Annotated in this window: 36 protein-coding genes and 8 pseudogenes (1 of these 44 running past the window's edge); 14 read left to right on the top strand and 30 right to left on the bottom strand. The window is 58.9% G+C overall.

Features of this window, described 5'->3' with window-relative positions; genetic code table 11:
- The 3 genes from ACIU1A_RS00860 to ACIU1A_RS00850 form a co-directional block, all read left to right on the top strand.
- Positions 1-661, top strand: partial view of an SIR2 family NAD-dependent protein deacylase gene (locus ACIU1A_RS00860; RefSeq protein ID WP_404926304.1) — the 3' portion only. 224 nt of this gene lie to the left of the window's left edge; only the last 661 of its 885 coding nucleotides appear in the window; the start codon falls outside the window, past its left edge; it ends in the stop codon at positions 659-661.
- A 92-nt stretch (positions 662-753) separates the two neighbouring features.
- The gene (locus ACIU1A_RS00855) at positions 754-2,583 is read left to right on the top strand and encodes an ABC transporter ATP-binding protein (RefSeq protein ID WP_404926303.1); all 1,830 of its coding nucleotides are present in this window, start codon (positions 754-756) and stop codon (positions 2,581-2,583) included.
- 12 nt (positions 2,584-2,595) lie between these two features.
- Positions 2,596-4,500, top strand: coding sequence for an ABC transporter ATP-binding protein (locus tag ACIU1A_RS00850; RefSeq protein ID WP_404926302.1), 1,905 nt, complete (start codon positions 2,596-2,598; stop codon positions 4,498-4,500).
- 318 nt (positions 4,501-4,818) lie between these two features.
- On the opposite strand, the pseudogene ACIU1A_RS00845 reads toward ACIU1A_RS00850, so the two are convergent.
- A pseudogene (locus ACIU1A_RS00845) lies at positions 4,819-5,146 on the bottom strand (sugar O-acetyltransferase); the annotation flags it as partial.
- A gap of 84 nt (positions 5,147-5,230) precedes the next feature.
- Between ACIU1A_RS00845 and ACIU1A_RS00840 the strand changes: the two are divergent.
- The gene (locus ACIU1A_RS00840) at positions 5,231-5,806 is read left to right on the top strand and encodes a site-specific integrase (protein ID WP_404926301.1); all 576 of its coding nucleotides are present in this window, start codon (positions 5,231-5,233) and stop codon (positions 5,804-5,806) included.
- A gap of 370 nt (positions 5,807-6,176) precedes the next feature.
- On the opposite strand, the gene ACIU1A_RS00835 is transcribed toward ACIU1A_RS00840, so the two are convergent.
- The 5 genes from ACIU1A_RS00835 to ACIU1A_RS00815 all read right to left on the bottom strand — a co-directional run bounded on the left by ACIU1A_RS00835 (position 6,177) and on the right by ACIU1A_RS00815 (position 12,779).
- On the bottom strand, positions 6,177-6,323 hold the full coding sequence (locus ACIU1A_RS00835; protein WP_404926300.1) for a hypothetical protein: 147 nt from the start codon (positions 6,321-6,323) through the stop codon (positions 6,177-6,179).
- A gap of 567 nt (positions 6,324-6,890) precedes the next feature.
- The gene (locus ACIU1A_RS00830) at positions 6,891-7,754 is read right to left on the bottom strand and encodes a hypothetical protein (RefSeq protein ID WP_404926299.1); all 864 of its coding nucleotides are present in this window, start codon (positions 7,752-7,754) and stop codon (positions 6,891-6,893) included.
- Between the two features lie 15 nt (positions 7,755-7,769).
- Positions 7,770-9,797 carry a D-Ala-D-Ala carboxypeptidase family metallohydrolase gene (locus ACIU1A_RS00825; protein ID WP_404926298.1) on the bottom strand — a complete coding sequence of 676 codons (2,028 nt, stop codon included), beginning with the start codon at positions 9,795-9,797 and terminating at the stop codon, positions 7,770-7,772.
- 56 nt (positions 9,798-9,853) lie between these two features.
- Positions 9,854-10,750, bottom strand: coding sequence for a hypothetical protein (locus tag ACIU1A_RS00820; RefSeq protein WP_404926297.1), 897 nt, complete (start codon positions 10,748-10,750; stop codon positions 9,854-9,856).
- An 839-nt stretch (positions 10,751-11,589) separates the two neighbouring features.
- A protein-coding gene (locus ACIU1A_RS00815) for an IS3 family transposase (protein WP_404924977.1) occupies positions 11,590-12,779 on the bottom strand; the annotation gives its coding sequence in 2 pieces (ribosomal slippage) (positions 11,590-12,521 and positions 12,521-12,779; 1,191 coding nt in all).
- Between the two features lie 81 nt (positions 12,780-12,860).
- Between ACIU1A_RS00815 and ACIU1A_RS00810 the strand changes: the two genes are divergently transcribed.
- The 3 genes from ACIU1A_RS00810 (at position 12,861) to ACIU1A_RS00800 (ending at position 15,273) form a co-directional block, all read left to right on the top strand.
- Positions 12,861-13,259, top strand: coding sequence for a hypothetical protein (locus ACIU1A_RS00810; RefSeq protein WP_404926296.1), 399 nt, complete (start codon positions 12,861-12,863; stop codon positions 13,257-13,259).
- 1 nt (position 13,260) lies between these two features.
- A complete protein-coding gene (gene hxsC, locus ACIU1A_RS00805) occupies positions 13,261-14,421 on the top strand; it encodes a His-Xaa-Ser system radical SAM maturase HxsC (protein ID WP_404926295.1) in 1,161 nt (386 codons plus the stop codon).
- Positions 14,422-14,574: 153 nt separating this feature from the next.
- Positions 14,575-15,273, top strand: a complete 699-nt coding sequence (locus ACIU1A_RS00800; RefSeq protein ID WP_404926294.1) for a hypothetical protein — start codon at positions 14,575-14,577, stop codon at positions 15,271-15,273.
- A gap of 48 nt (positions 15,274-15,321) precedes the next feature.
- Here ACIU1A_RS00800 and ACIU1A_RS00795 read toward each other — a convergent pair.
- The 6 genes and pseudogenes from ACIU1A_RS00795 to nifA form a co-directional block, all read right to left on the bottom strand.
- Positions 15,322-15,609, bottom strand: a pseudogene (locus ACIU1A_RS00795) (hypothetical protein); the annotation flags it as partial.
- A gap of 21 nt (positions 15,610-15,630) precedes the next feature.
- Positions 15,631-16,407 carry an IS21-like element helper ATPase IstB gene (gene istB, locus ACIU1A_RS00790; protein WP_404926293.1) on the bottom strand — a complete coding sequence of 259 codons (777 nt, stop codon included), beginning with the start codon at positions 16,405-16,407 and terminating at the stop codon, positions 15,631-15,633.
- 16 nt (positions 16,408-16,423) lie between these two features.
- Complete coding sequence (gene istA, locus ACIU1A_RS00785) at positions 16,424-17,971, bottom strand: IS21 family transposase (protein ID WP_404926292.1); 1,548 nt, start codon at positions 17,969-17,971, stop codon at positions 16,424-16,426.
- A 176-nt stretch (positions 17,972-18,147) separates the two neighbouring features.
- Positions 18,148-18,964, bottom strand: a pseudogene (locus tag ACIU1A_RS00780) (LLM class flavin-dependent oxidoreductase); the annotation flags it as partial.
- A gap of 83 nt (positions 18,965-19,047) precedes the next feature.
- Positions 19,048-20,183, bottom strand: a pseudogene (gene hisC / locus ACIU1A_RS00775) (histidinol-phosphate transaminase).
- Between the two features lie 221 nt (positions 20,184-20,404).
- Positions 20,405-22,189, bottom strand: coding sequence for a nif-specific transcriptional activator NifA (gene nifA / locus ACIU1A_RS00770; RefSeq protein WP_404928062.1), 1,785 nt, complete (start codon positions 22,187-22,189; stop codon positions 20,405-20,407).
- A 1,049-nt stretch (positions 22,190-23,238) separates the two neighbouring features.
- On the opposite strand from nifA, the gene ACIU1A_RS00765 reads away from it, so the two are divergent.
- From ACIU1A_RS00765 to ACIU1A_RS00755, 3 genes are all read left to right on the top strand, one after another.
- Positions 23,239-24,597, top strand: coding sequence for a dicarboxylate/amino acid:cation symporter (locus ACIU1A_RS00765; RefSeq protein ID WP_404926291.1), 1,359 nt, complete (start codon positions 23,239-23,241; stop codon positions 24,595-24,597).
- Positions 24,598-24,883: 286 nt separating this feature from the next.
- Entirely contained in the window at positions 24,884-25,948 is a 1,065-nt protein-coding gene (locus tag ACIU1A_RS00760) for a LacI family DNA-binding transcriptional regulator (protein WP_404926290.1), read from the top strand.
- A gap of 1,375 nt (positions 25,949-27,323) precedes the next feature.
- Positions 27,324-28,031 (top strand): transposase, encoded by a 708-nt coding sequence (locus tag ACIU1A_RS00755; RefSeq protein WP_404926289.1) that lies wholly within the window; start codon positions 27,324-27,326, stop codon positions 28,029-28,031.
- 369 nt (positions 28,032-28,400) lie between these two features.
- Here ACIU1A_RS00755 and ACIU1A_RS00750 read toward each other — a convergent pair whose 3' ends face one another.
- From ACIU1A_RS00750 to ACIU1A_RS00735, 4 genes and pseudogenes are all read right to left on the bottom strand, one after another.
- The gene (locus ACIU1A_RS00750) at positions 28,401-29,243 is read right to left on the bottom strand and encodes a TIM barrel protein (RefSeq protein ID WP_404928061.1); all 843 of its coding nucleotides are present in this window, start codon (positions 29,241-29,243) and stop codon (positions 28,401-28,403) included.
- Positions 29,244-29,738: 495 nt separating this feature from the next.
- Positions 29,739-30,157 (bottom strand): annotated as a pseudogene (locus tag ACIU1A_RS00745) (FMN-binding negative transcriptional regulator); the annotation flags it as partial.
- A gap of 529 nt (positions 30,158-30,686) precedes the next feature.
- Positions 30,687-31,393 (bottom strand): annotated as a pseudogene (locus tag ACIU1A_RS00740) (B3/4 domain-containing protein).
- 180 nt (positions 31,394-31,573) lie between these two features.
- On the bottom strand, positions 31,574-33,112 hold the full coding sequence (locus ACIU1A_RS00735; protein ID WP_404928060.1) for a PLP-dependent aminotransferase family protein: 1,539 nt from the start codon (positions 33,110-33,112) through the stop codon (positions 31,574-31,576).
- A gap of 68 nt (positions 33,113-33,180) precedes the next feature.
- Here ACIU1A_RS00735 and ACIU1A_RS00730 point away from each other — a divergent pair, with 68 nt between their 5' ends.
- Positions 33,181-34,419 (top strand): trans-sulfuration enzyme family protein, encoded by a 1,239-nt coding sequence (locus tag ACIU1A_RS00730; protein WP_404926288.1) that lies wholly within the window; start codon positions 33,181-33,183, stop codon positions 34,417-34,419.
- A gap of 40 nt (positions 34,420-34,459) precedes the next feature.
- The gene (locus ACIU1A_RS00725) at positions 34,460-35,362 is read left to right on the top strand and encodes a dihydrodipicolinate synthase family protein (protein WP_404926287.1); all 903 of its coding nucleotides are present in this window, start codon (positions 34,460-34,462) and stop codon (positions 35,360-35,362) included.
- Between the two features lie 271 nt (positions 35,363-35,633).
- On the opposite strand, the gene ACIU1A_RS00720 is transcribed toward ACIU1A_RS00725, so the two are convergent.
- Positions 35,634-35,882, bottom strand: a complete 249-nt coding sequence (locus ACIU1A_RS00720; RefSeq protein ID WP_404926286.1) for a DUF982 domain-containing protein — start codon at positions 35,880-35,882, stop codon at positions 35,634-35,636.
- 597 nt (positions 35,883-36,479) lie between these two features.
- Between ACIU1A_RS00720 and nodU the strand changes: the two genes are divergently transcribed.
- Positions 36,480-38,165, top strand: coding sequence for a nodulation protein NodU (gene nodU / locus ACIU1A_RS00715; RefSeq protein WP_404926285.1), 1,686 nt, complete (start codon positions 36,480-36,482; stop codon positions 38,163-38,165).
- A 1,555-nt stretch (positions 38,166-39,720) separates the two neighbouring features.
- Here the strand turns inward: nodU and ACIU1A_RS00710 are convergent.
- The 3 genes and pseudogenes from ACIU1A_RS00710 to ACIU1A_RS00700 all read right to left on the bottom strand — a co-directional run bounded on the left by ACIU1A_RS00710 (position 39,721) and on the right by ACIU1A_RS00700 (position 42,219).
- On the bottom strand, positions 39,721-40,626 hold the full coding sequence (locus ACIU1A_RS00710; RefSeq protein WP_404926284.1) for a LysR family transcriptional regulator: 906 nt from the start codon (positions 40,624-40,626) through the stop codon (positions 39,721-39,723).
- Positions 40,627-40,677: 51 nt separating this feature from the next.
- The gene (gene nolL / locus ACIU1A_RS00705) at positions 40,678-41,796 is read right to left on the bottom strand and encodes a nodulation factor fucose acetyltransferase NolL (protein WP_404928059.1); all 1,119 of its coding nucleotides are present in this window, start codon (positions 41,794-41,796) and stop codon (positions 40,678-40,680) included.
- Positions 41,789-42,219, bottom strand: a pseudogene (locus tag ACIU1A_RS00700) (hypothetical protein). The gene nolL and the pseudogene ACIU1A_RS00700 overlap by 8 nt, the downstream one beginning before the upstream one ends.
- A gap of 304 nt (positions 42,220-42,523) precedes the next feature.
- Between ACIU1A_RS00700 and ACIU1A_RS00695 the strand changes: the two are divergent.
- Positions 42,524-43,465 carry a LysR family transcriptional regulator gene (locus ACIU1A_RS00695; protein ID WP_404926283.1) on the top strand — a complete coding sequence of 314 codons (942 nt, stop codon included), beginning with the start codon at positions 42,524-42,526 and terminating at the stop codon, positions 43,463-43,465.
- Between the two features lie 754 nt (positions 43,466-44,219).
- On the opposite strand, the gene ACIU1A_RS00690 is transcribed toward ACIU1A_RS00695, so the two are convergent.
- The 10 genes and pseudogenes from ACIU1A_RS00690 to ACIU1A_RS00645 form a co-directional block, all read right to left on the bottom strand.
- Complete coding sequence (locus tag ACIU1A_RS00690) at positions 44,220-44,843, bottom strand: FMN-binding negative transcriptional regulator (RefSeq protein WP_404926282.1); 624 nt, start codon at positions 44,841-44,843, stop codon at positions 44,220-44,222.
- A gap of 489 nt (positions 44,844-45,332) precedes the next feature.
- Positions 45,333-45,983 (bottom strand): chitooligosaccharide deacetylase NodB, encoded by a 651-nt coding sequence (nodB, locus tag ACIU1A_RS00685; protein ID WP_404926281.1) that lies wholly within the window; start codon positions 45,981-45,983, stop codon positions 45,333-45,335.
- 93 nt (positions 45,984-46,076) lie between these two features.
- Entirely contained in the window at positions 46,077-48,092 is a 2,016-nt protein-coding gene (locus tag ACIU1A_RS00680) for a carbamoyltransferase (RefSeq protein ID WP_404926280.1), read from the bottom strand.
- 277 nt (positions 48,093-48,369) lie between these two features.
- Positions 48,370-49,158, bottom strand: coding sequence for an ABC transporter permease (locus ACIU1A_RS00675; RefSeq protein ID WP_404926279.1), 789 nt, complete (start codon positions 49,156-49,158; stop codon positions 48,370-48,372).
- A 3-nt stretch (positions 49,159-49,161) separates the two neighbouring features.
- Entirely contained in the window at positions 49,162-50,184 is a 1,023-nt protein-coding gene (nodI, locus tag ACIU1A_RS00670) for a nodulation factor ABC transporter ATP-binding protein NodI (protein ID WP_404928058.1), read from the bottom strand.
- A gap of 47 nt (positions 50,185-50,231) precedes the next feature.
- Positions 50,232-51,506, bottom strand: a complete 1,275-nt coding sequence (gene nodC / locus ACIU1A_RS00665) for a chitooligosaccharide synthase NodC (protein ID WP_404926278.1) — start codon at positions 51,504-51,506, stop codon at positions 50,232-50,234.
- A gap of 127 nt (positions 51,507-51,633) precedes the next feature.
- Complete coding sequence (locus ACIU1A_RS00660) at positions 51,634-52,227, bottom strand: NodA family N-acyltransferase (protein WP_404926277.1); 594 nt, start codon at positions 52,225-52,227, stop codon at positions 51,634-51,636.
- A gap of 702 nt (positions 52,228-52,929) precedes the next feature.
- Positions 52,930-53,086, bottom strand: a pseudogene (locus ACIU1A_RS00655) (DUF3309 family protein).
- A gap of 145 nt (positions 53,087-53,231) precedes the next feature.
- Positions 53,232-56,408, bottom strand: coding sequence for an efflux RND transporter permease subunit (locus ACIU1A_RS00650; RefSeq protein WP_140624996.1), 3,177 nt, complete (start codon positions 56,406-56,408; stop codon positions 53,232-53,234).
- A 75-nt stretch (positions 56,409-56,483) separates the two neighbouring features.
- Positions 56,484-57,659, bottom strand: a complete 1,176-nt coding sequence (locus ACIU1A_RS00645; protein ID WP_404926276.1) for an efflux RND transporter periplasmic adaptor subunit — start codon at positions 57,657-57,659, stop codon at positions 56,484-56,486.
- Positions 57,660-57,671 lie beyond the last annotated feature (12 nt).

Here is a 57,671-nt window from a genome sequence, read left to right as displayed (position 1 = left end):
CAATATGTGGTCGGTCGCGCAATTCATCGAGCAGCGCCGGCATCGCCGCACACTTCAAGCCTGGATGGCAGATATATTCGCGGGGCCGACGGCGCCGACGCTCCTCCACAACTGGCTCGCAAAGCTCCCGCTCTCCCTCATCGTAGACAGCTGGTACGAAGGCACCATGAGGGCGGCGCTGGCTGAGGCCGGCCGAACCGACGTCGCCGAGATACAAGGCGTCACCCGCGCGAACGAAATTCGCGACCTTTGGACCAGAACCTACGACTTGTTCGGAACAGAGCTCGAGCCCGGAGCAGCGACAAAGACGGTTCTCTATGCGCCTCATGGCAGTATCAGACCGGCCGCAAATTTCCTCATCGCCGATTCCGATTATGTCGAAGCCCTGACTGAAATCGATATCCAGACGCCCATTCCTGACGTGGTCAAGGAACGACGCATCCACCGGGGGTTCTTCTTCGTCGGCTGCCGCTTCAATGATCAGATGCTGCGCACCTACGCCAGGCAGATCATGAAGCGCTCGGAAGGGCCCCGTTACGCGATCATGGATGGGCAAACGCTGACAAGAAACGAAGCGCGTTTCCTTGCGGCAAGCGGAATCACGGTGATCGACATGCCAGCGAGCGAAGCCGTGGCGCAACTCGCCGGATCAGCGTCCTGAGCCGATGGTGGCCAGGATCAACATGGAGGTCGTCTTTGATGTGAGTCGACCGGCTCGCTTCCGAAGGCGCAAAATTCAGTTGGGGACATTCTGTGGGCAGTGACGCCGTTGGCACGACCTTTCTCAAATCGTCCGCCCATGTGAAAGCGGCCGGGTGGGGTCGGGGCTTGAGCACACTACTGCGCATCACGCGCATCAATTTGAGGCACCCGTGGCAGGTCGCGCTAGCTATCGGTTCGACGGTGATAGCGGTAATCCTGCAGTTGCTGGTTCCCCAGCTTCTCGGCCGGGCTGTCGACCAAACCCAGGTCGTCATCGGGGCCGGTGTGACGGGGGCGGCTGCAGAACAAACGCTCTGGACCCTGGCTCTCCTGCTGCTCGCAGCCAGTATGCTACGCGGCCTCTTCACGATGGCGCAGAACTATTTTGCCGAAGCCGTCGGGCACCACGCCGCATACGAACTGCGACTGGCTTGTTATGAGAAAGTCCAGCGCCTGAGCTTTTCCTTTCACGACCGGGTGCATTCAGGCGACCTGATCACTCTCGGCATCCTCGATCTCGACGGCGTGCGGGTGTATTTTTCCACCGCTCTGGTTCGGTTGCTTATGCTCATTATGCTGATCGGGATCGGCGCCTGCATGATGATCTCTACCGACCCGGTGCTCGGCCTCGTCGCGCTGAGCTTCATGCCTTTCGTGGCCTGGCGGTCATCGGTCACACAGCTCAAGCTACGCACCATCTGGCTCGACCTGCAGGAGCGGCTTTCCGTCTTGGGCCGCGTGATGGAGGAAAATCTCGCGGGCATCCGCGTTGTCCGCGCTTTTTCGGCACAAGCTTATGAAATGGCGAAGTTCGACATCGCCTCGAGAAATGCGCTCGAACTCGCCAACGAGCAGGTTGACGTCTACGTCCCCAATACGTCGGCAATGACCCTGGCCTTCTTTGTTGCCATGGGGCTGGTCCTCTGGATCGGCTGCAATAAGCTCATTGCCGGCCAGATCAGCGTTGGAACGCTCACGACGTTCCTGACGTTCATGACGATCCTGCAAATGCCCGTCCGCCAGATCGGACTGATGGTGAACGGTTTCGCCCGCGCTTACACTTGCGGTTCGCGCGTCTTCGGTCTGCTCGACCAGGACATCACGATCAGGGATGCTTCCGGTGCAAGACCGCTCGAGATCTGCGAAGGCACCCTGCGCTTCGACAATGTCTCGTTTGCATATCCTGGCACCGGAAACCGCGTCATTCTGAAGAACATCACTTTTAGCGCCCACAGGGGCGAGACGATCGCGATCGTGGGTCCGCCGGGTTCGGGCAAAACGACAATGGTTCACCTTATCCCTCGCTTTTACGACGTCACCGGGGGCGCCATCATGCTTGACGGGCAGGACATCCGCGGGGTCACCCTGGCTACGCTTCGCAAGGCCGTCGCCATCGTACAGCAGGATGCGTTTTTGTTCACCACCACGATCGAGAACAACATCGCATATGGCGACCCTTGGGCGAAGGAACAGCGGATTGAGCGCGCTAGCGAATCCGCCCAGTTGCACAATTACATCCTCGGCCTGCCCGCCGGCTACAAGACGGTCGTCGGCGAACGTGGTGGATCTCTCTCTGGTGGGCAGCGTCAGCGTCTGACCATAGCTCGCGCGATGATCTTGCGCCCATCAATCGTCATTTTCGACGACTCGACGGCCGCGATTGACGCTGGCACCGAGCAGCGCATCCGCGCGGCGATACGGCGCTTCGCGAAGGACAGGGTGACGATCATCATCGCTCACCGGCTGAGTTCGCTCAAGCACGCCGACAGGATTCTGTTTATTGACAATGGCGAGATCGTGGAACGTGGCACCCATCAAGAGCTTTTGGCCAAGCGAGGACGCTACAAAGCGCTTTATGATCTTCAGTTGCGCCATGAGTAGGGGTGCGTCCTGATGACCAAGCGGCACGCCAGCCAACTCGAAATCGAACCGGATGATAGCGGCAGACGCCCCCCGCACGCGGTCGTCGGCTCCCATCGCATCGAGGAGGAGATGTTCGGCAGGGCTTTCGACAAGAATATCGTTCGCCGTATCTGGGCCTTCGTTCGTCCTTACCGGGCTATGGCCTTCCTTTCGGTTGCCGCATTGCTGACCTTCACCGGCACGCAGCTTCTCATCCCGCTGATCATCCGCTCCGCCATTGACCAGGCTATAACTCCGGCTGGCGTTGATGGCTTCGTGCTGCTTGAGGCCGCCGGCGTCTTTGCGCTCGCCATTCTGGTTAATTTCGGCGCGGCCTACGCGCAGGAAACCGTAGTAGGGAAAATGGCTGAGAACGTCCTCTTCGACATCCGCCGCGCCATGTTTGCCCATCTGCAGAAGGTATCGCTCTCCTTCATGGACAAGACCGAGGTAGGACGCCTGATGTCTCGCCTTCAGGGCGACGTCAACTCTATCCACGAATTTCTCGAAAACTCGATCTACTCCGTGGGCGACATTGCGCTTCTCTTCGGCATCATCTTCGTGATGCTGTCGGTCAACTTTAGCCTCGGCTTTCTGACGCTCTCGGTGTTGCCGGCCCTGTTGGTTATTCGCATCGTGTGGCTGCCGCGTGCTCGCGAGGCCTTCATGGCTGCGCAAGAGACCAATTCAGTCGTCAACGGCGCGTTGGCCGAAGCGATTCAAGGCGTGCGCACCGTCCAGTCCATGGACCGCCAGTGCGTAAACTTCGCACTGTATGACGATAAGGCGCATGCCGACCTCAGGACTCACCTGACCGCTGCCAGGTATGCACAGGTCATGGTCCCGATCGTCGATGGCCTCACCGGTCTCGCCATGGCCGTCGTCATTGTGGTCGGCGGCTCCATGATTATGAATGGCCGCGTCGGTGTAGGCGTTTTGGTGGCCTACATATTCTATATTCAACGCTTCTTTGATCCAATTCGCTCACTTACCCTGCAGTATTCGGTCATGCAGCGCGCCATGGCCTCCGGCAAGCGCCTGACCGATGTGCTCGACGTCAAGGTCGAAATCCAGGACAAACGGGATGCGAGTGTCCTTTTGCCGGAAATGGCCTGCTCAGCCGAGTTCAAGGACGTCACGTTCGGCTACGACCCCAAAGATCCGGTGCTGAAAAATGTCTCCTTCGAGGTCAATCCCGGCGAGACGGTCGCCTTAGTCGGGCCGACCGGCTCTGGCAAATCAAGCGCGATGTCCCTCGTCCACCGCTTCTATGATGTTCAGCAAGGCCAGGTGCTGGTCGGCGGACATGATGTGCGCGATCTCACACAGGAATCGCTCGGCAACCAGATCGCCATGGTGTTGCAGGAGCCGTTTCTGTTCACCGGCACGATTTTCGAGAACATCCGCTACCGCAAGACGGAAGTCACGCGCGAGAAGGTGATCGAGGCCGCCAAGGTGGTCGGAGCCCACGACTTCATCATGAGCCTTCCCGACAGGTATGAAACTCAACTCGGCGAACGCGGCGGCAATCTTTCTCTCGGCCAGCGCCAGCTTGTCAGTTTCGCCCGCGCTCTCGTCGCCAACGCCAGGATCCTCGTTCTTGACGAGGCCACCGCCAGCATCGACAGCTACACGGAAATGCTGATCCAGAAGGCTCTCAGAAAACTTCTTGAAGGCCGGACAGCGCTTGTCATCGCTCACCGTCTCGCCACAATCCGTGGTGCCGATCGCATCATCGTGCTTCAGAACGGCCAGGTTATTGAGACCGGCAACCATGACAAACTGATCGCTATGGGCGGGCTCTATTCCAAACTGTACAATCTGAACTACTCGTCATTCGACGACATCCCCGAAGAGGAAGCCGATCCGTCCCGACAAGCCGCCTCTCGTACCTGATGCTCATTGCGAGCCGTATCTGACCGTCCCCTCGTTCAGGGGCACGGGCGACAGCACGGACAGCGATTGCGCTAAATCCCGGATGGGAACCTGATCACCAGCAGCGAGACCGGAACCGGCAAGCCGTGGCTGGCCGGCGCCTTCGGCCGGCAAGCAGTAGGGCTCGAACGTTTCGTGCTCTATGTGCGCGTGGCCCTGTTCGAGGATTGCGCTCGCCCATCTCGATAAACGCTTTCCACGCCTCCTCGACAAACTCACCCGCGCTCGTCCTCCGCATGTGGCTCCAGGGCGACGGGAACATCGCGAGTGACACGCTGCAATCGTGACGCCCGGCAGAATGATTGCTCCATCGCCGATCCAGGCACGACTCGAACAGGACGGCCGATCTGCATCCCAGACTATCGCTGCACGGATCACGTTGATGATGATTGGCTGTATAGATCTGCACGGTAGAGCCAATTGCCGTCCCCTTACCAATTCTCACCCTTTGCCACGTCAAGGATGACGCCAGTCGAAGTTGAGGTAGACGTTGGCCTCGATGGAATTCAAACCTCAATCGCAGAAAAGGCGCACGGATGACCACTCCCGGTTCAACTTCTCCGAGCCGCTCGGACAAGAGCCTACGCCAATGATCCGCAGTCCGTCCAGTCCATCCTCGGGGCCAAGGCCACTCTATGATCTTGATTTTTCAGCATTTTTTCTTTAACATCAAATCGTTAAAACCTGCCTAGTGCACACGAATTTACGCCAGAATACGACCCTTTTCGCCACGTTTCGACATCTCAGTGCACACGGAGCGCACACGAAAAACCCTCTTCAGAGAGCGCCGGTTGGCCGCCTTATACGTTTCGCCGTTGCAACCGCGATACGTCAGGAGGAAATTTGCAAGGCGCGTTGGTCCGACCTGGATTTTCGCACGCGGATGCTTCTCATCCGCGTGCGCAAAGATCCACGCAATAAGAAAGGCAACAATCAGCGCATTCCGCTATTCGCGGCGACTGGATACGACGCATGGGCCGTTGTTGAGGAGCAGCGCGCAAAGCGAAGCAATGACGATGATCGCATTTTCCCGTTCAATCATAGGTCAGTCGGCACCGCCTTCCGTCGAGGGTGCGTTGACCTTGGCACCCAAGACCTTCATTTTTATGATTTGCGGCACGAAGGCACGAGCCGCCTTTTTGAGGCTGGCTTGACGATCGAACAGGTAGCGCTGGTTACAGGGCACAAGGATTGGAAGATGTTGCGGCGCTATACGCACCTCAGGCCGGAAATGCTTCACGCAGTGCTGGCGAACCGTGCTGCGTAACGCGCTGGTCGCCTTCGTGTTGATTGCAGTGGCCAGCCAAAACTTTCTGAGCTTCTTGGGCTCTTACGCGAGGCGATAACCGGCTTGATTTTCGGAATTCAGCCGGTTTTAGACGAATGGCGGCAGCCGGCGCCAAAATCGCACTATGGGCGAAGCGCTATTTCGGAACGGCACAGTGTGTCGAGCGAAGCAGATTCGCCGGCGGAACTACCCTGCCGGCTCAAGCCGTCTTGCGTTCGGCCGGCGCAGGCTCTCACGGCTTTCGCGTTGTACTGGTGTGCGACGATGACTGCCAGTTCGTCCCCCAATGCGGAGATCAAAGTCGCCACGCGGCCGCGCACCCGTTGAGGCAGCTGCGTCAGCCTCTCGATCAGGCGCCTTCCGCGCTTGAGACGAAGTCTATGCGCTCCTGGACCGGCAAGGCCAAGATTTGGGTGCCAGTTTCGTTGTTGCCCGGCAGACCTTCGAAGAAGCGGCTGACAGGAACGCCCAAGGTTTTGGCGATCTCGTAGAGCATGGAGCGCTGACAAGATTTCTCGCGGTCTCGTATTTCTGGAACTGCTGAAGCTGATGCCTATGGATCGGGCAAGCTGGGCTAGCGATACGTCCGACTGGACGTAAACGATCGCAATCTGCCTGCCGACATGCAGATCAGCGGGATGAGGGCTCGGTTGAGGTTTGGGTTTTGCCCACGCCGTAACAGTGGAAAGCCGTTTCGATTCCGACACGACCTTCTCAGACCTGATGGAGAGAGTCAGATGGACGGGAGTAGGCCCTCCAATTGGACCAAGAGGTTGGTCGAGCGTGCAGAGCAGTCCGTTCTTGCCGCATGGCCAGCGTTGGTACTGGCCGGCGTGTTCAGTGCACTTGCATAGTCACTGTCGCTTCAGCTGCTCTCAAACGTGTCAGCAACGCCGCTGCCCGCGATCACCACGATGGTCTTCGTTGCGTCTGACATTTTAGCTGCGGGAAGTGCAGTATTCGCGTTTGGCTTCGGCAATGAAATGGCCGCGACCTCGGAAAACCTGACCGTTTCGGCGTCTCATGGCGCAAGGTCAAGCCAGCTCCGGTAGAAGCTTTCGGTTCAAGTAACTGCTATCGTCTGACTTGCCATGAAGGTCTTACCCGTTGTGTCGGCCAAACTGACGGACCAGGCTCCTACTGCCGCGTCGGCACCTACTTTCACGTCACAGATGACGCCACCAGGAGTCGCGGTAACACCCGAAGCCCTGATGACGGCAGTTCCATTGACCAAACTTACATTCTGAACACCGCCTAGGTTCTGGCCGAAGATGAGCAACGATTTTGCGACGGTCGATCGCACGATAGAGGTAGGTGAGACTGAGCTCACACTCGGCTGTGCATCTGCCAAAGGTACTCCCATCACCTTCGATACGGAGGCTTCGGCTGTTCGGGACCCAAAATAGAAGCTTGAAATCGACGCAACGAGTGTTCCGAGCATCACGAGAATCTGCTTAGCAAAATCAATGCTTTCGGGGCGAACAGACTGCCGCACATAGACCGTAAACCCCTTGGCATCCGATCCGGCAACACTCACCACGTCACCCGGTGATAGACTCTTGATCAAGTTATCTTTGTCGCTCGCCGTCAGCTCAGCTAGCGACTGGATGGGCAACGGGTTCGCCAGTTTTCCGTACAGATAGATGGAGAGTATCGCAAAGAGTACCAACAAGCACAAAGCTATAACGGCCCTTACCGACCCTTCAGGGAGCGCCAGTGCCTGCGTTTTGTCACCTATCCCCATGTAGGAAAACGTCACTGCGACAAGAGCGAGGGAGGCGAGAAGCACCATGATGCCGGTGATCGCCAAAGCAGGCAACGCAATTGAGTCTGTCACCTTCCATTCTCCCACAAAATAGATGAGTGACATCAAAGCGAAGAAGACGATGAGCATACCGATTCCGACTATCTTCGAAAACTTATTCATATCGATATTTTCCCATCAGCCGGTCCAATCCGCGTTATATCCGCGCGTGTCGACATGGACGAATGTTTTGTATACGCCTATCCCTCCTTTAAACATCCCGCTTGCGCGATAACTCTTAAGTTTGGCGCTCCATGAAATAGGATTTCCACCATCCATCACAAAGTCGATTGCCCTATACTGCATGTGCTGGCTATGGGCCGCACTGCCCTGAATACAGGAGTTGTAAGCCGGAGAGCGATAAATGCTCAAAAGATGAACTGGCTGCGCCAGATCGCTTCGCAATTTATCGACGATGGCTGCGGTCGGTGCGATGTTTGACCAGAGTTCTTCAGGTGGATAGGTATTGAGGCCCTGGCACGGGCCGGACTGATTTTGCCCTCCCTGAAAGAGAATCTCGTCAGCAGTGATGCTTCTGAGGCCTAGCCCATCGATAAAGCTGACAAACTTTGGATAGAGCGCCCAAGCCGAATGGGGACTGGTCCCAACCACGACCGGCGCCGATGCGGTCCCTTCGACGGCCGCGGCTTCGCTCGCCTCCTCATCCGGTCCGAGCGTTACCTCATTCCAGCCTGACGTTCCCGATGCGACAAGATCAATGATCGAGGATGCCGCGTTGAGATCCGCAGTGCTTATTGACCTATCAGCCAGGCCCCAAGCGCCTAAATCATAGGCGGAGCCGTGAACCGTTCCCGTCCCGCCCACGAAAGTGCGCTTTCTTGTGAGTACATCATCCCTCCACCTGTCCAGACTGCCGTCGGCGATGACCTGCGCGAAGCGCTCTCTTAGGGCGGATCCGGTGAGGCTGCTGGCGCCGGCCGTGCTTAAGAGTTGCGTTTCGTTCGAGCTAAGGCTGTTTTGAACCGCCGTATCGTACCAGAACGCCGCGTCGAAATCGGTCCGCGGTTTGCCTGCGGGCTCAAAGCTGTCCAGATGGCCGAGTGCTTTCTCCCAGTACACCGACCGAGCACGTTCCATCTGAGCCCGTCGCGCGTGCGGGAAGCTCCCTATCCTAAGGAAAGCCTTCTTCCAGGGCTCTGCCACTTCCATGCGATTGGGCCCGAACGAAACAGTATTTGCCCACTGCTGTTTCTGAGGTCCTGGCAGGTCCAGAACCGTCATCAATTCGGGATAGAGGGCACCGAAGGCGATGGCGACACTGCCTGGCTTAAGTGTCTCAATCCTAGTCAAGAGCGCTTTCAATTCGCCGTTGACCAGGGTGAATCCGATCAGCCCAAAAGTGAGCCCTTGATCGTCGAAGTTCCCCACCACTCTGTCGAATTTTGTGCCCTCAAAATCGGACGTCACTCCGAGGCACACATCGAACAGGGACGGTACCGGACAACCGGTCAGCCTTACCCACTCACTTTCGGTGACATTATTTGTCTGAGGGAGGCCATTTGCAGCTTGCCAGCGCTGTAATGCTCCCGCCGTGATACTCCCGAAATCACCGTCAGGGTCTATCGCCTGGCCGTTGCGTACGAGCGCGAGTTGGATGGCCATGATCACCGGGCCGTTTACGCGCCGAAGCCCAGGTGGTGACAGACTGATGACCGGCCTGTCTGGGTTTGCTGTTGGAGAGGGCCCGACGTCGGGTGGCGTGACGATAGGAGGCGCTGCGACCGGTCCATTGCCGCCAGGAGCCGGCAGCGTTCCGCCGGCTGCAGGCGGAATGGCTGCGGCAGGCGCCGTCCCACCTGGGGCAGGCGGCGTTCCGCCGGCTGCAGGCGGTTGGGGAGGGACAACTTCGCCTGCTGGAGCGGAGGCACCGCTGACGCGTTGGCGCAACGTTTTGAGGTCCTCGACCAGGAAGCCGGAAATGTCGTAGCGAACGACAGCTATTGCCTTGTCGAGAATACCGGTCAGGGTCCTTACGTTTGCCGCAGCATTCATCACCGCCGCGAGTTCCACCTGTCCCTGCAAGTCCGCTAACTCTTGCAGTGAACTCTGGATGCCTTGCTGGACATCTTGTTTCCCGGCGGCGGCGCTAAAAGCCGCTCGGAGCCGTACCCGCGCTTCCTCAATTTGCGCTATTATTTGGTCCATCTACTCCTCCCACCGACGCACCGACAAACATTCTTTGCTCTTCCCCACCCAACCAGTCATTTTGCGGCCAAAGCCGCCAGATCTCGCCGAGCAGCGAGCGAGGCGGCATTCAGTTCTTCAGTTGCTGTCGTGAGCCCTCCAACAACATCCGCCGGGCTAGCAGGTGCATCAATAGACCTCTTGGCGGCATCCAAGCCGTCGATAGCTGCATCAATAAGGATAACCCAGTTGGCCAAGAGCCGCCGGTAGGTCACGATGTGTTCGAGGTCTTCTTTGCTTGGCTGCCCTGTTGCGCTTGCGCGAATTCTGTTCAATTCGGGGGCGTTCAGTATCAAAAACATATTGCTGGTACTCTGCCGAAGGCCGACCAACAGGTTCCTTGTCGCTGGGTAGAATGCGATCAGGTATTCGCGAAATCTCTGCCTTGACCTCAATCCCAATCCCGCTCTCAAGAGGGGCCGAACTTGGAAGAACGCCGTCTGGAGACCAGCGGAAATGGCGACTCGTTGAGGCAGCGTTGAGCTCGACAGAAAATCGGCGCTTCGGATGGAGTTCGCCAGCGACGAGTTCAATGTACCGATCTTAGCGGTTAGCGCGTCGGCTGTTTGCCCGGAGGATAGACCGTAAAGCAAATCATTGTAGGCAATAACCGCTTGGAAGGCGTTCCTGAAGGCACGTGTAGCGGGCGGGTCAACGGTATCCGTATAATAACTTGCCAAGTCAGGATCGAATTTGAGGGCTAGTTGCTTTGACTCTGGTTTCAAAAACAGTGCACGTTCTTGAACCGCGTGTTGATCGAGTATCAAAGTCGACGTTTCAGATAACTTTAACGTCGCTGCTCGATAGGACTCGAATTCTGCCGTACCTTGACTACTGACGCAGCCGCTGAGAAGCACTGCGCACAGCACCCAATACGCAGCGGCGCATAGCCGCAGATAAAACTGGAGCCCCATCGTTCCCCCCAACGGGACGATACGAAATTCGCGTCTTCGCGCGACAACTTTTCACTCTAATCTCCAATTTTGAAACTTGTCCATGAGAAAAACTAAACTTGGTGACAAGGCGTCTCCAAAATAGCTAGGTTTTACGAGACTGCCGACCTGGATAAGCACGTTGCAAATATCGAAAATATCAACGCATACAATACCATGTTGGAGTTTGCTTACTATTTTACGTCTGAACCGCCACACCATTCCGTTCCAGCCAGGCAATCCCTTTTTGCAGAATTCAGCCAATTGTTGGAATTGTCGGAGGTGGTGGTCATCCCGCCCGAAAGCAAAGGTATCCGCGACCGCAGGAAGTGAGCGATGTATAGCTACAGATGCTACTTCATCAAGCAGCAAGGTTGGTAGGTAGCCTCATAGCATAGGCCGATATCGCTTGCATGGCTTGAAAATCCCTCGATTTCCACCGTCGGCACAGACGAGGCACAGCGGCCGTTTTCGCCTAGTTGACAACTCGAAAGGTAGGAGTCCTCTTCTCATCGAATTCTTCCAGGCATTAAATGTCGATTCAGCCGATCGTGGACCGCCGACTTGCTGCCCCTTGTCCGTTTCGCGACGAGAGCCAGCAAGCAGTTCCATCAAAGTCCATATCCCATGAACGGACCGGAGCCGCCGTACGACGCAGCGTGCCTGAACTTTCGCTCGGAGCATGTCTGGCATGAGGCTCGCGACAGCTACCCGTAGTCAAAGGTGATGCTGCTCATGGATGGCATCAGATAGGAAATCTGGAGACAAGGCAGGTGAAGTGCAAGCCGAAACTGCGTCGGAACTGACGTTGCCCCCAAGTTTTATCCAATCCTGAGTTCGCTCCGGCGATCTATGTTGCCCTGTTGGGCGGTTTGAGCGACGGGCACAGGCGCGGAGCTGATCACGGTGCGCAGCGCTGTGTCCCGTCGCGGGGTGAAGGTGTGGGCGAACTCGAAGGGGGTCTGCCATCCGAGCCGCGAATGTGGGCGATTGAAGTTGTAATCTGTCCGCCAACTGGCCAAGACCGCGCGAGCCTGTGCCAATGAGGTGAACAGCGTCTCGTTCAGCAGTTCGTCACGGAGGCGACCGTTGAAGCTCTCGATGAAGCCGTTCTGCATTGGCTTGCCCGGCGCGATATAATGCCAGTCCACGCGGCTTGCATCGGCCCAGGCAAGGATCGCATTGCTGGTCAGTTCGCTGCCATTGTCACTGACCACCATCTTCGGCTTGCCGCGTTCGATCACGAGCCGATCGAGTTCGCGGGCAACCCTCACGCCGGACAGAGACGTATCCGCGACCAACCCCAGGCACTCGCGCGTGCAGTCGTCGACGACGGTCAATATCCGGAAGCGACGGCCATCGGTCAGCTGATCCGACACGAAGTCCAGTGACCAACGGTCGTTGGGTGCAACGGGGACCATCATCGGTGCCCGCGTTCCAATGGCTCGCTTGCGGCCGCCACGGCGCCGAACGGCAAGCCTCTCCTCGCGATAGAGCCGGAACAGACGCTTGTGATTGACCACATAACCTTCCCGCCGCAGCAGCACGTGCAGGCGGCGATAGCCGAAGCGCCGGCGCTCATGCGCGATCGCCTTCATCCGCTCCCGCAGGTCACCATCGTCGCCACGGCTCGCCTTGTGGCGAACCGTCATCCGACAGCAGCCGATGGTCTTGCACGCCCGCCGCTCGCTCATCTCGAATGCCGTTCGAAGATGCGCGACAGCCTCTCGCTCGGCAGCGGGCGTCACCATTTTTTTCCGAGAAGATCTTTCAAAGCGGCATTGTCGAGCATGGCGTCCGCCAGGAGCCGCTTCAGACGAGCGTTCTCATCCTCCAGCGTCTTCAGCCGCTTCGCTTCCGACACGTCCATGCCGCTATACTTCGCCTTCCATTTGTAGATGCTGGCGTCGCTGACCCCGTGCTTGCGGCACAGATCGGCCACCGAAACTCCGGCCTCATGCTCCTTCAAAATCCCGATGATCTGCTCTTCACTGAAACGGCTGCGCTTCATTCTCTGGTCCTCGCGTTGGGCCAGAGCGAACTTCAAACCGGATTAAGCCAAAGGGGCAACGTCACGGGATATGTGGACCTGATGAGCCCGGCAGGCATCGGTATCTCCGCCGTTGTCTATAACTATGACGCCAGCGTCTACGCATCCGACGAAGCGCGCATGTTGGCTGAGATGGGCGACAAGACATTTCTGCTCGGGAACCTCCACGAAAACACGTACGCGGAGATTTTCGGGTCTGACGCTCTCCTCGATCCTATTGAGCAGTCCTTTGCCGGGTCCGCTCCGATGTGCGCCGACTGCGCTTACGAACCGTTCTGTGGCTCCGATCCAGTGTTCCATACCGCAACACAGGGCGACTTTGTTGGCCTCAAAACCCGGTCGGGATTCTGCAATCGCAACATGTCGATCTTCAAGAGGCTGATCGACCTTATGGAGAGGGACGCTAGCGCCCGAGAACTCTTTCTAAGTTGGGCGAATTAGGATGTTGCGACTCAGTGGCTTCGCTGCGTCAGCAAACGTCGGTGATTTCTCACAGCGAGTGGCACTTAGGCTCGTGACGGGCCTAGCTGATCAACCGCCTAACCCGGAGCATGATGCGTATCTTTTCAAGGGGCAGGCGTTTCATTCTGAATGCCGATGGGTTGTCACCTTTGAGGAGCACCGGCCGGAGGCTGAGCGACTGTTTTCAGGCCGACGACTCGTCGTTCTGCCTCACGCGTTCGACTATCTCAGAGAGGGGGACGTTATCCGCTTTGTGCCGGATCGGAAGGCAGTGCGTGTCCTGTTCAGAAAGGACGCCAACGCAAACTATTTCCTCGTTACCGAGCGGTGTAACCACCTGTGCTTGATGTGTTCCCAGCCGCCCAAAGACGTTGACGATCGCTGGTTGGCGCGGGAAATCTTGGATGTGCTGCCCCTGCTGCCCGCCACGACCCCGTTTCTCGGGATCACTGGCGGTGAGCCGACGCTTGTGGGTGAGGACTTTTTTGAAATTTTGTCATCAGCTCGTGACCACCTTCCTTCTACACCGGTTCATGTTCTTTCCAATGGCCGGACATTTAAGGACAAGGCCTTCTCGCATCGCTATCAAGCAATCGGGCATCCTCGTCTTTCCGTTGGCATACCGATCTACTCAGCGGACCCGGAAGTGCACGATTATGTCGTTCAATCCAAAGGCGCCTTCGATGAGACCATCCGCGGGATCATGAACCTGAAGTCAGTTGGCGCTGAGGTCGAAATTCGAGTTGTCGTTCACAAGCAGACCTATGAGGGCCTAGCCGACCTGTCGGATTTTATTTTCAGAAATTTGACCTTTGTCGATCACGTCACGTTCATGGGTCTCGAGATCACTGGGTATACGCGGGCAAATATGGATAAGCTCTGGATGGACCCGTACGACTATCGCGCCGAACTGCGCGCGGCAGTGCAATATTTGGCGGCTGCTCGTATCAACGTTTCAGTCTACAACCACCAGCTCTGCCTTCTTGACGGATCCATCCACAGGTTTGCAAAGCGGTCGATAAGCGACTGGAAAAATGAGTACGTGGGCGAGTGTGCAACTTGCTCCCGGAAGAGCGAATGTGGCGGTTTTTTTTCGTCGAGCAATCTCGCGCGCAGCTCTCATATATCTGCTTTTCATTAAGTAACATCCGAAGTTATCGCGGCGGAAAGCCCGGGATGGCTTTGGTGCAGTATCCGGATCGAATCGAGTGAGGGGCAAATACGTGCTTGACGCACAGACCCATCGTCAAAGCCCTTCCGCAGCTTTTTCATTCAAACGGGATGACGCGCAAACATGACTATCGCTCCAGACCAACTGGTTACTTGGGTGACGGCTGTGGCCGGGGTCGGGGTTGCTGTTGTTGGTGGTATAGCGGGTTACCTGTCCGCCGGATGGCGCTTCCGCGAGGTTCAGCTATCGTATGAACAGAAAACCCGAGACAGCTACTTGGACAACGCAAGGAAAGTGGCGGTGGACGTTTATGTCCCACTCTCAGTCGCCGTATCCGCACTTTCCAGAGCCTACTTAGAATTCAAAGTGCATGTTGACGCCGATAGCAATGTCACACCGATCGGTGCAATCAACCGGTTCAAAGGTGCACGTCGGGGCTTCGAGAAGACTCTGACAGGCCTCACAGATCGAGGTGCTACGGCGTATCTCACATTGTCTCTTGAGGAAAAATTGGCGTCGTTCTCCTCGTTTTTGAACGAGTCGCTCGCGGCTCAAACAATAATCAAACGGCTAATTTTGCAGCCGAAATTCTATGGCGTCGCTGATACCGTCGTCTACCGTGGGGAAGACAGTTGGCTAGTCCGGTGGTCGCCGATCTTTGTCGCGATTACCCAAATGATTCCGATCGCCGGTATTAAGCTGCGTGCGATCAGCGAAACCCTTTGTGCCCCGATTACGTCAGACGAGTTCGAGAAGTGCTTCAGAGAGGATACGCTTACGATCAGCGCTTTGATCAAGGAAGTCACATTGGGCTCTCGGTGATGGTGCGCCGGAGAAATTCAACTCCGAACGCTGAACGCGCATGTCACATCAGGTAACCCGAGCCATGATTTCAGATTGGATTGACCTTGCGGTGTATAGCGAAGCGTCCAAGGACAGATTCCCAAATGCAAGTTGGCAAAGTAGATAATTAGCACCGGCCTCTTCGAGCTGATCAAGAAGAGCTTGTCGCGCGGAAGATGCCGTTCCCACCACGCACAATTCGCCCTCGATTGCTGCATCCAAGGTCAGCGTGCGCATTTCGCAAAAGCCGGACAGGGGTTCCGCTAATTCCCGGACAGCGATTTCGCTAATGTCGGGACAGTTTGGCGGCGACGGTCCTCGGGTGCCTTGTTGCGTTCATGGATGATTGATTTCGCCGTTTTCGGTGCCGGTCAAGAGGGGCGCTGCCTTTTGCTTTCGCATGCTGTCGCCCTGGAGCACGATGCGGTGGGCGTTGTGCACGATCCGATCGAGAATGGCGTCGGCGACGGTGGGGTCTGCGATCAGGTCATGCCATCTGGCCACCGGGACCTGGGCGGTGATCAGGGTGGATTTGCGGCGATAGCGTTCCTCGACGATTTCGAACAGATGGAAGCGCTGTTGGTCGGTGAGGGAGTGGGTTCCGAAGTCATCCAGGATGAGCAGTTGCGCGCGGGTGAGTTTGTCGATGAGGCGTGGGAAGCGGCCATCGAGACGAGCGAGCGCTAAATCCTCGAACAGGCGCGGCACGCGCACATAGAGCACGGAATGATCGAGCCGTGCCGCTTGCCGGCCGAAGGCGCAGGCCAGCCACGACTTGCCGGTTCCGGTCTGGCCGGTGACGATCAGGTTCTCATCCGCCTTCAGCCATTCGCCCTGGGCGAGCGCTATGGTGCTGCGCCGGTCGAGCCCGCGCGGCGCGGCAAAGTCGATGTCCTCGATGCAGGCTTCGGGAAAGCGCAGCCTGGCTGAGGCGAGCCGGTTCCGGACGCGCTTGTCGGCCCGTATAGCGACCTCGCGGTCGAGCATCAGGCCGAGCCACTCGTCACGGCTGAGCTCGCTGGCGTTGTTCCGTTTGGCCAGTTCGCGCCAGGCGGCAGCCATGCCGGCCAGACCGAGGGACTGCATCTGGTCGAGGGTGGGGTTCGTCAGCATTCTTTCTTCCTTTCCTTCACTGGTAATAGGTGGAGCCGCGGATGTTGGCGTGCTGGGGTGTCGGCTTTGCCGGTTCTGCAGAGCTGGCTCGGTCGAGACCGGCTTTGAGGATGGCGGTGACGGAGGAGTAGGCGATCGCGTTGATCAGCAGCGCCCGCTCGCAGGCGGCATCGAGACGCTCCGGCCCATAGCGCGGCGCCAGCGACAGGATGCCCATGGCCGAGCGGTATCCCTGTTCCGGATGCGGTCGGTCGCGCATCATGCGCTCAACCAGGATGGCGGCGTTGGGGCCAATCCTGGCCGCCCGGCTGATCAGGCTGGCCGGCGTGGTGTTGGCGTAGCGCTGGTGCGCCTTGGGCATGTGTTCGTTGACGGTGACATGGCCGGAATGCTGCGAGCGACGCACATGGCTGGCGACACGCTGGTGATCGTGAAAGATCTCGACCACTCGATGCGTGAGCCGCACCTCGACGGTGCGCCCAATTAGCCGGTGCGGCACCGAGTAGAAGGTCTTGTCGGCCTCCACATGGTAGTCGGGATGGACCTTCGCCGACTTCCACTCGGCGTATTCGAACGGTGCCGCCGGCAGCGGCTTCAAGGCAACCCGCTCGATCTCCTCGAACAGTTCGCGGCGGCTTTGGCCGATATGGCGCATCGGCCGGTTGTTCAACTCCTCGAGCAGTTCGGCGATCGCCGCGTTTAGCTCGGCGATCGAGAAGAAGGATCTATTCCTGAGCCGCGCCAGAATCCAGCGCTCGACGATCAGCACCGCGCCCTCGACCTTGCCTTTGTCGCGCGGCTTGCGGCTGCGGGTCGGCAGGATGGTGGTGTCGTAATGCTCGGCCATGGCGGCAAAGGTCGCGTTCAGCGTCGGCTCGAACCACAGCGCCTTGACGACACCGGCCTTCAGGTTGTCGCACACGATCGCTCTGGTGACGCCGCCGAAGAAGGCGAGCGCTCGCACCTGGCCCTCGATCCAGTCCGGCAGCTTTTGGCTGGAGCTGGCAAAGGCGAAGGTCAGATTGGAGGCGCCCAGCACCGCGACAAAAATCTGCGCCGGGTAAATGACGCCGGTCGCCGGATCGATCACCGGCACCGTGTGCCCGGCATAGTCCGTCTGCATCACCGCGCCCGCCGCATGCCGATTGCGGAATGTCGCGCTCGTCCGGCGCTCGAAAGCGGCGAAGTGCTCGCAGAACCAGGTGTAGCCGTAGCCGTCGGGATGAGCGGCGCGATACTCCTGCCACAACAGCGTCAGCGTCACCCCCTTGCGCTTCAGCTCCCTGGCGATCAGTGCAAAGTCCGGTTCGCTCAGGTCTTGCGGCGGACGACCGGCACGGCCAAACAGCAGCCGCTCAAGCGTCGCCTCGTCGTGGCCGGGCGGCAGCGGCCAGCATGCCAGCCCGGCCTCCCGCGCCCGCAGCAAATAGGTCGATACCGTCGTCTTGCTGATCTTCAGCCGTTCCGACACCTCACGCACCGAAAGACCCTGCTCATGGGTCAGGCGCAAGATCGCTTGGATATCCCTCACGCTCGTTCGTCTCGCTTGCTTCCGTCTCGGCATGGCCCCTCTCAACGTCATCGTGAGAGGCCAAACTGCCAGAACGGCGCAGCCGAGAACCGACCCTTAAATCCGCTCCCGAAAACTGTCCGGGATTTAGCGGAATCGCTGTCCGCGAATTACTGAAATCACTGTCCGGGATTTAGCGAAAAGGGTGTCCGGGAATTAGCGAAACACGCAGTCAGCGGCAGATTTGGAGGCGTCTGGAGCGCATTGAGGTCATAGAGGAACCTGAAGCTCTTGAGCCATCGTTCGTAAGCGGGTGCCGCGAGCGCATATGCATCTGCTTCCGTTCGCGCGATCAAGACCATGCGGAGCATTCCAAGAAATGGATCCCGCTCGTCCGCGTCGGCACTGCGCTCCCGGCAGGCTCGGAATGCATCCGGAATTCTGCGAACAGAAGAGGCAGGCCCAAGGCATGCGATATTTGCGCCACTTGCAGCGGCCCAGCTGGCCGACTCGGGTCGATTGGTGGCGATCCATGTCGGTGGATGGGGGCGCTGATGAGATCTCAGCGTCAAAGGGACGTCATTCAGCTCAAAATGGCGGCCGCGATAGGATAGCGTGTCGCCCCTTCATCGCCTCGATAAGGATTTCGCTGGCTTCCGCATAGTGACCTGGCGCCGCCTCCGCAGCAATCCCGAAGTAACCCAGTTCGACTGGGAGAGAGCCGCGCCCTATGCCCAGTTCGACCCTGCCCCCACTCAACTGGTCCAGCATGCATATCTCCTCGAACGCACGCAGCGGATGATAAAGGGCAAGCAGCATCACCATTGGGCCGACGCGAAGGTGTCGGGTGCGCTGGACAACGCTCGCTAAGAACAAATTCGGCGATGGGCCCATCCCGTGCGGAGTGCAGTGGTGCTCAGCCAAATGATATGCATAGAAGCCAAGGTGATCGCACGCCTCTGCTAAACTCAGGCGATCGGCGTATTGACGGGCAATCTCGCAGCCGTCCTCGTCCAGATGGTCGAATATGCCGAAGGCATTCTTCAAAAATTTTCTCCAACTTTTTGCAACAGTTCGTGGCTCGCAATGATGCAAGCAAATTCAAATTATCGGCGGTGAATGCGGGGGAATTACCGACTGGTTAAGGCAGGTGCAGCGGCCGCTGAAGGCTGGCACAGCGGGATCGTTACCTTCGCCGCTTCAGCTATCTCTCTGGCGACCTCAAGAAATTCATCCATCTCAGCTTTTGTACCGATGCTGACGCGGATGTGGTTTTCCAGCCCTGGATCCTCAAAGAAGGCGACGAGTATCTTTTGCCTTTCCAGGGCCGCTTGCCACCATTTGCCTTCCTGCCCCGCTGGCACACGCGCTAGCAGGAAATTTGCGTGAGACGGTATTACGGAAAATCCGAGTTTCGACAGTGCCACCGTCACTCGCTGTCTTTCATCCTTGATGTGCTTGTGGTTGTCGGCATAGGCGCCGCGGTGCCCAAGCACACTGATGCCAACCGTCTGGCCGATCACGTTCATGTTGAAGACGTTCTGGAGATCCCGCAGCCTGCCGATAACCTCAGGGTGGCCAAGTCCGAAACCGACGCGAATGCCGGCGGTGGCGTAGCTTTTCGAGAATGTTCTCAAGATCAGGAGGTTTGGATGACGATTGAGGAGATGCAGACCATTGTCCGGCGCAAAATCGACATAGGCCTCATCCAAGACAATCAAGCGGTCTGATTGTGATACCAGGCGTTCGACGTCGGCCACCGGGACAAACGTTCCAGTCGGATTGTTTGGGTTGGCCAGCAGAATGAACTTGGCATCTTTTGCCGGTCCCAAAAGCAAGTCTTCGACGGGCAAGGAATGATCCGCGCCCCATCCGATTTCGATAAGTTGGGCACCCTGCAAACGGGCAAGTTTGCGGTTGAACGAAAACCCCGGCGACAACATCGCCATTCTGTCTCCCGGAACGAGGAAGGCTCTATAGATAAGCCCGAGCAGTTCAGACGATCCGTTTCCGGCGATCACCTGATCCTCCGAAACGCCGTAGGCTTCCGACGCTGCCTGCCTCAAGCTGACGTTGTCGTCTTCTGGATAAAGATATTGCTGTCCGAGAGCGGCCAGCGCACTTTGCATTATGGCTTTCGGCAACGGAAACGGGTTCTCGTTCGTGTTTAGCTTGACGCAACAAGGATGTCGGACAGCAGAACATCTAACTGACTTGCTACTTGCGAAAGGGAAGAAAGCACAGTTTGCAGTTTTGCATCAGACATCAATTTTCCTCCGTATTGTTTCAGTGCTTCCGGCACGGGCTGGATCGACATAGGCTTGACCACCGATGATTGCGCTGCCGTCGACCGCTCGTGGGGCGACCACCGCGGGGGCAGCGCAGCCTGTGCGATGGGATCGGATTTGCGGGAGCCCCGCGTCACTCGTCTCAAGGCGCCGAGCCACGAATGCTTCGTTGTCCCAGCTGCTCGGCTCGGGGACTTGTTCAAAGGCGCTTGATCTCGATGCCGTATTTCCTCAACACGTAGCCAATCTGGCGCGGCGTCAGTCCGAGCAGGCGTGCAGCCTTTGCCTGGACCCAGCCACATCTCTCCATGGCTTGGATGACACGTTCGGCATCGGCCATTCTCGCGGAGTGGACTACCCCGTCTGCGTCCAGCGGCGCCTGCCCTCGGGTGTGTGATGGGGGTGCGAAGGCGGCAGAACTACAGGCAGCAGCCGGCAGTATGGCCCGACCCAGTGGCTGCGGCCCGATCGGGGAAGGTTGCGGCGCGACTTTGCCGAGTCTGCAATTATGGAGCGCCTCGGCGAAGCATTTGCCCTGGCAGCATGCAAAGTCCTCTTTACCGATTGATGGCCCCGCCGCCAGAACCGCGGTCCGATACACGCAGTTTTCCAGTTCGCGAATGTTGCCGGGAAAGTCACAGTTTATCAGCACTTCGATTGCGCTCGGATCGAACGCCAACATAAGGCCGTTCTCATCGTTGAAATTCTTGAGAAACTCAGCTGCAAGAAGCGGAATATCGCTTCGCCTTTCGCGTAACGCCGGCACCAGCAAGGGAACAACACTGATGCGGTAGTAGAGGTCGGCACGGAACTCGTTCCTGGCAACTGCCTCCTCCAGGTTCTTGTTCGTAGCGGCAATAATGCGGACGTCGACTTTAATGGTCTGGTTGCCGCCGACTCGCTCAAACTCCTGCTCCTGCAACACGCGCAAGAGCTTTGCCTGGAACGAGGCCGAAATCTCGCCGATCTCGTCCAGGAACAATGTCCCCTTGTCGGCTAGCTCAAAGCGCCCCTTTCGCGAGTTGAACGCGCTCGTGAATGCACCCTTCTCATGGCCGAACAATTCGGATTCCAGCACATTCTCGGGCAGCGCCGCGCAATTGAGCTTGATGAAGGGCCGCTTGGCGCGCGGGGACAATTCGTGGATAGCCTTGGCGATCAGCTCCTTCCCGGTACCGGATTCGCCTCGCAACAGAACCGCGATTTTGGTCTTGGCTACGAGCTCGACCTTCTCAAGCAACCCGCGCAACGCCAAACTGTCGCCAATCACCCCCTCCACGTGAGTGTTACGCTGCGGGGCCAGGCGCTTCTGCTTTGGCGGGGAGTCCTGCCTTGCCATCTGTTGCTTACGGTCGCACTCGAAAGAGCGATGCGACTTCACTGTCTGCCCTACCAGGTTGGCGATGAGCGGGAGCAGACAAAGGCTGTAATCGAGCCAAACTCTTGAACCATGGCGCAGCGCGTGGTCGATGGTCAGCGTGCCCACGACATTTGCATCGACGCGAATGGGAACGCCGATAAAGGACACTGGTATGTCGTCGCAAGCCCTGAGCACGTCCATGTCGGTGGCGGTGAAAGCCGAATGAACCGCGATGTTCTCGGTGGCCAGCGGCTTGTCCGTCGCCAAAACCTGGTCGATTGCATTCCGCGGCAGGTACGTCCGGCAGCCCTCACTGCAGTTCTCGGTCCGGTCGGCGCCTGCGATGATTTCCAGTTCGCCATCAGCGTCGAAAAGAGAGATGATGCCGTGCCGCATCTGCAGAAATGATCGCAGCAGGTCTACGACCTTGGCCAGCCTGACCTCGAGCGCGGAGGGGGCGGTGAGTGCCTTCGAAATTTCGTAGATGCCGGCAAGCGCACTCGCGCGCGACGGCAGAATGGCGGGTTCCCAGTCATCCCTTTTGGCATCGTGGAGTGATGTGCAGCTTGACGAAGTCTCTTCAGCACTGTCTTCAGATTGGCGACCATCGTCCTGATCTGACATGTCATCCTCGATCTTGGGCCTCGACAGCAACGCCGCGCCATCTGGATCTGCCAAATCCCCCGGCGTGAACGCATCAGACGGCATCAGGGCCCGAGCCACCGATTGCTGGCAGCAACAAGATTATCTTCGCCCCACGAGCCGCCGCATGATTGGCGAACTTGCTCGCGCGTGGGAGTCGCTTGCCGGAACGCTTAAGACGTTGATGCGAGTAATCGTGAGGTGTCGGCGGCAGTGCGCCAGAGTTGCGCAGGTGACATACTGCCTTGCATGGGATCAAGAGTGGGTCACGGATTGGAACGTCCATCAGGCCCTGACGAGGGGCAAGCACGAAAGAGGCCGGAGGCAGGGCTTGATGCATGGCTTGGCTATCCTTACTGGACTGAGGCGCGGTCAGGCTCGGGAGCGCAACCACACGTTGCCTCACAGAGCGGGAATGAGGATGGCTAGTCAACCGAGCTTTTCTTGCATTTATGAAAGGAAAGCAGGAGGACATGATAGAATTCCATCAACTGCGGTTTGCCGACAGATCGAGGTCGAACGGCAAAGCTACTTCCACTTTCTCACCAATATGCTCGGGGCGCTAAGCTTGCCGAGGTCGATGCTTGCGGGATCCTGTCGGCATTAGGGCGGCTTGGGGCAGACAGTGCGACCTTAAGTGTCGTCGAGCGGCAAAAGTGTTCGCGCTGCGGAGCATCTTCTTTATCGCACCGATGCGCGCCAGGTCCGGTGAATCACCTCTTATCAATGACCCTTTAGACGCCGCGGCTGCAGCGGGAGTGCGGTGAGAGCCCGCTCGTGTAGGCAATCCTCAACTCCCGTGCCGGCCGGGTCGCAAATGCGACAAAGAAGCGCGCGGGCACAGCGGATCCAAGGAGCTGGGCGTCCGTGCGGGATTTCGCCGGAGATGACGGCAAAAGTGCGGAAACCCGCATAACCCGCCCTTCTGAGGCTGCCTCACCGAGCGGAGGAATACGCGCATTTGGGCGCGGGCCTCTGCTTGGCACAAGACTTGCAGCGACATCCCAGCAGCGCGTGACCGGAGCGCCGCGATGGAAGAAGCGCGGGAAGGGAGGAGGCCCAGCCCGATCCGGTCAGGGAGAGAAAAGCTGTTGGTTTCACCAATCCGAAGCGCGGGTCCAGCGCCCCGCAAGGCCTTCTACGCCCAGCTATACGTTCAGGTGCTTACCGCCATCGCTCTCGGTGTCGCAGTTGGGTATTTCTACCCGGACGTCGGCGAGAGCCTGAAGCCGCTCGGCGATGCCTTCATCAAGCTCGTCAAGATGATCATCGCGCCGGTGATCTTTCTAACCGTGACGACCGGCATTGCCGGCATGAATAACCTCAAGAAGGTCGGCCGGGTCGCCGGCAAGGCAATGATCTATTTCCTCACCTTCTCGAGTCTCGCATTAACTATCGGTCTCATTGTCGCAAATGTCGTTCAGCCGGGTGCCGGACTGAACATCGATCCGGCCTCGCTCGATGCCCAGGCCGTGCAGGGCTATGCCGCCAAGGGCCATGACCAGTCGGTGACCGGCTTCCTGATGAACATTATCCCCTCAACGATCGTTAGTGCCTTCGCGGACGGCGACATCCTGCAGGTCCTGTTCTTCTCGGTTTTGTTCGGCATCGCTCTCGCGATGGTCGGCGAGAAGGGCAAGCCTGTGCTTTCTTTGCTTCAGGCGCTTCTCGCGCCGGTGTTCAAGCTGGTCGGCATCTTGATGCGGGCTGCGCCTGTCGGCGCTTTCGGCGCCATGGCCTTCACCATCGGCAAATTTGGCATCGGTTCGGTGGCCAACCTCGCCATGCTGGTCGCGACGTTTTATTTCGCCGCCTTCCTCTTCGTCTTCGGGGTTCTTGGCGCCGTCTGCCGATATAACGGCTTCTCGATTTTCTCTCTCCTGCGCTACATAAAGGAAGAGCTGCTGCTGGTCCTGGCAACGTCCTCCTCGGAGGCCGCGCTGCCCTCGCTGATGGAGAAGATGGAGAAGGCCGGCGCCAAGCGTTCCGTCGTGGGTCTCGTCATCCCGACTGGATATTCGTTCAATCTGGACGGCACCAATATCTACATGACGCTCGCCGCCCTCTTCCTCGCCCAGGCGACGAACACGCATTTGTCGGTTTCTGATCAGATTCTCCTATTGCTCGTCGCGATGCTTTCTTCGAAGGGTGCCGCAGGTATCACAGGTGCCGGCTTCATCACCTTGGCCGCTACGCTCTCCGTAATACCAAGCGTTCCCGTTGCTGGGATGGCTCTGATCCTTGGCGTGGACCGCTTCATGTCCGAATGCCGAGCGCTGACGAACGTAGTCGGTAACGCGGTGGCCTCGCTGGTTGTCGCCCGCTGGGAAGGCGAACTGGACGAAACACGTATGAAAGCTGCCTTGTACGGGAGCTTGCCGAAAGATTAAACCGGCCGCCCGCCCCAGCAACTTTGCTGCAGCGCGACCAGCCAAGTCGCCGGCTCGTCAGCCACCAAACAACCATCGGCTCGCTGGGTCTAAAAAAGAGCGCTTCGCGTGCCACAGATCAGAAGTCAAATGCGGTGAGGACAAGAAGCATGGACGCCCTATGGAAACGGACCGCAGACCGAGACGTGCCCGGGTGCTCCTGGAGCGCTGATCAATGTATAGGCCGTCGATCGGGGAGGATGCCGAAATCACTTTGCCGCCCCAATCCGTCGCCGGGATGCACCCGATGACGGAGAGCCAGCCAAACAGAAATGGGGCTACGGCAAAGCGCCCTACAATTGCCGATCTCGCCCGCGAAGCGGGGGTGAGCGTGGCAACGGTCGATCGGGTGCTGAACGCTCGCCTTCCGGTGCGGGAGGAGACCGCGCGTCGCGTCCACCACGCGGCCCACGCGATCGGCTATCATAATGCGGGACTCATAAAACAGCGCATGCGACCGGACCTGCCGCGTTACCGGCTGGGCTTCATCTTGAGGAACCCGGCCCAGCATTTCTACCAGGAGTTCGCGCGCGAGGTCGAGGCGTCGGTCAGTTCGGCCCACTGTTTCCACGGCATTCCGCTCATCGAATTCGCGCGGTCACATTTGCCTGGGGATCTGACGGCGCTGCTTAAGGATCTTGGTAGCCGATGTCACGCGATCGCCATGGTAGCGCCAGACCACCCGAAGATCACAGCAGCAGTCGGGGAGCTCAAGGCGAAGGGCATCCCGGTCTTTTCGCTGCTTTCTGACTTCGCCCCGGGCGTGCGCGAGGGCTACATAGGTCTCAACAACCGCAAGGTCGGTCGGACGGCGGCTTGGATGTTCTCCAAGGTGGCTAAACGATCCGGCAAGGTGGCCGTGTTTGTCGGCAGCCACCGTTTCCAGGGTCATGAGCTGCGGGAAAGCGGGTTTCGTACCTATTTCCGTGACAACGAGCCAGCATTCGAGGTTCTGGATACGCTCGTCAACCTTGAGAAGCGACAGATCACTTACGAGGCGCTGCTGGATCTTATACAGCGGGAACCTGAGCTCGTCGGCTTCTACATGGCCGGCGGTGGCATGGAGGGGGCTATCTCCGCGCTCCGGGAAGAGGACAAAGGCCACGATCTCGTCGCGATCGTGAATGAAATCACGCCGGACTCGCGGGCGGCTCTCGCGGACGATATCATTACGATGGCGGTCGCGACGCCGCTGCGCCGGCTTTGCCAGGAGCTGATGTTGCAGATGGATCGCGCCATCAAGACCGGCACCGCGGAGGCCCCGGGGCAGACATTTCTCCCCTTTGACATCTATCTGCCGGAAAACATCTGATAATGTGATCTGTCGCCACATCCGACATTCCTTTCATAAATGCCCGCGCAGTCCACTGCACTCGGAACCGTGTGCGCATTTGAACTGGATTGTACGCTCTGCCTCATTTAGATCGAGTGCAAAGCCGTGCTGGGGAATCTCCTCACGTTAGATGAAAGTTAAGCGTGCAACTCTTACAAAGGAGCCTTCGTCCGTTGTGGGAGCAGCGCTGCATTCGGCTGCATCCCTCACAAGCTGCTCGCGTCCGTCAACTCGCCGATCGTTTGCTGGACGAAGCATACGGGGCCAAAATGGCTCTTTCGCTTCCTGCGGTGTTCCGAACAGGAGGGTGCGTTGCCCAAAGTCGGACCGCTCACCAATGCGTCGGCGACGCCGAGGCCGGTCGAAGGCAGTTTTGGCGACATTTTGCAACGGTGCTTGCTAATGGCTCAGCGAAGCCCCCCGCGATCGTCCGGCGCCGTAGGGGCAACCAGGCGTGCGCCCTTCAGCATTCCCAAACCTGACCGTCGACATCAAGGGCTTGATCGTCCTTACGCGCCACCGTTCGGACGCGAAAGGCGGGTTGGCCGGCCTTCAGGAGAAGGCGAACACAAGTGAAGCGGCTTGAAGCTCGGCGTCAGAGGGGAAACAACTTTTTCGGACATATCGTGCGCGTGGCACGCTCCTCCAGGTTAGCGGCCCCGGCAAAGGCTCGGGGAATTTATGCACTGCGCGGGTTACGAAAACGTCCTGCCTAGGGCAACGCCTATATTAACATTCCCGATCGCGCACAACGCCGCTGCGTGGCTCCGCAAAATCACTACCGAACCGACGTTCCGACCACGCGGCCGCCGCGGTACTCGTGGAAGAAGGGGCGCCGCAGGGACGCCCGCGGCGACGAGTAGCTTCGGTCAGGCTCCGTCCTTGTCGAAGAAGCCTGTCATGCTCCGCCGCTGCCGCACGAGGCTCAATGCGAGTTCGACACGGCTCGTGCCCTCCAGTCTCTTCGCCCGCCAATTGTGCGCAGTTGTCCGCTCTTCCGCGCTAACCGATGTCGTTCATGTTTGATCAGCGGGCTAGCGTCGGCAGCACCCCCTCGGAGGCATGCCGCCCTTCACTGCCAGCGCAAATTGGATCGCAGCTCTTGAGCAGCTCGTTTCAGTTCGGTGCGAGCCGTCGCATCGAAAAACACGGGAGATAGCTTTTGCATGCTGCGGGAATCCACCACCTCCTCGGTCCCGAGATGCATTGCCTACTTGCTCTCAGGTGCTCATAGGTCCGGTCTGTTCCGGGTGTGCGTCGCCAGGGGGCTTGCTAGGGCGGTCGGATGCATATAGCTCGACTACAGATGCGGCCAGACCTACATTCGTCGTCTGTCGCGACTTCCTGGATATTCATGTTCAACAAGGAACGACCTATGAGGCGGCAGCCCCGAGCATTCACGGTGGAGATCAGACAGAAGCGCAGTTATCAAAAACGGAGTCGTTCGATCTGGAGCGATGTCGATCTTACCGCAGCAATGGCCGAGACAACAAGGGAACTCGAGGAGATGGAGTTGCCAAATGGTAGCCCTGTTGACTCAAGTGTTGTAGCCATTGATGCTAAACACATGCACAAACCGAGAGTGGAGTATCTTATGGCAAATCCCCTGGAAGCAGAACCAGTAACAACCGCTACGCAACCGGCAGCCAAAATAGAGAGGCCTCAAAAGCAGAGTGCCCACCGGTCGCCGGGAGCGAAGGCTGAGCCCAGGCTGCGTGCTCGGAAGAATGCGGCCAATGCGGCGTCTCAGGCCGAGGAAGCACCAGCAGCGGCCGCGCGGACCGGACGTAAGATCTACTCTGAAAAGGAGCGCGCCCAGATGCTCGCCCTGATCCAGAAATCTATCGGTGGCGGCGCCACCCACAAGAGCGCCGTAAAGCAGGCCGGTATCTCGGAACAGACATACTATCAATGGAAGAAAGCTGCGCTGCCTGCAGCGGTTGGTGACGATCTGAAGGACCTCGTCGCGCTTGAGGAAGAAAACAAACGACTGAAGAGTCTGCTCGCGGAACGCCTGCGCAAGGAGAACGCGGAACTGAAGAGGAAGCTGGGGTTTCAATAATGCTGAATCGCAGTTCGGGACGCCGGAATTCTTGTCGGACGCGTTATCCGAGCTCATAAGCTACGGCACCGGCACTTCTGGTCGGAGGAACCGGTCGTCGGTGATCCGGGAGAGGCCAGCCTAGGTGAAGCAGCAGCTGCGCGATCGCGGTCCTAGAAGGGATCACCTCAGGAGCACCTGCGGTTGGCTTCGCGCGCTCGCCCTTTGTCCGCCATCAGTTGCTCCTTCGTCCGAAAATTCCGATAGTCCGCCGTGCTCTGCGGGCCCATCGAACTACCGCGGCTGCCCAAGGCGGTCCGGCAAGCATCTGCATGAGCGGGACACAGGAGCGATCTCGAATTACTTGCCCGCTCAAGTTGCCTACGCGCCTTAGACCGGCACTCGCGCCAGTAGCCCGTTTCGGATGAGATCGATGCTGGCGGCAAACGCGCCTGCAGAGTCATTCAACGCGTGGACTTCCTCGACGAGCTCAAGAGAAAAGGGACCCGTATAGCCACCATCAAGTAGCGCCCGGATCTGGCTGCAATTGTCGGAACCTCCCAGGATGCGATCCGGGTGAACCCAGAAGGTTGGATCGTTTATGCCTGAAATGTGCACGAGACCGGTCAGATCGCAGAAGAAGGACGTCTCGCCGGCGAGCGTGTGGTGGAATGTATCGTGCACAAGCCGGAAGACGGACTTGCCATCAACCCATGCAATGGCGTTAGCCGCTTCGTTCTTCGATCGAAGCGAGGAGGTCTGGAAGCCAAGCGGTTCGATGAGTCCGATCAGACCCCGCGACTGAAGTATCGGCTTGAGCGCCTTCAAGGCGACGCGGAGATTGCCATTGCGCTCGGCATTGGCGGACCACGAACCGTCGTTCACTGGCACCAGCATGAGCGCCTGAGCGCCACAGGCGGCCGCATAATCGGCGAGCTTGCTGGCCTCGGCCCTGCGAGCGGGAGTCCATTCGTTGAACCGCTGCAGGGCGTTGACTGAGATAATCCTGACGCCCGCTTCGGCAGCGGCAGACCGAACGTCCGCCGGCGGCTTGCCGCGCACAACACCGCTACTGCAGGGATTATTCCGGATTTGCACGTCGGTCAGACCGAGATCGCGGGCGAGCGCGAAGAACATGCTGACGTCAAGTCCGGGCGTCGCCATGTAGTCGAGCGCAAACCGAACTGGCGCCTCGCGCACTGAGTGAATTTCATTCATCAAGGCGGCCGCCATGCTCGGCTGACTGGCTTCTGCCGTTTGGCCGAAATGATCGGCATAGGGAGGCGAGCCAATCGAACTGACCCGCTCTTTATTCACATGATTGTGCTTCATTGTGAGCCGGCTTTCACGCAACGGTTAGTACCGCGCCTCTTGAGAACATTGATCTGCTGCGAAATGACGGAAGATCGCTCAATATCCAGTTGCTTCCGCACAGTAGGCGCCCGGAAAGATGCTGAACCGATCCGGCAAACTGATGTGGCAGGCTGCTTCTGCGTAGCGCGGTGCCCAGCGCGATCAACTCCGCCCCCTCAGGCTCTGGATCCCTCCAGGACGCGCTGCCGAGCGACCTTGAATGCCGCGCTGGCCACAAGGCCAACATGTCGGCCAGCGTGTGCGCAATCGGCGCGACCGCCGGCGAGACTGCGGGCGACAACATAGAATCTCCGCGGACCGCGGCGTGCACGGAGGCCGCGGCGAGGTACAGGGCGAATGGGATCAGTCCTGGTATCATTGGTTCATTCCGACAAAGTTCATGATCATTTTGGGAGCGGCGATCTCGCGGTCAGATGCCCGCTCGCTCGCCGCAAGGCCCGCGGCCACGCCAGCGCGGTCGGCCGCGTCCGGTTCCGACTCAGTTTGCGCTTGCTCTCCAGCCTTGTGATCGGCATGCGCAAGCCAACAATTCCGCGGGAGTTGCGCCTGTACAAAATCCAGCGGTGCGTCCCGACACCGCCCAAGGCGAGGCGCGCTCGCCCTCGTGGTGGTCAGTCAGACGATTCACGACGTCCAGCAGTCTTCCCGCATGCTCGAAGAACTCGAGCGGTCATAGGCGTGGACGGCGATGTAATTCCAAGTCAGGATGACCTTCCCGGCTTCCTGCTTGGCGCATTCCGTGCCGGAGTCACATAAGCGTCTGGCCCGATGAAGGCGCGGATGCTCGCTCGCGGGAAATCGATGTCATCATCATCTCGAAAGGCCGGAGAGTTCTACATCTGCGGAACTCCGTGTGTACGTTACAGATCAGATACTTGCAATCTGGCCCTCTGGAAACAGCCAGTTAGTTGCATTTGAAGCCGTCCAGTTGGTGAAGTGGCACGGCGGGCTGGATCATTGGGCTAATAGCTTGGCGATCCAACAGAGAGGCCCTCCACGGCTTCTGCGCCCCGACATGTCTGGCTCAACCGTCCGTGGCTCCGCCGTCGCCAGCGTAGTGCTACCGATCGAGTTGCCGGCGATAAAGATAGAATCAGGGGCAGCCTCTCTGGCGGCCCTGATGGTGCTGTTGAAGAAATCTACGCCGGAGATGGCGCACCTCGGCGGCTCGTTTAAGGAAGTAGGAGCGGCCGGTGCATTATGGCCACGGCCACGACGAGCGCATGCTGCTTCCTGTCGAGCGTGGCACCGCGCACGGTGCCGTGATGCCATGCTGTCGGCCGGCCGGCTTGGCCGACTGCGCTACGGATGGAAGGTCGGGCGCCGGTGCGGTGTGATTTCCTGCTTGTAGACCTTACACCCTGGTGCCAGCTCTCTGAGACCGCTCACCAGCATGTTAGCCGCCTGCTCGAGCGCCTCTTCCGGCATCGCCGCCAAGCTTTCCAAAATAAACCACATGCGGCCGCCCACCGTCTCCAACCGGGTGCGCGTGCCCTGCCGCCAATTCCAGCGGCGACATGTAGCTCCCAGATCGTCGCGCCAGATGACCTCCCCCTTGGAAGGGCTTTCGACGACCGTTTCCCCATTCAAAACAGTGTGGAAAGAGTCCGTTCCTACGGCAATCGTCAGCCGCGGTTTGCCGACATATGCATCAAAATTTTCGCCGCCAATCGGTATTGCGAAACGCAGGCTCACGGCATTGTAGAGGTCAACGATAGGATTTATTGACGGGATTCGGCCATCCTTCTCCACCCGTTTTTTCAAAGCCTGCGCCGAGCACGGCGTCCGGTTTGGTTTCGCGCCGAACCGAACGTATGCCTCCGCCCAATTGGCCAAGTGCGCTTCTTCCCAGGCGGGTCCCCCCGCTCGGGCGAAATCGCAAGCCTCTCCCAACACGTCCCGAGCCATGACGCCTCGCGCACTGTCCTGTGCATCAACAAGAATGCTGATTGCGCGAAGTCAGGTGCGATCTCTGCTATTTCTTCGTCGATCAGCGGAAAATCCAACAACGCTTTCTCCTTTAAGCCAGTCGCCAGGGCGCCTTTGCTTCGACCGATTTGAGAGCTCCTCAAGAATTCTTTCCCCGTCCCAGGGGCATACTCCTGCCCTGGACCCGGACTGGCCGACAGAGCCAGTCCAGGCAAGTCTTGCTGATCCAGTCTGCGATCAATGCCGGCGCGACTCTGAGGTCACGAGCCAGGCCCGCTCGCTGTCAGGGCGCGCATTGAGCGTCTTCCCGAATCTTCGGCAAAGCTTCTGACCCGTTGGACAGCGCCAGCAAGGAGGTGAACACCATTCTCGATCTGCCGAATGGTCAGGGCGGAATAGCCCATCACCAATCCAATCCGATCAGGGCGGCCTTCATCTCGGATGTACAGCGATGAAATCGGATGGATGCCAACCCCGACCCGCCGCGCCTCGTCAACCATGACCTCCTCCAGCGACCGAGAAAGATCCTTGAACCAGACGACGACATGCAGCCCTGCATCGGCCCCCTCGACGGCAATGCTGTCTGCGAACGCGCGTCGAAGGACAGCAAGCAGTGCCTCTCGCCTCTCCCCGTTAAGACGGCGGACGCGGCGCACGTGGCTTTCATAACCACCGCTCTCAATTAGTGAGGCCAGGGCCTCCTGTTCCGCAACCGGAGAATGCCTGTCGAGAAGCTGCTTGGCCATCGCAAAGACGTCTTGCAACTCGGCCGGAACCACCAGGTAGCCGATGCGCAGCATCGGCGACAGTGTCTTGGAGATCGTGCCAACATAGATTACGGAACTGCGGTCTTCCAGCTTATGCAGCGGGGGCACCGGTCGAATGTCGTACCGGTACTCGCCATCGTAATCGTCCTCGATAATATAGGCGTTATTGCGCCGAGCCCATTCGAGGAGCTGATACCGCCGCGAAATCGACAAGACGCCGCCGAGCGGGAATTGGTGCGACGGGGTGACATAGGCTAGCCGCGCTGGGATCTCCTGCAGCAGCTCGGTCTTCATGCCCTCGCTATCGACGGGGACAGGAACGGGCGTGGCTCCTGTGCTGGCAAAGACTTGGCGCGCCATTCTATAGCAGGGATCCTCGATCACGAAGCTGTCGGAAGGATCGAGCAGCAGGCGCGCGCACATGTCGAGGCACTGCTGTGATCCACTTACGACGAGGATCTGCTCGACCTGGCAGCTAAGCGTTCGGGCACGCCACAAATATCCCTGCAGCGCCTGGCGCAAGCGATGCGAGCCGCGTGGATCGTGATAAGCTAGCCTTCCGGGGCTTTGTGACATTGCCGCGTTCATCGCACGCTTCCACGTGAGCGCCGGGAAATCAGATGGGGCGAGGTCGCCATAACGGAAATCGACCTTGAAGCGGTTGGGGAGGTAATCGCGCCGTGGCGGACTGGCGCGCAGTCGCTCGCCGTAACGGGAAAGGTGGATCGGGCCAGTCCGTTTCGGCACCGCGCTGGTCTCTTTACTCCGGACTAGCGAAGATGCAACGCGAGGTCTTGCGCCTTGAATGACCTCGATGAAACCTTCGGCGACCAGCTGATCATATGCCACGGTGACCGTGGTCCGCGAGACACCGAGTTCATTTGCTAGGCCGCGGGACGACGGCAGCTGGCTGCCCCTTTCATAGATTCCACCCAGGATCTGCTCGCGAAGAGCCTCGCAGATCTGGCGCGCGCCCAGACCTTGCGAGCGAGCTGTCGACGCGGAAGGAGAGGGCTGGACCATTTCTTTCATCGCCAACTGGACGTTCCACCTGGGTTAGTGTGAAGGCATTGTCGCCGAAATCAAGAGGGCTAAAGCCGATGACCAGCGCCGAAGATCAGCTTGAAGCCGAGACAACATCAACGCCGTCCCGAAACGACGTCGGTCTCGCATTCGCCACCCGGGCCATTCATCATGGCTACGATCCGGCCGGCTTTTCCAATTCCGTTCAGACGCCGGTGTTTCTCACATCGACCTATGGCTTTGAAAGCGTGGCAGCAAACGAAGCCGCCGCAGCAGTTGGGGGAAGGCTTTACGCACGCGAATACAACCCGACCACGGAGATCCTCGAAAAGCGGCTCGCCAATCTCGAAGGAGCCGAAGCTGGGCTGGTACTCGCCTCGGGGATCGCCGCCTTCGGCACGCTGATCCTTTCGCTGCTTTCGCAGGGTGACGAACTCATTGTCCACAAGACCCTCTATTCGAATACGATCGCCATGGTAGAACAGGGGCTGCCGCAGTTTGGCATCAAGGTCGTTGCCGTTGACCTGTCTAATCCGAGCAATCTCAATGGCGCCATCACCGACAGGACCCGGCTCGTGTTCTTCGAGACGCCAATCAACCCGCTGGCCCGTATCCTCGACATCGCTGCCATTGCCGAACACGCCCATTCTCGCGGCGTGAAGGTCGCCGTCGACAGCACCTTCGCCTCGCCGGCCCTCCAGCGTCCGCTGGCACTCGGAGCCAACATCGTGATCCATTCGCTCACCAAGTACATCAATGGCCATGGCGATGCTCTGGGCGGTGTGATACTGGGCGACGTGAAAACACTGCACCTGCTGCGCGAAACTGGCCTGCGCTATCTCACCGGGGCAGCGCTCTCGCCCATGTCGGCGTTCCTGATCTTGCGCGGGTTGAAGACACTCACGTTGCGTATGGAGCGTCACAGTGCCTCTGGGCTTGCGGTCGCCCAGGCGCTCGAGGCGCACCCGGCTGTGGCTTGGGTTAGCTATCCATTTCTCGGCTCTCATCCCGACCATGAGATCGCGCGCAGACAGATGTCGAAAGGCTCGGGCATGTTGGCTCTCGGCCTCCAAACGGGGTTCGAGGGCGCGCGCCGTATGATGGACCGGCTCAAGCTGATCATCCGGGCGGTGAGCCTCGGCGACGCTGACAGTCTCATCTATCATCCAGCAAGCCTGACCCGCTCGCGCGAGTCAATTCGCAGGGACGCGCATTTGCCTGACGGAGTCGGCGACGATCTCATGCGTCTGTCGGTAGGGCTCGAAGACGCCGCCGATTTGATCGCGGATCTAGAGCAGGCGCTGGACGGGGTCTGATGCCAAACGCTTCATCCAATGTAACAACGGGAGCTTAAGCATGGCTTTCCTGAGCGGCCTTTCGGCCTTCCCAATAACGCCAAGCGACAGCGACGGCGGCGTCGATATCCTGGCGCTTCGAAAGCTGATAGCGCGGCTTTGCGCAGCAAAGGTGGATTCCATCGGCCTGCTCGGCAGCACCGGCACCTATATGTATCTGTCGCGCGAAGAACGCCGCCGGGCGCTTTGCGATGCGCTGGACGAGACAGGTGGACGAGTCCCGCTCGTGATAGGTGTCGGCGCTTTGCGCACCGATGAAGCGGTAAAATGTGCAAGTGATGCGAAGGCCCTCGGCGCAGCCGCGGGGTTGCTCGCGGCTGTTTCCTACACCCCGCTCACTGAGGACGAAGTTTTCGAGCATTTTTCGACGGTGGCGCGCGACAGCGGGCTGCCGATCGTGATCTACGACAATCCCGCAAACTCGCATTTTCGCTTCACGCCAGCGCTCATCGAGCGTCTGGGACAGCTGCCTGAGATCCTCGCTATTAAGAACTCGGCCGACCGGGCCGATGCCATCAAAGGCCAACTTGAGCACCAGAAAACAATTGTGCCGAAAGGATTCTCGATCGGCTACAGCGGAGACTGGAACGCCACCGAGGCCCTGATCGCCGGAGCCGATACATGGTACAGCGTCCTAGGTGGCATCTTGCCCGACCCGTGCCTGAGGATGGTCAGAGCCGCTCAGCACGGCGACCACGCAGAAGCACACCGTATCGACGCCACCTTGGCCCCGGTGTGGGAGCTTTTTAAGACGTTCTCGAGCCTTCGCGTCGTCTACGCAATCGCCGAGCTCCTCGAAATCTGTTCCGCCGAGCCGCCACGGCCAATCAAGCCACTTTCCGCTGCCGCGAAGTGCCAGCTCGCCGGCGTCCTGGACCGTCTAGGATCAGGTGTCGGATCGTAAGCCGCGCGACATCATATCGCGGAGGGAAAATGTCCGCACCGACCCTGTCGATGGGCCTATAATCTAGACGAGATTTTCTCCATCATCTGATCGGGAACATGCGCTGCGTGCTGATCACCGATGGATTGACGGGTCTCGACACCAATCCCGTCCTCGTCAGCGCGTTCGATTGGCAGAGCGTCGTATCGGTGAGGGAGGAACTTCGTGCCGCCACCCCCTACATTTCTCCGACTTCCACTCGAAGCATCAAAGCCTTGTGCGCCAACAGCATTCAATCGCTGCGCAGGATTTTTGCTTCAAGGGCGGCTGCCACAAAAGCCCTTCGAGCAGCTGGTGGATGGGCCTCACCACGCAATACCTGCAGACAAGCGTCCATCGCCACCTTCCGTTTCTCGGTCCGACGATGAAGGTCACGGATCAGGATAGCGGCCGCCTGGTTGACATCGAATACGATGCGCTCAGAACTGTGGCGGCCAACCTGAACAACGACCGCCCTCTCAAATCTCTGCAAGCCGGTCATCTCTCCGCCCCCCAAGGCGATCATCCGTCTATAGAGCCCAGCTCGTCTTTACCGAGCCGACCCGGTACCACTGCATCTGTGAGCCGAGACAATGCCCTTTCTACCGACCCCGCGCTAGCCCGACACGCGCTTGGCCGCTCTGTTTCGCTGCCGATCTGCAGGCGGGATATTCAAGAAGCCGAATAGGCCCGGCGCTGCCCCTCGCCGCCGAAAAAACCATTTCGACTAGAGATTAAAAGGTAGCTTGATCGAGGAAGGCTCTCTTCTGGGCGACCACGTTCGTGCTCAGCACGCGCACGCTCGGTGCCGAGGGAGCGTGGCACCTCCCGTGGCGCTGGTGACGTGTGACCGTGCACATCCTTGCCGGCTTGCGGTGGACAGCCCTTCTCACTGTGCCGCACAGTGCTGCCTCGCAATTGCGTGTCGGCCATCTCGTTCTCGATCACGCGGCAAATCTTTCATTCACCGCGCGGATGCTTCACATCCAAACAATCTAGTTTACCGCCCCCCATCATCGCGCATAGCGCGACATCAAAATCCGCGGCTCTGCTTCCCAGCCGTTTTCTGCGGTCACTCTCGCTTTGACTAGGATCTACTATGCGCATTTGCGGTATCAAGCTGACGCACGACGGGGGAATCGCTGTCGTGGAAGACGGCAGATTAGTCTTTTGCATAGAGCAGGAGAAGCTCGACAATAGCCCACGATACCAGCACATCGAGCGGCTTGAGACGGTCGCCGCCGTTTTGGCGGAAAACGGGCTTGCTCCGCGCGATATGGACCGGTTCGTTATTGACGGATGGGACGGTGAAATCCAGTCGGAATTCCAAGTTCTGAGTAACGGCTCCCCCATCACTCTCAACGGCGCGCCATACGTGGAGCGGGACGCCGAAAATCCCCTGACAGCCTATCAAGGTTCCGGTCTCATGCTCGACAATGGGGCATTTTCTTATGAAAGCTACCCGCATGTTCTTGGACACGTTGCTTCCGCATACTGCACCAGCTCATTCGCCCAACTAGAGGAACCAGCATTTTGTCTGGTTTGGGACGGCTGCATCTTTCCGCGGCTTTACTACGTCGAGCCAAGTGGAGTCCGATTTGTTGGGAGCCTGTTTCCGATGATAGGCCATGCGTATGCCGCTGCGGGCCAACATTTTGGTCCTTACAGGCGAGAGCTGCGGACTGGCTGGGATCTCGGTATCGCCGGCAAGTTGATGGCCTATATCGCGCTCGGGGTGGTCCATGAACACATCGTGAAGGTGTTTCACGAGCTTTACGACGACCATTTCGCCGGGGATACGGACCTTGCCTTTGGTTACAGGGAAAACAGCCACAGCGAAGACGCGTTACTCACGGCTGTGCACAACTTCTTCGATGCAAGCGCGTCGCGGTTAATCCCCGAAACGCCCGAGGACATACTTGCTTCGTTCCATGTCTTCATGGAGCGTCTTCTCGTCCGGGGGATGACCAGCGCGCTACGTGAGTGCTCGGTTCCCAAAACCCGAAACCTGTGCATAGCCGGCGGATGCGGGCTGAACATCAAATGGAACAGCGCCCTGCGGGCGAGCGGTTTGTTCGACGCAGTCTGGGTGCCTCCGTTTCCAAACGACAGCGGATCGGCGATCGGTGCCGCTTGCTGCGCCCTGGCCGCCGACAAAGGTTTCGTGCACCTCGACTGGTCGGTCTACAGCGGGCCAAATGTGAGCCATGGCAAGGTTCCACCTGGTTGGCAATCTGCTGCTTGCAGCCTGAAAGAACTTGCCAGCGTGCTGGCCGACAACAAACCTGTTGTGTTCCTTGCAGGCCACGCAGAGCTTGGTCCACGTGCTTTGGGAGGCAGAAGCATCCTGGCGGCCGCAACTTCGTCGGAAATGAAGGACCATCTCAACAAAATCAAAGTTCGAGAGCACTTTCGGCCGGTAGCGCCAATATGCTTGGAGGATCGTGCACCTGACATGTTTGACCCTGGCACGCCGGATCCTTACATGCTGTTCGATCACCGAACCCGTTCGGAGTGGAAAGAAAAAATCCCGGCGGTCGTCCATCTCGACGGGACTGCGCGACTACAGACAGTTTCGAGAACGTCTGAACACCCAATTGCAGAACTCCTGATCGAATATGAGAAGCTCACGGGCATTTCGCTGCTCTGCAACACGAGTGCAAATCTTAATGGACGTGGTTTTTTTCCGGATGCGGCTGCCGCCTGTGAGTGGGGATGCGTAGACTATGTTTGGTGCGATGGGTTGCTGTTGACCAAGACACGCGCAAGTCAATTCGAGGGCTGAGCGCCAGGCTGTAACGAATCTGAGTTACCACGCTCTAGCGCTGCAATCGCCGGCAGCATCCCTGAGGGAGCCGGATACTGTGGGTGTGTGGACCCTGATGCTGCCTTGATCTGAAGACGAATCTGATCGATGGCCGACAAGAGCGCAGAGACTGTGCGGTTAAGCTGGCAAGCATGGCTTTGCTTAGCGATGTGCTGGAGGATTCAAGAGCCTGCACGGCCCTTTGCTCGGCCGAACCACTCCGCCACCGCGCCGGGCATTTAGCCATCACATTGATCCCGACACCCTCCGTCAGTGTCAGGAAGTCGGAGTAGAGGTTCCACATCCTCAAGCATGCTCTTTGCAGGACCCATACGTGCGAGATCGGTTGCAGCAACCCCATGCCGAAGAGCACAATGTCAGCACGGTCCCGGTGCGAGACCCAGCACAGGCACTCCGGATGGATGGCCTCGGCTCAACTTTCTGGTCCCCAGGTAGCTGTCCTTCCTGGCGTATCGGTGACTTCGTCACGGCGACCCTCAAACGATCTGGAACGCGGTCGGCTGAGATCGGCCAGCACTAAGTCGCGCTATGATATGCGTTGAGTAGACTTGCTCCGCGCGGCGGCATCGGTGTTGTGGCAGGCGGCACACTTTTGAAGACCGCCTTGCCGATATCGTGGGCCCGGTCGACCGGATCCGCTCGAAGCGAGTCCGTATCGACGAAGGCTGTTTTGGAAGCCCCTCAGGATCCTTCGGGTGGGGTTCGATGACTCCGACCTCAGCGATGCTTCGGAAGAGCATCTGAGGCCGTCGCCGGGAACAAAGAATGATGCGTTCGCTCCCTCGACGAGGCAAACGTCGAAGAGTGTTGGCACCCCCGACGCTAGGCGACTGCGGTTTGGCGAGGAGAACCGGACCGCACGGGTCGTTGAAACCTCGACACATCGGGGAGCGGAGTCGCCCCGCAGGCAAGTCCGAGGCGAGTACAGGCAAGGGCGGCGTACGACCAGCACATCGTCATCCTGGAACTCGACTTTGCGGGCCATAATTTCCGACCTCCGTTGCTCGAGCCGGAATGTCGCACTAGCCGCAGTAAAGAAAGTATTGAGAGATCCTGCCCCATGGCCTGCTGGCAATCGATCGAGCGATGCGGGTAGTCAAATTGACGTTTTTGGAGGAGCGATCATCTTGCCCCCTGCAAACATTGGTCACTGTGCGCTCGGTGCCCGAAGCAGAATGCGCCTCTTGCCTTTGGCTTGGCAAAGCCGAACGGCGCACGCATCCCACATCCGACAGACTCGCAGATATGGTTCGACCCGTGCCCGCTCGCGCGGCATTGCCGTCATGCCTTCCGCGAACCTCATCGGTTCGTCGCTCATAGCGGGTTGATCGGCCCTACCAAAACGGGATGACATTGGGCTGCTTGGTAAATTAGACCGCCTGACGCACGCCAGGGCAGCACGCGGCGCACCGCGCGGCTGGTGCGATTGCATCTTCAGCATCGCCGGGAAATCAGCACCACACTGTCATGCAAGATCATCGAATGCGTGCGTTGACCCGAAGCGCCCGCAGCTTCACATGCGGGATGCCTCCTGCAACATTATCTGCCGCATCCAGACGCTTGCCGGATCACTGTTATGAAGGGTAGGCCATTGGACGGCCTCGGTGAACGTGGGCAGTGGCCGCGGAAGTTCGACGATCCGCAGAGGGAAAGTCTTTTTGAAATGCTGAACCAGCCGGAAGGGCATGGTCGCTATACGGGCTGTGCCTGAGACCATCGGCGGGATCATGCTAAAGGCCGGCACGATAATCTCGACATGTCTCTTGAGACTATTTTCAAGCAAAAACCGTTCCTCGATGGATGGCATCTGCGCACGGCCGACCCTGAACGCAATGTGCTTCATCGACACGTACCTCTCGAATGTAAGCTGCTGTGGCAGCTGCTTGTTCGTGGGGCAGCCTACGCACACGAATGTCTCGTCGAACAGCGACGCTCTCGGATGGGCGCTTGACATGAACAATTCCGGAAGAATCAGAAAATCGACGTCACCGCGCCGGAGAAGCTCATCGAGATCGTCGTCGAGCGGCAGCAATTCGAAGCTGACGGCGGGTGCTTCGCGTGCAACACGCTCCACGACCCTTTCAAAAAACACGAGTGTGACGAAATCCGAAACTATGATCCGGAAGCGGCGATCGGATTGAGCCGGTTTAAACGGATCCCAAGAAATAATCGAGCACTGGATGTGAAAGAGTGCGCCGCGAACAGCGGGCGCGAGTGTTTCCGCACGTGGGGTTAGAACACGTTCGCGGCCTCTCATCGTAAACAGTTCATCATTGAAATAATCGCGCAGCCGGCCGACGGCCGCGCTCATGGCCGGCTGACTTAGGTTGATGCTGCTTGCCGCCGCCGTTAGGTTGCGCTCGGTCAGCAGCGCGTCGAGCACAACGAGAAGATTCAGATCAAGGCCTTTGAAACGCATGCCTCATCTGTCCGTAACGTGGTTGCTTGTCATCGCGACCGTCGTGGGTGGCTAATTTATTGCAGATTGAGATTTGAGCAGACGTGGGCGTGGCGGCGCTCCGAGAAGGATCTGCGACATATATCCAAGGTCGCGCGCAATCTTGCGAATCGCCATCGCTGCGGCGACAACCGTCACTCCAAGCACACTTGCGAACGCAATTCTGGTCGTGAGATTCCAGGCTTCTCCAAACTGGATGAAATCCATGAGGCGAAACGCGGCACCCTGAACAAGATAAACGAGCAGCGTGCTCTGACCGAGCTCCATCGCAACAAACTGAGCTATTCTAGTTGAAGAGGCAGCTCTCCAGCATTGGACTATAAACTGCATTGCCACCGCAGAAGCCGCTGCAGACCCGGCGAACATCAGCAGAACTTGTTTGGCTGACTCTTCATCATCGATCAAAACATGATTGTTGAAGGCGTAGGTCTGCTTATCCCAACAAAGTAAGGATATGAAAGATATTACCGATAGTAATACAAAGGTCGATTTGTTGGTCCAGATGATACTCTTCTTCCGTCCAATTGGCTGGGCAAACAGGACCCCTAAACAATAGAATGGGTAGGTGTATCTTACCAACGGGGTTATTGACAATGTGATGGGCGCGAATGCGATCCCGATTGCCGATGCGCTTATGATCCACATCGGTAGCCATTTGGAGGTTGCAAAAACACGAACTAGAACGAATGAAATAAACGCCGCCCATATGAACCAGTATGTTCCGATGACTTCCTTCGATAGATCCAGCAATACGCCAGTTTGGCTCTTCGTTGGATAAATCGTAGCGGACTTTATTGCAAAAATGAACGCGCACCAAACAAACATTGGCAGTAGTAACTGCACTGCTCGATCACGAACCCCTTGAGTGAACGGTTTTCGAAAAACTGCCGCAGAAGAAACATATCCACTTATCGCCATAAAGAGAGGCATATGAAATATGTATATAAGATTATAATACGAAGATTCCCAGAAGTCCTCAGTACCTCTATAAATTATATACTGTAATAGGTGCCCAATTATGACCAAGGTAATTAGTATACCTTTGGCGAAGTCGAGGCTTAGGTCTCGGTCTTTTATTTCCGCGGGGCGCGAGCCACGCCCCATCGCTCCGAACGTTGTTTGATCAAGCATCAGACTCAAGCCCATCTGTCGCGTTGCTACCGGCCGATCGTGGGCACGGCGAGCGCGCCAGTTTCGGTGAAAAGGATCGAAATTTGCGCGAATCGCGGCCTGGTATCGAAGGCCTACTGGCTGCAACCGAGCGGACAAATTCCCAGGACCTGATCGCAAAAGCTGGAGCGCAGTGGCGGTCGCGATCAAGCGTGGCGACGCGAACGCTCGGCACTATTCTCGCCAGGCCGTCTCTGCAGGACCTCTCGGTACGGTTCCGCAGCGCGTGCCGAACCGTGCCAAATGCGAATGCGAATGAAACGCCAAACTGCTGCAGCACCGGACGCATGACGCGGATAGAATGGCTCATTCGAGTCTCTCAAGATCCGGATGCACACTGTACAATCCGAGTTCGCCTACCAAGAAATCAACCTCGCCAACCATGATGAAACGGCGGGGTCCAAATGAGCCACTGCGCTGTGCATATAGGGCCGATTTCGCGAACCTCCGGACTTGCACCGGCCCAGCTACGACCACCTGAAAGCCCTTGCCGGCCAATAGCCTTTTCGGAAGATGGAGGAGAGTTCGAAATAATCGGCTACTTGCAAGTCATTTCCCCGCACACCCTCCAGATAGCAGTGGCCTGATCGGGTGCATCTCTGGTGCGGTCGTCTATGCAGCGCCCTGGAAGCTTGGTAAAATCGATTGTTTAGATCGCGAGCATCCACGCTATGGATAAGTGAAAGCGATGCGCTTCAAAGGCCTTGATCTGAATCTTCTCGTCGTGCTGGACGCGCTGCTGACCCAGCGCAACCTCACGGCGGCGGCAAGCAGCATCAACCTAAGTCAGCCGGCCATGAGCGCGGCCGTCGCCCGGCTGCGCGATTATTTCAAGGATGAACTGTTTACGATGAGCGGCCGCGAACGTGTTCTAACCCCGCGTGCGGAAACACTCGCGCCCGCTGTTCGCGGCGCACTTTTGAAAATCCAGAGTTCGATTATTTCTTGGGATCCGTTTAATCCGGCTCAGTCCGATCGCCGTTTCAGGATCACCCTTTCCGATTTCGCCACACTCGTGTTTTTTGAAAAGGTCGTGGAGCGTGTTGCACGCGAAGCACCCGCCGTCAGCTTCGAATTGCTGCCGCTCGACGAGGACCCCGATGAGCTTCTCCGACGCGGTGACGTCGATTTTCTGATTTGTCCAGAATTGTTCATGTCGAACGCGCATCCAAGAGCGGCACTGTTCGACGACAGGTTCGTGTGCGTAGGCTGCCCCACGAACAAGCAACTGCCGCAGCAGCTTACATTCGAGAGATACATGTCGATGAGGCACGTTGCGGCCAAGTTCGGGCCGACGCTGAAGGTCTCGATCGAGGAGCGTTTTTTGCTTGAGCATGGCCTCAAGAGACGTGTCGAGGTTGTCGTGCAGGCCTTTAGCATGATCCCGCCGATGGTCTCAGGCACAGCGCGTATAGCGGCCATGCCCTCCCGGCTGGTTGAGCATTTCAAGAAAACCTTCCCACTAAAGATCATCGAACTTCCGCTGCCGCTTCCCGCATTTACCGAGGCCCTCCAATGGCCCGCCCTTCACAACAGCGATGTGGCAAGCGTCTGGTTGCGAGAGATATTGTTACAGGAGGCGTCTCGGATGAGTTCTCCGCGGGACGCCAAAAAGGGTCGCAAGCCCTGATTGATACCGCGTCTCACAGCGCGCTCGTGTCAACCGGCGTGTCGAACGAGATCAATAGTCGCGGAAAGTGCGCCCGCGAGGTCGTCTAGCGGGTCGGCTGCGTCGACAAACGGTGCGAATGAGAAGGGGTTCCCATAGCCGCCACAAAGCAGCGCCCGAATCCGGCTGCCGTGGTCGCAACCGACTAGGACGCGATCCGGGTAGATCCAGGTGGATCGGATCGTCCGCGCTTGAAATGTCACCAGACCGGTAAGGTCGCAGGAGAAGAGCGGCTCCCCGGCGAGCGTGTGATGAAATGTGTCGTGCACTAGGCGGAAGACGGACTGGCCATAACGGCGGCAATGGTCCTAGCGGCTTCGTTCTTCGATCGAGCGAGCAAATCTGGGAGAGACATCGCCTGAATTGGTGTGGTGACCAAAGCTAACTCGTAGCCATCCGTCTGCTTCATGCGCCAAGCATCGCCCCGCTTTGTACTCGATCACAGGCGACGCCCAGGCTTCACGTCAGGGCACTTATCGCTTTTGCCCGTGACCAGGGCCTAATCGGTGTCCAGATCCGCAGCCAACAGTACAGCAATGCTGCCCACTATGCCGAAACTGGAAGCGCTACCTTTTGGGCGACCGCCGGCGAGCGGGCGCGCGGCAGCGTAGAAGATGCCCGGACCGCCGTGACGGCGAGCACGGAGGCCGCGGCGAGGTACAGGGCGAATGGGGTCAGTTCTGGCATCATTGGTTCATTCTGACAAAGCTCATGATCATTTTGGGATGAGAGCGGCAATCTCGCGGTCAGAGGCCCGTTCGCTCGCCGCAAGACCCGCGGCCACGCCAGCGCGGTCGGCCGCGTTCCGGTTCTGACTCAGTTTGCGCTTGCCCTCCAGCCTCGTGATCGGCATGCGCAAGCCAACGATTCCGCGGAGTTGCGCCTGTACAAAGTCCGGCGGTGCATCCGACACCGCCCAAGGCGAGGCGCGCTCGCCCTCGTGGTGGTCAGTCAGACGATTCACGACGTCCAGCAGTCTTCCCGCATGCTCGAAGAACTCGACCGGGCCATAGGCGTGGACGGCGATGTAATTCCAGGTCGGGACGACCTTCCCGGTTTCCCGCTTGGTCGCATACCATGCCGGCGTCACATAAGCGTCCGGCCCCATGAAGATGGCCAAGCCGTCGCCCATCGGGGGAACATGGCACTGGGGATTAGCCTTCGCTAGGTGTCCGTAGATGACGCCGTGTTCGCCCTCGCTCTCATCAAGGAAGAGGGGCAGTGGCGTTGCGAGCGGCCCTTCCGCCGTGACCGTAACGAAGTGCGCCAGCAGCGCCGCGCGGATGGTCGCGCGCACGCACTCCTTGTCGTCGTCGCGGAAAGCGGGAGGGATGTACATCGCGAAACTCCTTGCGTCGCCAGTCAGATACCGGCAAGCTGGCCGGCTGGAAACAGCCAGTCAGAAGGTATCGACGTGGTCCAGTTGCTGAAGTTTAACATCGCGCGCCGGATCGTCGGAGGCGTGCGAGTCGAGGCCCCCAAAGGGTCATTAGCAGCCGGTCGGGGCGTATCCCCTAACGGCAATGGCGACTAGTTTGCCAAACGTTGTGGAAACACTCCGCGCCCCGGAAGGGTCGCGGTATGTAAGCCTCCTGCAAGCCCAATGAACTGATCTAAGACAAAGTGAACCGTTTTGAAACGATCGTCGAAGAGGTCAGGCCATGGCAAGCGAGAGAGCTTGCGCGGGTGCGCATTGTAGCAGGTGAGGACAGACGTCTACGCTTTCAACGGGTCGGAGCCGATCAGTTCGTCCGGTGGCATAAAGCCCTATAAATCTTCATAAGCGACACCAGGCACTGGCTGGGAAAGCAGGTCAGGATCTCGCATTTCAGTGATGTTCTGGAAGCGAGCGAATTTCATATCCGCAGTCATCTAATGCCGGAATCAGATTGGACAGCGCCGCAACCGTCTGGTCGCGCAGACTGGCTTGAGTGCTCCGTCTCGACTCGTCGGGAGGGCAACCGTCATGCAGGAGCACGATTGCGCCGGGCCGGATCGAGGCGAGCACTGCGTCGACGATCGCGTCGGCACCGGGACGCGACCAGTCTCTTGGGTCTATCGACCAATGGAGGGCCGCCAGACCGGCGATCTCTGAGGCAATGAACACTTCTTCGCTCCAGGCGCCGTATGGCGCGCGAACGTAGCGGATCGAGGCCTGCGGGCATGCTACCATGATGGCACGGTTCGCCTCAAATACCTCACGTTGCACTTCGCCCAAGCCGCATTTGGATAGATCCGGATGAGACATCGTGTGGTTGCCTACCTGATGCCCTTCTGCGATCATGCGCTGGATGAGATCCGGATGCTCTGCGGCGTAGGCACCAATGACGAAAAATGTCGCTGGCACCTGATTTTGCGCCAGCACATCGAGTATCTGTGGCGTGAAAAATGGATCGGGACCGTCGTCAAACGTCAGAAAAACGCTCCGACGGCCGGTTCCATCAGCGCATTCACTCCGCACCTCCTCAAGATGTTTCATAGAACCCTTGCCTCGGCCTACTGGATCGGAGACAGTCATAGGAAGGTGCAGACCGGTGGTTCGGCCCTATTATCGGTCGTCCAGACTTTGGCATCAGTTTTGGTGGACGCGAGCAGCTTGCGAGGGATGCATCCGAACGTGGCGCTGCTCCCACAATTGGCGCAGCTCTCTTGTGAGAGCCTCGCGCAGGCCCTGATCCAGCGTAATTGTGTCGAGGAGATCCGCGAGCACCGCTTCGCCTTCGATCCGCGTCAGCAGATCGAACAAGTCACGTGAAATACGCGCACACTCACGGTGATCCGTTCGGATTTCGCAAACGGTCTCGTGGCGATCCTGCGCCGTGTATTCGTGGACTTTATGCAGGGATACATAAGGCGGCAATGAAACCGCGAGCGCAGTCCAATCCCGCAGCGTTGCGGGCCGTTTTTTGACGAGGTACGGCCCGACCACAAGTCCATCCAGCTCTGTTGTGAGGAACGTGGCAATCGAGTCTGCAACTGAATCTACGATCGGCTCTGCATTGTTGTTAAAGGACGTATTGAGCAGAATTGGGATGCCTGTCCGCTGCTTGAAGGCATTGATGACGTCCCAGTAGGCCGGACTGGCCTTGCGCGATACTGTTTGCAGCCGAGCCGTACCGTCGACATGCGTGATGGCGCCGAGCAAATCACGCTTGGAATCGCGCACACGAACTACGAAATTCATGAAGGGAAATTCGCACGCACTGCTCGGGAGATCGAAAAATTCGTGCGCATCCTCCTCCAACACTGATGGGGCGAACGGGCGATATCCTTCCCGCTTCTTGACCATAGCGTTGATCCGGTCCTTGTTTGAAGCGGGCCTGGGGTCGGCAAGAATGCTGCGATTTCCGAGCGCTCGCGGTCCGAACTCCGAACGACCTTGCACCCAGCCGATCACGGCGCCACCGACCATCCACTCGGCTGCCCTATCCCCTACCTCCTCAGTGCGTTCAAACTCCAGGTGCCCCCCCCATGCCTTTAGTTCCTCTTCGACAGCGTGATCGCTCGCGAGTTCCGGCCCCCAATAGACCTCCTGCAATCGCGTACGCGGCGCTGGGCGGCCCAGCTCATTAGACACGATTAGCGCGGCGCCTAATGCGCACCCAGCGTCATGCGATGCGGGCTGCACGAAGATGTCTTCGAAAAGTCCTGAATAGAGCAGCTTGCCGTTCATGGAGCAATTGTGCGCAACTCCGCCGGCCAGGCACAGCCGCGTCATCCCGGTGGCCTCACGATAGTGGCGAAGAATGTGAAACACGATGCGTTCGAGCGCTTCCTGTAACGACGCACTCACATTCATATGCTGCTGGGTGAATGGCATTCCCTTTTGCCGAACCTGAATGCTGCGGAGCAAAGTCGGACCGATGCGGTCAAGGTGGACGCGATACTCGCCGTTTGCAGAGAGCTCATAGAGTTGCTCGAAAAGCTCGCGATAGGGAACGGGATCGCCGTAGGGGGCAAGCCCCATTACCTTATACTCATCGAACAAGCCGTAGCCGAGATACCGAATCGTCTCGAGGTAAAATTGCCCTAGAGAATTGTTCTCTGGGAAAGTCGCGAGTTGCGTGATGTCAGTACCAGATCCTACCGCCATCAGACCCGACAGGAAATCACCAGAGCCATCAATCGCGAAAATCAGACTTTGCTCAAAGCCCGACATTGCAAAAGCACTCACGGCGTGCGCCTGATGATGACCTACGAATGAGATACGCGAAGCCTCGAGCTCGGTACCGAACTCCTGCGCCAGCAACTGCTGCATCAACAGTTTGGCATCCAGTGGAATGGCGGCGTCCGGCTGGGAAACAAGCATGTTTTCAAGCATGGCGTTGCTATAGTCTTCGGTAGCGTAGAACGCCACTCGATCGATTTCGCTGAGCTTAACCCCAGCGGCTGAAAGACAGTATTGAACCGAACCAAGCGGCAGCTTGTTGGAGTGTTTGATCCGATTGAGGCGTTCCTCTTCTACGGCCGCGATGACCTGTCCGTCTCGGACGAGCACGGCAGCGCCATCGTGCATGAATGTGTTGGGAATCTGAAATCTGTTTTCATAGACTTTGTCCAATCCGCCGCTCAATCCTAGACACAGCATGTCGCTCTCCATTTGTCGTACAGAAGACTAAATTCGCCTGTCTCAAGGCCGTTCGATCAGAAACAGGCTGCGTGGTCGTTCGCGCCACGAAGGCCAGCCAACATCACCGGCCTCAAAGAAATTCTCTTAGGTAGCCGGGACCAAGAGAGATCCTGTGCTCGAGGCACCAGGCGTTCCATAGGGTTGTGGGATTGGCTCGATGCCAGCCAAACCCTTCGTGGCATATGCTGGCGACGTCGTTTTATTTGCGCCCATAGCGCATGTTTATCTCTTTCTCTCAGCGCATCAGTCGGCGGCGCAACAGCGCCATCGAGAGGAAGAATGGCAACAGCGCGTAGAGGCCGAGCACCCCAATGTGCAGGGCGATGCCGCCGATCGGGCGATCAAGCATGACCGGACGAATGAGGTCTATCGCATGTGCCAGCGGCATGCATCGCGCTATCTGCTGAAAGGTGTCAGGCAGCTGGTTCAATGGGAAAACGGCGCCCGACAGGAACAGCATGGGTGTAAGGATAAGCGTCTGGTAAAATACGAAGTAATCGTAACTGGGCGAAAGTGCGGTGACGACCATCGCGAGGCTGGCAAATACGAACCCTGTCAGAGCAATGAATGGCAGCGCATAGAGGACGGACGGCCAGGCTGTATAGCCCAACGCTGCGGTGACAATGGTAATTGCCATACCGGCCAGGAAGGCCTTGGTGGCTGCCCACGCCAGTTCACCCAGAACGATGTCACCGAGGGTAACGTGCGTATACAGCATGGCTTCCCATGTGCGTTGAGAATGCATGCGAGCGAAAGCCGCGTACAGTGTTTCGAGGGTAGAGGCCGTCATCGCACCGACCCCGACCATGCCGGCCGCCAAAAAGGCGATGTACGGCGCACCGTCGACGCGGCCGACCATTATGCCGAGGCCGGTACCGAGGCCGAAAAGGTAGATCATTGGATCGGCGAGGTTACCGAGAATCGCCACGAATGCGACTTTCTTCCAAGCCAGATAGTTGCGGCGCCACACCGCAACCCAGTTCCACGCATTGGCGGGCAGCACCGCCGCAAGACGTTCAATCATCGTTCACTCCTCCATCTCGCGCCCGGTCAGCCGCAAGAAAACATCCTCGAGATTGGCTGGACGCAGAAGAAGGCGCAGACTTGGTCGCCCCTGGAGTTGCGTGCGCACCTGATCAGGGTCTGGCCCATAGCAGTAGAGGGTTTCGCCGCTGACCTCGATGCGCTGAGAATAGGGCTTTACCAGCGAATGCAACTCGTGCGGATCGCCGCCGTAAATCTCCATGACCTGGCATCCGATATGCTCGTCGATCAGCGCCTGCGGGCGGCCTTCGGCGATGTAGCGACCCCTTTCGAGCACGCACAGCCGATCGCATAATCGCTCGGCCTCTTCCATGAAATGCGTCGTCAGGATAATCGTCTTGCCGCGCGCCAACAGGGCGCGCAGCCGCTCCCAGATCAGGTGGCGCGCATGCGGGTCGAGCCCGGTGGTCGGCTCGTCCATCACGATGAGCTGGGGGTCGTTGATCAACGCCCGCGCCATCGTCAGGCATCGCTTCATGCCGCCGGACAATTCCGAGACGCGCGCATCCGCCTTGCGCTCCAGGCGAGCAAACTCGAGAAGCGACGGGATGACCGCTTCGCTCTGGCGTGTGCTCATGCCGAAGTAGCGGCCGAACACCAGCAGGTTCTCGCGTACGGTGAATTCCTGGTCAAGATTGTCGAATTGCGGGACCACGCCGATGCCCCTACGTGCCAGCCGAGCGCGCGCCGGCACCGGGACGCCGAGCACGGTGATTGTGCCCGCGTCAGGGCATGTCATGCCGAGGAGCATACGCGCAATCGTGCTTTTGCCCGCCCCGTTTGGTCCCAGGAGGCCGAAACACTCTCCCGACGCAACGGTGAACGACAGGTCGTCGACAACGACCTTGTTCCCATACGACTTGGTTACGCCAGCGAAATCAACTGCCACGGTCGACAAAGAGTCAGGCCCGGAGCTTTTCGTGCTTGTTTGCCCGTGAGACTCCCGTTCGATCGCAGGAGTCTCAATCCGCCGCAGATCCTCTGGGTCCAACTTCGGGTTCAACACTTGCTGTTTCTGGTCCTGGCTCAAAACTTCCACCTGCGATCACGTGACTATTGCTGTTCGCTGTAAGCTGCGTCAGATCCCACCAAGTTGGGCTTTGGAATGGCACCGCCGGTGTCTGGCACCGTGGCCGCAGAGCTTCGCGACAACCAATCGCTATTGCTCAACGTACACAGCGCGTATGCTTTTAATGGGAGCAAGAGAAAGATGTTGACGAGTGTGTGGAGCGAGAAACCGAGAAATCGAAGTTGGCGCGAACGAAACGCTGCCACGCTGCAGCGAACTATAGTCATGACCGCAATCGTCAGGCATGCCGCCCAAGGCACAGTACCTGTGGTAACGAATTGCGCGATCCCCGCCAGGAGCGACAAAGAGAGCAATAGTGGGCCAAGGTTCTGCCCAATCACGTCCAATGTGAGATAGATATTAAGACCGCGCAGAAGCTGGAGAGCCAGCAACGTGTCACGGAACGTGCTCCGGGCCCAGCGAAGCTGTTGGCGCAGATAGGGACCCATGCTGTTGGGAACGACTGTTGCCGCGACGGCCTCCGGAACATACTCTGTTCGAAAGCCTGCTTTCAACATCAGGATCGTAAGGTGGCGGTCCTCACCGAAGTCGCTCAGCTTCCCTCGAAAGCGCTGCGTCTCATATTGATCCAGCAGCGAAACAAGGGCGGTTCGCCGGTACATGGCACACGGACCGCAGCAACACATGACGGCGCCGAACCGAGCTTGCGCTGCCCGCTCTTCGTTGCAGGCGAGCCAGTATTCCATGTCAATCAATCGCGTCAGCCAAGTTTCATCGCGATTGCTAGCCGCCAACTGGCCCATGGCGGCGCCGATCGCTTGATCTTGCATCTTCAGCGAAAGCCTTGTGACGACGTCCGGCGCGAGTATCGTGTCCGAATCGACATTGAGCACCAAGTCTCCGCACGAGCGGCGAACCGCCGCGATCTGTGCCTTGCGCTTGCCGACATTCTTTGGGAGCGCAATGAAGTTGAACCTCGGATCGCGAGCGTATTCCTCGTGTACACCTGCTAGCGCCTCGCGGTTTCCGGAACCATCATCAACAACATAGACCTGCAGTTTTCCGGCGTAGTCCTGACCTGCAATGGAAGCCAGGCAGTCCGAGAGGGTGCGAGGTGCCTCGTTGTAGCACGGGATAATGACATCGACGCTCGGCCAATGGTCACAGCCGGCCGGCTCGCCCGAAGTCGGCGGTACGTTTGCAGGCAGGGTATAGTACACCTGCGCGGTTTTATAGATGCTCGACAGCAGCGCGTAAGAGCAGATGGCAATAGTACTGGCTGGGGCAAATAGGCTCATGAGACGTCGGATTCTTCAGTGAATTTGAGGAAGCGAGCGGATGGTAGATCCGCGGTCAATGCTGGAATCAGATCGATCAATGTCATGAGGGGCGGGTCGCGCTGACTGATATAATTGCGGGTGTTGTTCATAGCTCAGGACCGTTCCGATCGATCAAAGTGCCGGCCGGCCACTCGCTCATTGAGCGTCCAATTGGGAGCACCATGACGAGTACGTCGTCGTCGACTCGCGTGGGAGGCAGATCGGGGTACACGTCCGGGAGGGTTGAACGCACGCGGACGCCCGACAAAATGTTCGCCAAGCCTTTGCGGCAGAACCGCCCAACATGGTTCCGGAGCGCCTGACGAACCGTGCCGAAAGCGAATGGAACGCCAAGCTGCTGCAGCACTGGATACATCGCGCTGATCGAGTGGGCGATTCCTAGCCCCTCAAGATCCGGACGCACGCCGTATAGACCGAGTTCAGCGACAAGCAGATCAGCGTCGCCAACTTTGATGTATCGGCGCAGCAGGCCTAAGTGAGCCGCTACCCCGTGCGCATCATAGCCGATTGCGCGGACCTCCGGCCTTGCACCGGCCCAACTTCGACCGCCTGCGAATTGCTTCCCATTAAAGGCTCCGGTAGGCTCATAGGTCTTCCGGAAGAACTCAGAGAGTTCGAGGTGATCGGAAAGCTGCAACTCATTTTCCCAGCACAACCTCCACTGCACGTCAGAGCGCATGCGAAGACTTCCTTTTTTCGGGTTCTTTGTGCACCCCACGCGGTGGAGGAACGGCGGTGCATGTCATGTGGGGGTCTATGAACCATCACCCCCGGATTGGTAAAATTGATTGTTTAGATCGCGAGCATCCACGCTATGGATGTTGAAACCATGCGTTTCGAAGGCCCATGACTGAAGCTTCTGGTCGGGCTCGATTGGCCCGATACAGGTGGCACCGATGGCAGCTGTCCGTGACACAACCTGCTTCAAGAGCGGCCGCCAGCGCATGGCTGCGCCTCGTGCCGAAGCTGCGTTTAAGTGGAGGATGGGTCCGATTGTTAGGCGTCAGAAAAAGGCAGTGACCGTTGTGGCGATCGCGCAGCTTTGGACAGCGCGCCGGCGGCAAAACAGGTTCCGCTAAGCCTCTGGCTCCGACAAGTTGCGGCAAAGACGGCATCCCAATGGCCCGGTGGTCGCGCTCGCCAACAAGGATCATCTGGCCGATGCTCTCGAGTCTACCTGGCAACCCGTATGACGGTGAAAGCGGTCTGACGGGGGCATGATTGACGGCGTTTCGAAAGCTGCCTGAAACGGAAAGCCGCACTACCCAACGAATGATCCGAGCCGAAGGCTCGGAAAGGAACTGTGAAAAATCAAATGGTACAGCGCTGCGCCCGCAAAAGGCGCGCAGCGCTGTACTTGTTGAGCGCACCAAATTCCGGTTCAAATCCTGCCCAGCAGCAACGCCAAGAGGACCATCAGGATAACGCCGAAGATGCCGGAGGGAACCATAACCCCAGGAGCGCGAATGAGGCCATGCCGGCACCGTACCGATCAGAATGAGGATCAGAATGATGACGAGTATGGTGCTGAGCGTCATAGGAACTCTGCGCTTTGACGTTTCGCTCAGAGAGAACGCTTTGCGTTGCACCCAGGGACAATGCTTCGCATTGCCCTTGGGACAGAACAATCGAAAGGCCCCCGATTGTTCCGGGCGGCCTTTTGACCTGCCTTGCGAAACCGCTCTATTCGGCGGCCTTCGGGAAGGCGACTGCCGGCTCGGCGTCGCCATCGGCCGCTGGCTCCTGCGGCGAGATCTCTCCCTTGCCGCGTCGCAACAGCCGGCTGAACCACCCTCGCCGCGCGCCGGGCTTGACCTTGGCGCGGGTGAACACCATCAGCATCGACGGCGTCACAACCAGCGTCAGCACCGTGGCGAAGGACAGGCCGAACACGATCGCCGAGGACAGCGAAATCCACCATTGCGTCGACGGCGCGTTGATCGTCGTCTCATGATGGAAGATTTCAAGGCCGAGGCCGAAGGCGATCGGCAGCACGCCCAAGATAGCCGAAACCGCCGTCAGCACCACCGGGCGGGCACGCTCGCGGCAGGTCTGCAGCACCGCTTCCATCTTGTCCCAGCCCTCCTCGCGCAGCCGGTCATAGGTGTCGATCAGCACGATATTGTTGTTGACCACCACGCCGGCCAGCGCGATGACGCCGATGCCCGACATGACGATGCCGAACGCTTCGCCTGTCAGAAGCAGGCCCAGGAACACGCCGATCGTCGCCATGACCACGCAGGACAGCACCAGCCAGACGCTGGTGAACTTGTTGAACTGCGCCAGCAGCACCAGGAAGATCAGGAAGATCGCCGCGCCGAAGGCCTTGCTGAGGAAGGCGCTCGCTTCCGCGCTGTCTTCGTTGGAACCGGCGAGCTTCCAGCGGATGCCGCTGCCGAGGTCCATGTCCGAGACCGCCTTGGTCACCTGCTCCTGTACAGCTGCGACCTGCGCTCCGGCGGCGACATTGGCCTGCACGACGACGGTGCGCGCGCCGTCGATGCGGTTGAGAATGCCGACCGTCGGCTCGGGCTTGCGCACGACGAAGTTCGAGATCGGCACCGACCCTTGCGACGTCTGCACCCTGAGTTCGTCGAGCGTCGACAGCGTGCGCCGGTCTTCCGGAAGGCGCAGGCGGATGTCGACGGCATCGTCGGCGCCCGCCGGCCGGTATTCCGACAGCTTCAAGCCGTTGGTCACCAGCTGCACCACGGTGCCGACCGAGGTCGGGCTGATGCCGTATTGGGCGGCCTTGGCGCGGTCGACCTCGAGCGCCCAGTCGACGCCGGGCGGCGGCAGGCCGTCCGAAATGTCGATGACGTTGGGCACCTTGGCGATCCGCGCCGCCACTTCGCGCGCCTTGTCGTCGAGCCCGGCGGGATCGGCGGCCGAAAGCCTGATCTGGATCGGCTTGCCCGTCGGCGGGCCGGCCTCCGGCACGCGCACCTCGACATCGACGCCGGGAATGCCGGCCATGACGCCGCGCAGGTCGCTGAGGATCTGGTTGGCGGATTTGCGCTCGCGCCAGTCGACGAACTCGTACTGGATCACGCCGACGACGTCCTCGGGAATGTCCTGGCCGCCGCCCTGAGTCTTGCCGGCGCGTGTATAGACCGATTTTACGCCCGGCCAGCCGAGCAGCCTGTTCTCCGCCGTCCTGGTGGCGGCATCCATCTCGGCCAGCGAAAGATTGCCGCGCGCATGCACGTAGAGCAGGCCGTAGTCCGGCTCGACGCTGGGGAAGAACTCGACGCCGGCGCCGTATTTCGAATAGGCGTAGCCGACGCCGAACAGCAGCGCCACGGTGAGCACCAGGACGGTGATCGGGAAGCGCACCGCCTGCTTGACGATGGCCATGTACCAGCCGTCGCGGTTGTCGTCCTCGTGATGCTTCGGCGCCTTGGCGAAGATCGCGCCCAGCGTCGGCGCGAACACCAGCGCATAGAGCATCGAGGCCGACAGCGTGACGATCAGCGTGATCGGCATGTATTTCATGAAGTCGCCGATGATGCCGGGCCAGAACAGCAGCGGCGAGAACGCGGCGATGCGCGTCATCGTCGCCGCGATGACCGGGCCGGCCATGCGCTTGGCGGCGAGCGCGAAGGCATCCGCCTTCGGCATGCCTTCGCTCATGCGCCGCTCGGCGAACTCGGTGACGATGATGGCGTCGTCGACCAGCATGCCGACAGCCAGGATGAGGCTGAACAGCACGATCATGTTGATCGTGTAGCCCATCATGGCAAGCAGCAATATGCCGATCAGGAAGGACGATGGTATGGCCAGCCCGATGAGCAGCGAGGCGCGGCCCGACAGCGCGTAGAGAATGACGATGAACACCAGGATCACGGCGATCATGACGTGGTTCTGGAGGTCACCCAAGAGCTGGTTGACGAAGACCGACTTGTCCTGCGTGTAGGTGACATGCATGCCTTCGGGCATCGTCTTGATGAAGGTGTCGGACACCTCCCTGACATGGTTCAGCGTGTCGATCAGGTTGGCGCCGATGCGCTTCTTCACTTCGATGGCGATGGCCGGCTTGCCGTCGAGGCGAGTGACCGTCTCGGCGTCCTTGAAGGTCGAGCGTATGGTGGCGATGTCCTTGGCCTGCACCACGGCGTTGGGTGTGGCGACGACCGGCAGGTTGGCCACGTCCTCGGGCGTCTCGATCAGCGACGGCACCTTGACCGCGTATTTGCCTTCCGAGCCTTCGAGATTGCCGGCGGCGACCAGGCTGTTGGAGGCGCCGACGCCTTGCATCAGCTGGTCGAGCTGCAGCCCGTAGGAGGACAGCTTCACCGGATCGATGACCACTTCGACCAGATCGTCGCGCGCGCCCTGCAGCGAGCCTTCCAGCACGCCCGGTACCTCTTCGATACGGTCGCGCAGTTCGCGCGCAGCCGCCGTCAGCACGCGCTCCGGCACGTCGCCCGACAGAGTGACGACGAGGACCGGAAACTCGGAAACGTTGACCTCGTTGACCGTCGGCTCCTCGGCCGCCTGCGGCAGGTCGGCCTTGGCGTCCTGCACCTTGCTGCGCGTGTCCTGGAGCGCCGTGGCCAGATTGGTCTGCGGCTGGAACTCGACAAGCACGTAGCCGCCGCCCTGGAAGGCGGCCGAGCGCATCTCCTTGAGGCCCTTCAGGCTCTTCAGCTTGCTTTCCATCGGCCGCAGGAGGAGGCGTTCCGAATCCTCCGGCGAAATGCCCTGGTAGATCAGGCTGATATACATCATCGGGATCGGAACGTCGGGTTCCGCTTCCTTGGGCGTCGACTGATAGGCGACCCAGCCCGCCGCCAGCAGGAACAGCAGGGCGGATATTGTGAGGCGGGCGTTGTGGATTGCGAGTCTGACGATATCCATGACTTGATGCCTGCTGTTTCTTCGGAAGCGGCGAACTGGCGGGAGGCGCCGGAGGTCCCGGCGCCGGGCTTTGCGCTACTGCGTACCGGCGGTGGCTTCGCCGATCAGCTTGTTGATGGTCGCCTGGTCGGCCTCGACGGGCTTGACGATATCGCCTTCCTTCACCAGTTCCTGGCCGGCGACAATGATGCGCGCATCTTTCGGAATTCCGCCGAGCACGAGACCGTTCGGCGTGTCGTCCACCAGGTCGATCGGGTAGAAGGCCACCTTGTCGTCGCTGCCGACGGCGCGGATGCCGAGATCACCCTTGTCACCCAGCGTCACCACCGAACGCGGCAGCAGAACTGCGTCGGTCGGCTCGGCGCTGAGCGTGATCTCGGCCGTCATACCGGCGGGGATGCTGCCATCCGCATTGGGGATCGCCACTTCGACACGGAAGGTGCGGGTCTGCGAGGAGGCGTCGCGGCTGATATACCGCACGGTGCCGGTGACCTTCTGGTCGTTGACCAGGCGCACATTGGCCTCTTCGCCGATCTTGATATAGCGCAGGTCGCGTTCGCTGATTTCGCCGCGGGCGATCACCGGATCGAGCTTGAGGATGGTCGCCACCTCGCCGCCTTGCATGACCGAGCTGCCGAGTTCCACCGGCACCCTGTCGATGACGCCGTCGAACGGCGCCTTGACCTCGTTGCGGTCGAGCTCAGCCTGCGCGGTCTCCAGCATCGATTGCGCCGAGGTCAAATTCGAGCGCGCCGTATCGAGCTGCAGCTTCGGCAGATTGCCGGTCTTGGCCAGCCGTTCGGCGGCGTCGAGCTCGGCCTTGCGTTGCGCCAGCAACTGCTTGGCGTTGTCGACATTCGAGATTTTCTCTTCGGCCGCCAGCATCAGAACCAGATCGCCCGTCTTGACGTGCTGGCCTTGGCTGACCGGCAGTTTGTCGATGACACCGGCGACGCGCGTTGCTAGCACCGCCCGCTTGTCGGCCTCGGTCAACCCCGAAATGCGGATAGCGCGCGCATAGGTCTTGCGCGGCGGCGTCACCACCGCGACGGTGCGCGGCGCGGCTTTCGGCTCGGCTTGCGCCGTGTTCGGCTTGCCGGCCTCCGGCGTCTTGGCCTTGTCGGCCTCTGCCGCCTTCTGGGCGTCGGCGGCGGCACTGCCAACGGACGAAAACTCGCCCGTCGCCATCCAGGCGGCGAAACCGGCAAGCACAACAACGGCTACAAGCTTGTGAAACCTGTATTTCGGCATCGTCGTTTTTCC

It is taken from the genome of Mesorhizobium maamorense (genome assembly GCF_044998965.1).
Taxonomy (GTDB): domain Bacteria; phylum Pseudomonadota; class Alphaproteobacteria; order Rhizobiales; family Rhizobiaceae; genus Mesorhizobium.
The sequence above is the reverse complement of the archived record's forward strand: the minus strand, read 5'-3'. Positions and strand labels throughout refer to the sequence as shown.

Coding starts and splice junctions, on each gene's coding strand:
- ACIU1A_RS00850 (WP_404926302.1), top strand. CDS start 2,596: ATGACCAAGCGGCACGCCAGCCAACTCGAAATCGAACCGGATGATAGC.
- ACIU1A_RS00835 (WP_404926300.1), bottom strand. CDS start 6,323: ATGCTCTACGAGATCGCCAAAACCTTGGGCGTTCCTGTCAGCCGCTTC.
- ACIU1A_RS00830 (WP_404926299.1), bottom strand. CDS start 7,754: ATGAATAAGTTTTCGAAGATAGTCGGAATCGGTATGCTCATCGTCTTC.
- ACIU1A_RS00825 (WP_404926298.1), bottom strand. CDS start 9,797: ATGGACCAAATAATAGCGCAAATTGAGGAAGCGCGGGTACGGCTCCGA.
- ACIU1A_RS00820 (WP_404926297.1), bottom strand. CDS start 10,750: ATGGGGCTCCAGTTTTATCTGCGGCTATGCGCCGCTGCGTATTGGGTG.
- ACIU1A_RS00810 (WP_404926296.1), top strand. CDS start 12,861: ATGAGCCCGGCAGGCATCGGTATCTCCGCCGTTGTCTATAACTATGAC.
- hxsC (WP_404926295.1), top strand. CDS start 13,261: ATGTTGCGACTCAGTGGCTTCGCTGCGTCAGCAAACGTCGGTGATTTC.
- ACIU1A_RS00800 (WP_404926294.1), top strand. CDS start 14,575: ATGACTATCGCTCCAGACCAACTGGTTACTTGGGTGACGGCTGTGGCC.
- istB (WP_404926293.1), bottom strand. CDS start 16,407: ATGCTGACGAACCCCACCCTCGACCAGATGCAGTCCCTCGGTCTGGCC.
- istA (WP_404926292.1), bottom strand. CDS start 17,971: ATGCCGAGACGGAAGCAAGCGAGACGAACGAGCGTGAGGGATATCCAA.
- nifA (WP_404928062.1), bottom strand. CDS start 22,189: ATGTCAGATCAGGACGATGGTCGCCAATCTGAAGACAGTGCTGAAGAG.
- ACIU1A_RS00765 (WP_404926291.1), top strand. CDS start 23,239: ATGGAAGAAGCGCGGGAAGGGAGGAGGCCCAGCCCGATCCGGTCAGGG.
- ACIU1A_RS00760 (WP_404926290.1), top strand. CDS start 24,884: ATGACGGAGAGCCAGCCAAACAGAAATGGGGCTACGGCAAAGCGCCCT.
- ACIU1A_RS00755 (WP_404926289.1), top strand. CDS start 27,324: ATGTTCAACAAGGAACGACCTATGAGGCGGCAGCCCCGAGCATTCACG.
- ACIU1A_RS00750 (WP_404928061.1), bottom strand. CDS start 29,243: ATGGCGGCCGCCTTGATGAATGAAATTCACTCAGTGCGCGAGGCGCCA.
- ACIU1A_RS00735 (WP_404928060.1), bottom strand. CDS start 33,112: ATGAAAGAAATGGTCCAGCCCTCTCCTTCCGCGTCGACAGCTCGCTCG.
- ACIU1A_RS00730 (WP_404926288.1), top strand. CDS start 33,181: ATGACCAGCGCCGAAGATCAGCTTGAAGCCGAGACAACATCAACGCCG.
- ACIU1A_RS00725 (WP_404926287.1), top strand. CDS start 34,460: ATGGCTTTCCTGAGCGGCCTTTCGGCCTTCCCAATAACGCCAAGCGAC.
- ACIU1A_RS00720 (WP_404926286.1), bottom strand. CDS start 35,882: ATGACCGGCTTGCAGAGATTTGAGAGGGCGGTCGTTGTTCAGGTTGGC.
- nodU (WP_404926285.1), top strand. CDS start 36,480: ATGCGCATTTGCGGTATCAAGCTGACGCACGACGGGGGAATCGCTGTC.
- ACIU1A_RS00710 (WP_404926284.1), bottom strand. CDS start 40,626: ATGCGTTTCAAAGGCCTTGATCTGAATCTTCTCGTTGTGCTCGACGCG.
- nolL (WP_404928059.1), bottom strand. CDS start 41,796: ATGCTTGATCAAACAACGTTCGGAGCGATGGGGCGTGGCTCGCGCCCC.
- ACIU1A_RS00695 (WP_404926283.1), top strand. CDS start 42,524: ATGCGCTTCAAAGGCCTTGATCTGAATCTTCTCGTCGTGCTGGACGCG.
- ACIU1A_RS00690 (WP_404926282.1), bottom strand. CDS start 44,843: ATGTACATCCCTCCCGCTTTCCGCGACGACGACAAGGAGTGCGTGCGC.
- nodB (WP_404926281.1), bottom strand. CDS start 45,983: ATGAAACATCTTGAGGAGGTGCGGAGTGAATGCGCTGATGGAACCGGC.
- ACIU1A_RS00680 (WP_404926280.1), bottom strand. CDS start 48,092: ATGCTGTGTCTAGGATTGAGCGGCGGATTGGACAAAGTCTATGAAAAC.
- ACIU1A_RS00675 (WP_404926279.1), bottom strand. CDS start 49,158: ATGATTGAACGTCTTGCGGCGGTGCTGCCCGCCAATGCGTGGAACTGG.
- nodC (WP_404926278.1), bottom strand. CDS start 51,506: ATGAGCCTATTTGCCCCAGCCAGTACTATTGCCATCTGCTCTTACGCG.
- ACIU1A_RS00660 (WP_404926277.1), bottom strand. CDS start 52,227: ATGCGCTCTGACGTGCAGTGGAGGTTGTGCTGGGAAAATGAGTTGCAG.
- ACIU1A_RS00650 (WP_140624996.1), bottom strand. CDS start 56,408: ATGGATATCGTCAGACTCGCAATCCACAACGCCCGCCTCACAATATCC.
- ACIU1A_RS00645 (WP_404926276.1), bottom strand. CDS start 57,659: ATGCCGAAATACAGGTTTCACAAGCTTGTAGCCGTTGTTGTGCTTGCC.